The 57,159-nt window shown below is 72.8% G+C and carries 52 protein-coding genes and 1 riboswitch (2 of these 53 running past the window's edge); of the genes, 41 read left to right on the top strand and 11 right to left on the bottom strand.

All coding sequences use genetic code 11. From position 1 onward, the window contains the following. The 14 genes from J5X75_RS26340 to J5X75_RS26275 all read left to right on the top strand — a co-directional run. Positions 1–704, top strand: partial view of an adenosylmethionine--8-amino-7-oxononanoate transaminase gene (locus tag J5X75_RS26340; RefSeq protein ID WP_208470184.1) — the 3' portion only. The gene continues 631 nt to the left of window position 1, outside the view; the window shows 704 of its 1,335 coding nt (coding positions 632–1,335); its start codon lies beyond the left edge, outside the window; the stop codon is at positions 702–704. Positions 705–723: 19 nt separating this feature from the next. Next, complete coding sequence (gene pyrF, locus J5X75_RS26335) at positions 724–1,554, top strand: orotidine-5'-phosphate decarboxylase (RefSeq protein ID WP_208470183.1); 831 nt, start codon at positions 724–726, stop codon at positions 1,552–1,554. 183 nt (positions 1,555–1,737) lie between these two features. Beyond that, on the top strand, positions 1,738–2,055 hold the full coding sequence (gene mihF, locus J5X75_RS26330; RefSeq protein WP_014693418.1) for an integration host factor, actinobacterial type: 318 nt from the start codon (positions 1,738–1,740) through the stop codon (positions 2,053–2,055). A gap of 32 nt (positions 2,056–2,087) precedes the next feature. Beyond that, a complete protein-coding gene (gene gmk, locus J5X75_RS26325) occupies positions 2,088–2,687 on the top strand; it encodes a guanylate kinase (RefSeq protein WP_208470253.1) in 600 nt (199 codons plus the stop codon). A gap of 11 nt (positions 2,688–2,698) precedes the next feature. After that, on the top strand, positions 2,699–2,962 hold the full coding sequence (gene rpoZ / locus J5X75_RS26320; protein ID WP_208470182.1) for a DNA-directed RNA polymerase subunit omega: 264 nt from the start codon (positions 2,699–2,701) through the stop codon (positions 2,960–2,962). Between the two features lie 70 nt (positions 2,963–3,032). Beyond that, positions 3,033–4,250: a bifunctional phosphopantothenoylcysteine decarboxylase/phosphopantothenate--cysteine ligase CoaBC gene (gene coaBC, locus J5X75_RS26315; RefSeq protein ID WP_208470181.1), complete on the top strand. Its 1,218-nt coding sequence runs from the start codon at positions 3,033–3,035 to the stop codon at positions 4,248–4,250. 45 nt (positions 4,251–4,295) lie between these two features. Further along, positions 4,296–5,486: a methionine adenosyltransferase gene (gene metK / locus J5X75_RS26310; protein ID WP_208470180.1), complete on the top strand. Its 1,191-nt coding sequence runs from the start codon at positions 4,296–4,298 to the stop codon at positions 5,484–5,486. Between the two features lie 126 nt (positions 5,487–5,612). Further along, on the top strand, positions 5,613–6,176 hold the full coding sequence (locus tag J5X75_RS26305; RefSeq protein WP_208470179.1) for a histidine phosphatase family protein: 564 nt from the start codon (positions 5,613–5,615) through the stop codon (positions 6,174–6,176). 244 nt (positions 6,177–6,420) lie between these two features. Continuing rightward, a complete protein-coding gene (locus J5X75_RS26300) occupies positions 6,421–8,823 on the top strand; it encodes a primosomal protein N' family DNA-binding protein (RefSeq protein ID WP_208470178.1) in 2,403 nt (800 codons plus the stop codon). Between the two features lie 121 nt (positions 8,824–8,944). Next, a complete protein-coding gene (gene def, locus J5X75_RS26295) occupies positions 8,945–9,517 on the top strand; it encodes a peptide deformylase (protein ID WP_208470177.1) in 573 nt (190 codons plus the stop codon). 4 nt (positions 9,518–9,521) lie between these two features. After that, entirely contained in the window at positions 9,522–10,448 is a 927-nt protein-coding gene (fmt, locus tag J5X75_RS26290; protein WP_208470176.1) for a methionyl-tRNA formyltransferase, read from the top strand. A 55-nt stretch (positions 10,449–10,503) separates the two neighbouring features. Beyond that, a complete protein-coding gene (locus J5X75_RS26285) occupies positions 10,504–11,973 on the top strand; it encodes an RsmB/NOP family class I SAM-dependent RNA methyltransferase (RefSeq protein ID WP_208470175.1) in 1,470 nt (489 codons plus the stop codon). A 96-nt stretch (positions 11,974–12,069) separates the two neighbouring features. Then, positions 12,070–12,747 (top strand): ribulose-phosphate 3-epimerase, encoded by a 678-nt coding sequence (gene rpe / locus J5X75_RS26280; RefSeq protein ID WP_208470174.1) that lies wholly within the window; start codon positions 12,070–12,072, stop codon positions 12,745–12,747. A gap of 55 nt (positions 12,748–12,802) precedes the next feature. Continuing rightward, positions 12,803–13,807 carry a GGDEF domain-containing response regulator gene (locus tag J5X75_RS26275; protein WP_208470173.1) on the top strand — a complete coding sequence of 335 codons (1,005 nt, stop codon included), beginning with the start codon at positions 12,803–12,805 and terminating at the stop codon, positions 13,805–13,807. Positions 13,808–13,811: 4 nt separating this feature from the next. Here the strand turns inward: J5X75_RS26275 and J5X75_RS26270 are convergent, their stop codons facing one another. Then, positions 13,812–14,471 (bottom strand): lysophospholipid acyltransferase family protein, encoded by a 660-nt coding sequence (locus J5X75_RS26270; protein WP_208470172.1) that lies wholly within the window; start codon positions 14,469–14,471, stop codon positions 13,812–13,814. Further along, the gene (locus tag J5X75_RS26265) at positions 14,468–15,061 is read right to left on the bottom strand and encodes a TetR/AcrR family transcriptional regulator (protein WP_208470171.1); all 594 of its coding nucleotides are present in this window, start codon (positions 15,059–15,061) and stop codon (positions 14,468–14,470) included. Before J5X75_RS26265 ends, J5X75_RS26270 begins: the two co-directional genes overlap by 4 nt. A gap of 127 nt (positions 15,062–15,188) precedes the next feature. After that, a riboswitch (FMN riboswitch) is annotated at positions 15,189–15,362 on the top strand. 131 nt (positions 15,363–15,493) lie between these two features. On the opposite strand from J5X75_RS26265, the gene ribD reads away from it, so the two are divergent. The 7 genes from ribD to J5X75_RS26230 all read left to right on the top strand — a co-directional run bounded on the left by ribD (position 15,494) and on the right by J5X75_RS26230 (position 23,544). Then, positions 15,494–16,549: a bifunctional diaminohydroxyphosphoribosylaminopyrimidine deaminase/5-amino-6-(5-phosphoribosylamino)uracil reductase RibD gene (ribD, locus tag J5X75_RS26260; protein ID WP_208470170.1), complete on the top strand. Its 1,056-nt coding sequence runs from the start codon at positions 15,494–15,496 to the stop codon at positions 16,547–16,549. Beyond that, a complete protein-coding gene (locus J5X75_RS26255; RefSeq protein WP_208470169.1) occupies positions 16,550–17,149 on the top strand; it encodes a riboflavin synthase in 600 nt (199 codons plus the stop codon). It abuts the gene before it with no gap. After that, positions 17,142–18,350: a bifunctional 3,4-dihydroxy-2-butanone-4-phosphate synthase/GTP cyclohydrolase II gene (locus tag J5X75_RS26250; protein WP_208470168.1), complete on the top strand. Its 1,209-nt coding sequence runs from the start codon at positions 17,142–17,144 to the stop codon at positions 18,348–18,350. The genes J5X75_RS26255 and J5X75_RS26250 overlap by 8 nt, the downstream gene beginning before the upstream one ends. 47 nt (positions 18,351–18,397) lie before the next feature. Beyond that, on the top strand, positions 18,398–18,874 hold the full coding sequence (gene ribH, locus J5X75_RS26245; protein WP_208470167.1) for a 6,7-dimethyl-8-ribityllumazine synthase: 477 nt from the start codon (positions 18,398–18,400) through the stop codon (positions 18,872–18,874). Between the two features lie 101 nt (positions 18,875–18,975). Next, the gene (locus J5X75_RS26240; protein ID WP_208470166.1) at positions 18,976–21,183 is read left to right on the top strand and encodes a glycosyltransferase; all 2,208 of its coding nucleotides are present in this window, start codon (positions 18,976–18,978) and stop codon (positions 21,181–21,183) included. A 5-nt stretch (positions 21,184–21,188) separates the two neighbouring features. Next, complete coding sequence (locus J5X75_RS26235; protein WP_208470165.1) at positions 21,189–22,031, top strand: hypothetical protein; 843 nt, start codon at positions 21,189–21,191, stop codon at positions 22,029–22,031. After that, a complete protein-coding gene (locus J5X75_RS26230) occupies positions 22,024–23,544 on the top strand; it encodes a hypothetical protein (RefSeq protein WP_208470164.1) in 1,521 nt (506 codons plus the stop codon). Before J5X75_RS26235 ends, J5X75_RS26230 begins: the two co-directional genes overlap by 8 nt. Here J5X75_RS26230 and J5X75_RS26225 read toward each other — a convergent pair. Genes J5X75_RS26225 through J5X75_RS26215 form a run of 3 tightly spaced genes read right to left on the bottom strand, consistent with a single transcriptional unit; the run spans position 23,522 to position 25,970 of the window. Then, positions 23,522–24,262, bottom strand: a complete 741-nt coding sequence (locus J5X75_RS26225; protein WP_274383649.1) for an amino acid ABC transporter ATP-binding protein — start codon at positions 24,260–24,262, stop codon at positions 23,522–23,524. The genes J5X75_RS26230 and J5X75_RS26225 overlap by 23 nt on opposite strands. Beyond that, positions 24,262–25,101 carry an amino acid ABC transporter permease gene (locus J5X75_RS26220; protein WP_208470163.1) on the bottom strand — a complete coding sequence of 280 codons (840 nt, stop codon included), beginning with the start codon at positions 25,099–25,101 and terminating at the stop codon, positions 24,262–24,264. The genes J5X75_RS26225 and J5X75_RS26220 overlap by 1 nt, the downstream gene beginning before the upstream one ends. Further along, the gene (locus tag J5X75_RS26215; RefSeq protein ID WP_208470162.1) at positions 25,098–25,970 is read right to left on the bottom strand and encodes an ABC transporter substrate-binding protein; all 873 of its coding nucleotides are present in this window, start codon (positions 25,968–25,970) and stop codon (positions 25,098–25,100) included. The genes J5X75_RS26220 and J5X75_RS26215 overlap by 4 nt, the downstream gene beginning before the upstream one ends. Positions 25,971–26,047: 77 nt before the next feature. Between J5X75_RS26215 and J5X75_RS26210 the strand changes: the two genes are divergently transcribed. From J5X75_RS26210 to pheT, 9 genes are all read left to right on the top strand, one after another. Beyond that, the gene (locus tag J5X75_RS26210; RefSeq protein ID WP_183226630.1) at positions 26,048–26,311 is read left to right on the top strand and encodes a phosphoribosyl-ATP diphosphatase; all 264 of its coding nucleotides are present in this window, start codon (positions 26,048–26,050) and stop codon (positions 26,309–26,311) included. 42 nt (positions 26,312–26,353) lie between these two features. Further along, a complete protein-coding gene (hisG, locus tag J5X75_RS26205) occupies positions 26,354–27,196 on the top strand; it encodes an ATP phosphoribosyltransferase (RefSeq protein WP_208470161.1) in 843 nt (280 codons plus the stop codon). Next, positions 27,196–27,657, top strand: coding sequence for a PH domain-containing protein (locus J5X75_RS26200; protein WP_208470160.1), 462 nt, complete (start codon positions 27,196–27,198; stop codon positions 27,655–27,657). Before hisG ends, J5X75_RS26200 begins: the two co-directional genes overlap by 1 nt. Positions 27,658–27,983: 326 nt before the next feature. Further along, entirely contained in the window at positions 27,984–28,589 is a 606-nt protein-coding gene (gene infC / locus J5X75_RS26195) for a translation initiation factor IF-3 (protein WP_208470159.1), read from the top strand. A gap of 57 nt (positions 28,590–28,646) precedes the next feature. Then, positions 28,647–28,841 carry a 50S ribosomal protein L35 gene (gene rpmI, locus J5X75_RS26190; protein WP_043528306.1) on the top strand — a complete coding sequence of 65 codons (195 nt, stop codon included), beginning with the start codon at positions 28,647–28,649 and terminating at the stop codon, positions 28,839–28,841. 39 nt (positions 28,842–28,880) lie between these two features. Then, the gene (gene rplT / locus J5X75_RS26185) at positions 28,881–29,273 is read left to right on the top strand and encodes a 50S ribosomal protein L20 (protein WP_208470158.1); all 393 of its coding nucleotides are present in this window, start codon (positions 28,881–28,883) and stop codon (positions 29,271–29,273) included. Between the two features lie 154 nt (positions 29,274–29,427). Continuing rightward, entirely contained in the window at positions 29,428–30,201 is a 774-nt protein-coding gene (locus tag J5X75_RS26180; RefSeq protein ID WP_183226625.1) for a TrmH family RNA methyltransferase, read from the top strand. Positions 30,202–30,372: 171 nt separating this feature from the next. Next, the gene (locus tag J5X75_RS26175; protein WP_208470157.1) at positions 30,373–31,434 is read left to right on the top strand and encodes a phenylalanine--tRNA ligase subunit alpha; all 1,062 of its coding nucleotides are present in this window, start codon (positions 30,373–30,375) and stop codon (positions 31,432–31,434) included. Between the two features lie 4 nt (positions 31,435–31,438). Next, positions 31,439–33,919: a phenylalanine--tRNA ligase subunit beta gene (gene pheT / locus J5X75_RS26170; protein ID WP_208470156.1), complete on the top strand. Its 2,481-nt coding sequence runs from the start codon at positions 31,439–31,441 to the stop codon at positions 33,917–33,919. A 60-nt stretch (positions 33,920–33,979) separates the two neighbouring features. On the opposite strand, the gene J5X75_RS46080 is transcribed toward pheT, so the two are convergent. From J5X75_RS46080 to J5X75_RS26155, 3 genes are all read right to left on the bottom strand, one after another. Further along, the gene (locus tag J5X75_RS46080) at positions 33,980–34,600 is read right to left on the bottom strand and encodes a DUF4253 domain-containing protein (protein ID WP_208470155.1); all 621 of its coding nucleotides are present in this window, start codon (positions 34,598–34,600) and stop codon (positions 33,980–33,982) included. Between the two features lie 7 nt (positions 34,601–34,607). After that, positions 34,608–35,669, bottom strand: coding sequence for a DUF3616 domain-containing protein (locus J5X75_RS26160; protein ID WP_208470154.1), 1,062 nt, complete (start codon positions 35,667–35,669; stop codon positions 34,608–34,610). Positions 35,670–35,786: 117 nt separating this feature from the next. Further along, a complete protein-coding gene (locus J5X75_RS26155; RefSeq protein WP_208470153.1) occupies positions 35,787–37,163 on the bottom strand; it encodes an FAD-dependent oxidoreductase in 1,377 nt (458 codons plus the stop codon). A gap of 106 nt (positions 37,164–37,269) precedes the next feature. Between J5X75_RS26155 and J5X75_RS26150 the strand changes: the two genes are divergently transcribed. The 8 genes from J5X75_RS26150 (at position 37,270) to J5X75_RS26115 (ending at position 48,994) form a co-directional block, all read left to right on the top strand. Next, positions 37,270–37,830: a TetR/AcrR family transcriptional regulator gene (locus tag J5X75_RS26150; protein WP_208470152.1), complete on the top strand. Its 561-nt coding sequence runs from the start codon at positions 37,270–37,272 to the stop codon at positions 37,828–37,830. 36 nt (positions 37,831–37,866) lie between these two features. Beyond that, positions 37,867–38,082 carry a helix-turn-helix transcriptional regulator gene (locus tag J5X75_RS26145; protein ID WP_238489321.1) on the top strand — a complete coding sequence of 72 codons (216 nt, stop codon included), beginning with the start codon at positions 37,867–37,869 and terminating at the stop codon, positions 38,080–38,082. A gap of 181 nt (positions 38,083–38,263) precedes the next feature. Further along, positions 38,264–39,013, top strand: coding sequence for a GNAT family N-acetyltransferase (locus J5X75_RS26140; RefSeq protein ID WP_208470151.1), 750 nt, complete (start codon positions 38,264–38,266; stop codon positions 39,011–39,013). Between the two features lie 211 nt (positions 39,014–39,224). Then, complete coding sequence (locus J5X75_RS26135) at positions 39,225–42,512, top strand: DUF4132 domain-containing protein (RefSeq protein ID WP_238489362.1); 3,288 nt, start codon at positions 39,225–39,227, stop codon at positions 42,510–42,512. Beyond that, positions 42,509–43,618 carry an ATP-binding protein gene (locus tag J5X75_RS26130; RefSeq protein WP_238489319.1) on the top strand — a complete coding sequence of 370 codons (1,110 nt, stop codon included), beginning with the start codon at positions 42,509–42,511 and terminating at the stop codon, positions 43,616–43,618. Before J5X75_RS26135 ends, J5X75_RS26130 begins: the two co-directional genes overlap by 4 nt. Next, complete coding sequence (locus J5X75_RS26125) at positions 43,615–45,897, top strand: DUF5682 family protein (protein WP_208470149.1); 2,283 nt, start codon at positions 43,615–43,617, stop codon at positions 45,895–45,897. The genes J5X75_RS26130 and J5X75_RS26125 overlap by 4 nt, the downstream gene beginning before the upstream one ends. Further along, positions 45,894–47,009 carry a VWA domain-containing protein gene (locus J5X75_RS26120; RefSeq protein WP_208470148.1) on the top strand — a complete coding sequence of 372 codons (1,116 nt, stop codon included), beginning with the start codon at positions 45,894–45,896 and terminating at the stop codon, positions 47,007–47,009. The genes J5X75_RS26125 and J5X75_RS26120 overlap by 4 nt, the downstream gene beginning before the upstream one ends. Further along, on the top strand, positions 47,006–48,994 hold the full coding sequence (locus J5X75_RS26115) for a YehQ family protein (RefSeq protein ID WP_238489317.1): 1,989 nt from the start codon (positions 47,006–47,008) through the stop codon (positions 48,992–48,994). Before J5X75_RS26120 ends, J5X75_RS26115 begins: the two co-directional genes overlap by 4 nt. An 889-nt stretch (positions 48,995–49,883) precedes the next feature. On the opposite strand, the gene J5X75_RS26110 is transcribed toward J5X75_RS26115, so the two are convergent. Then, positions 49,884–50,627, bottom strand: coding sequence for a SanA/YdcF family protein (locus J5X75_RS26110; RefSeq protein WP_372450963.1), 744 nt, complete (start codon positions 50,625–50,627; stop codon positions 49,884–49,886). Between the two features lie 376 nt (positions 50,628–51,003). Here J5X75_RS26110 and J5X75_RS26100 point away from each other — a divergent pair, with 376 nt between their 5' ends. Then, on the top strand, positions 51,004–51,723 hold the full coding sequence (locus tag J5X75_RS26100; protein WP_208470147.1) for a GNAT family N-acetyltransferase: 720 nt from the start codon (positions 51,004–51,006) through the stop codon (positions 51,721–51,723). Here the strand turns inward: J5X75_RS26100 and J5X75_RS26095 are convergent. Beyond that, positions 51,699–52,508: a class I SAM-dependent methyltransferase gene (locus J5X75_RS26095; protein ID WP_208470146.1), complete on the bottom strand. Its 810-nt coding sequence runs from the start codon at positions 52,506–52,508 to the stop codon at positions 51,699–51,701. The genes J5X75_RS26100 and J5X75_RS26095 overlap by 25 nt on opposite strands. Before the next feature lie 94 nt (positions 52,509–52,602). Then, positions 52,603–54,840: an exo-beta-d-1,3/1,6-glucosidase gene (locus J5X75_RS26090; RefSeq protein WP_208470145.1), complete on the bottom strand. Its 2,238-nt coding sequence runs from the start codon at positions 54,838–54,840 to the stop codon at positions 52,603–52,605. 204 nt (positions 54,841–55,044) lie between these two features. Here J5X75_RS26090 and egtA point away from each other — a divergent pair, with 204 nt between their 5' ends. After that, positions 55,045–56,244 carry an ergothioneine biosynthesis glutamate--cysteine ligase EgtA gene (gene egtA, locus J5X75_RS26085; RefSeq protein WP_208470144.1) on the top strand — a complete coding sequence of 400 codons (1,200 nt, stop codon included), beginning with the start codon at positions 55,045–55,047 and terminating at the stop codon, positions 56,242–56,244. Between the two features lie 85 nt (positions 56,245–56,329). Further along, positions 56,330–57,159, top strand: the 5' portion of a protein-coding gene (gene egtB, locus J5X75_RS26080; protein WP_208470143.1) for an ergothioneine biosynthesis protein EgtB. It continues 460 nt past the right edge of the window; 830 of the gene's 1,290 nt are visible here — the first part of the coding sequence; it begins with the start codon at positions 56,330–56,332; its stop codon lies off the right edge, out of view.

The raw sequence follows: 57,159 nt of genomic DNA, 5'->3' as shown, positions 1-57,159 counted from the left end.
CCACCGCGCTGACGGACATGATCGAGCGGCACGCCCACGAGATCGCCGCGGTGATCGTCGAGCCGGTCGTCCAGGGCGCCGGCGGGATGCGGTTCCACCATCCGGAGTACCTGCGGGTGCTGCGGGAGGCGACGGCCGCGCACGGCGTCTTCCTGATCTTCGACGAGATCGCCACCGGGTTCGGGCGGACCGGGCGGTTCTTCGGGGCCGACCACGCCGGGGTGAGCCCGGACATCATGTGCCTCGGCAAGGCGCTCACCGGCGGCTATCTGACGCTGGCCGCGACGCTGTGCACGAGCGCGGTGGCGGAGGCGATCTCGGCGGGGGAGGGCGGCGGTCTGGCGCACGGGCCGACCTTCATGGGCAACCCGCTGGCCTGTGCCGTCGCCAGGGCCTCTCTGAGCCTTTTACGCGACGGGGGGTGGGCTCAGCGCGTACCGATGATCGAAAAGGGTCTCCGGGACGGCCTGGAGCCGCTTCGCGGGGCGCGCGGGGTCGCGGACGTGCGTGTCCTGGGCGCGATCGGCGTCGTCCAGCTCGACCACGACGTGGACGTGGCGAAGGCGACCGCGGCGGCGGTCGCCGAGGGCGTCTGGTTGCGCCCGTTCCGGGACCTGATCTACACCATGCCGCCGTTCGTGACCGGCGACGCCGACGTGGCCCGCATCGCCGCGGGGATCGCCTCCGCGGCGGCGGCCGGCTGACACAGAAGAGGGAAAAGACATGGAGACCTTCGGCGAACGACTGCACCGGGCGATCGCGGAGCGTGGTCCGCTCTGCGTCGGCATCGATCCGCATGCCTCTCTGCTGGGCCGCTGGGGCCTCTCGGACGACATCGCCGGCCTGGAACACTTCGCCCGTACGGTGGTCGACGCGCTGGCCGATCGGGTGGCTGTTCTGAAGCCACAGTCCGCGTTTTTTGAGAGATTTGGGTCACGTGGCGTCGCTGTTCTTGAGTCAACTATCCGACAGTCCCGAGAGGCCGGGGCTCTTGTCCTTCTCGACGTGAAGCGGGGCGACATCGGCTCGACGATGGCCGCGTACGCCGACGCGTACCTGAATCCGGCGAGTACTCTCTGTTCCGACGCGATTACTGTGAGTCCCTATCTCGGGGTGGGCTCTTTGCAGCCGGCGTTCGACCTGGCGGCCGCTCACGGCGGTGGCGTCTTCGTTCTGGCGCTGACCTCGAACCCCGAGGGCCCGGCCGTCCAGCACGCCGTCGCGGCCGGCGGAAAAACCGTCGCGCAAACGGTGATCGACGAGATTTCCCAGGTCAACGCGGGTGTGAAGCCGCTCGGCAGTCTCGGCCTCGTGGTCGGCGCGACGATCGGCGAGACCGGCCACGACCTCTCGAAGGTCAACGGTCCGCTGCTCGCGCCGGGCCTCGGAGCGCAGGGCGGAACGCCCGATGACCTGCGCGCGGTCTTCGGCGAAAGCCTGCACAACGTGTTGCCGTCGTACTCACGCGAGGTTCTCGCCGCGGGGCCGGAGATCGCCGATCTGCGGGCCGCGACGGACCGCGTTCTGGCCGGCGTGCGCGCCGCGCTCGGGTGAAACGGCCTGCTTACCAGGCTCCGGAAGAGCTCGGCCCGGGGTACCCCCACGTTGCCGAAACCGTGTTTGACCGCTAGTTTTCCCGGCGCCGGGAACCAATGCCCCTTTGGTTCCATGGCACACCACGTTTCACAGAAGCGCCGGTATTGAACTACCGCCGCGTAAGGGACCTGAGGAGAACTGGTGCCGCTCCCGTCACTGAGCCCCGAGCAGCGCGCTGCCGCGCTGGAGAAGGCCGCGGAAGTTCGCAAGGCTCGGGCCGAGCTGAAGGAACAGCTCAAGTCCGGCAAGACCACCCTCGCCGCCGTGCTCGACCGCGCGGAGGCCGATGAGGTCGTCGGCAAGCTGAAGGTCTCGGCCGTGCTTCAGGCGCTGCCGGGCATCGGCAAGATCCGCGCGACCCAGATCATGGAGAAGCTGAAGATCGCCGAGAGCCGCCGGCTCCGGGGTCTCGGCGACCAGCAGCGCAAGGCCCTCCTGGGGGAGTTCGCTGCGAACTGACTCACCGGCTCGTGTAGGAATGAGCCGTGAGCATGGATGACGACGCGCAGCCGGCAGCCCGCCTCACTGTCCTTTCCGGCCCCTCCGGGGTCGGGAAGGACAGTGTGATCGAGCTGATCCGGCTGCGCTCGCCGTGGATCAAACTCTCGGTGTCGGTGACAACACGCAAGAAACGCGACTACGAGACCGACGGCGAGCACTATCACTTCGCGACCAGGGCCGAGTTCCAGCGACTGATCGACGGCGATCAGCTCCTGGAGTGGGCGGAATTCGCGGGCAACCTGTACGGAACCCCCCGCGCGCAGGTCGAGGGCTGGCTCCAGCAGGGCCGGCCCGTTTTGTTGAAGATCGACCTCCAGGGCGCCCGTCAGGTGCGAGCCGCGATGCCGGAGGCCCGCCTGGTCTTCCTCGCCCCACCGAGCGTCGAGGAGCTCCAGCGCCGCCTGATCGGCCGGGGCACCGACGACGAGGAGACGATCAAGCGCCGTCTCGCGCACGCCGACGAGGAGCTGGCCGCCGAGGCCGAGTTCGACGTCACCGTGGTCAACGACTTCGTCGAGCGGGCCGCGGACGAGCTGGTAGGATTGCTCGGTTCGTCATACTTAACGCCAGCACAGGCTCACGAGCATTAAGGATTCACCACGTGGGAACCATCGCGAACCCCGAAGGCATCACCAATCCTCCCATCGACGAGCTGCTCGACAAGACCTCGTCGAAGTACTCGCTGGTGATCTTCGCGGCGAAGCGCGCCCGCCAGGTCAACGCCTACTACAGCCAGCTCGGTGAGGGTCTGCTCGAGTACGTCGGCCCCCTCGTCGAGACCACCCCGCAGGAGAAGCCGCTCTCCATCGCGATGCGGGAGATCAACGCGGGGCTGCTGACGGCCGAGCCGACCGACCAGCCCTGATCGTCTAGTTCGTCTGGTCCCGCGTCCGGAGTCTCCGGGTGCGGGACCGTTTGCTGTCCGAGGGGGCACGGTGACCGAGATCGTCCTGGGGGTCGGCGGGGGCATCGCCGCCTACAAGGCCTGTGAGCTGCTCCGGCTGTTCACCGAGTCCGGTCACGGCGTGCGGGTCGTGCCCACCGATGCGGCGCTCAAGTTCGTCGGCGAGCCGACCTGGTCGGCGCTCTCCGGGCGGCCGGTCGCCACCGGGGTGTGGGACGACGTCCACGAGGTGCCGCACGTGCGCATCGGCCGGGCCGCCGAGCTGGTCGTGGTCGCTCCGGCCACCGCCGACCTGCTGGCCAAGGCGGCGCACGGCATCGCCGACGACCTGCTCACCAACACCCTGCTCACGGCCACCTGCCCGATCGTCTACGCGCCGGCCATGCATACCGAGATGTGGGAGAACCCGGCCACCCGCGCCAATGTGGCCACCCTGCGGGAGCGCGGCGCCGTGGTGATCGAGCCCGCGGTCGGCCGGCTCACCGGCAAGGACACCGGCAAGGGGCGGCTGCCGGAGCCGTCCTCGATCTTCGAGACCGCTCTACGCGTACTCCGCCGGGGTGTTGATCTTGATTTCGCCGGACGTCACGTGGTGGTCACCGCCGGAGGGACCCGCGAACCGCTCGACCCGGTCCGGTTCCTCGGCAACCGGTCGTCGGGCAAGCAGGGGTACGCGCTGGCCCGCGCCGCGGTGGCGCGTGGCGCGAGGGTGACGCTCATCTCAGCCAACGTGGCGTTACCTGAGCCCGCCGGTGCCGATCTCATCCGTGTGGGGACCACTGAGGAGTTGCGTAAAGCCACGGTCGAGGCCGCCGGCTCCGCCGACGTGGTGGTCATGGCCGCGGCTCCGGCCGACTTCCGCCCGGCGTCGGTCGCCGAGCAGAAGATCAAGAAGACCGACGCCGGTACGCCGGATGCCATCCATCTCGTGACGAATCCGGACATCGCCGCTGAACTGGGCGCCAACAAGCTGCCCGGCCAGGTGCTCGTCGTCTTCGCCGCGGAGACCCAGGACGCTCTGGAGAACGCCCGCGGCAAGCTCGCCCGCAAACGCGCCGACCTGATCGTCGTCAATGAGGTCGGGGTCGACCGGGTCTTCGGGCAGGACCGCAACACCGTCACTCTGCTGGGCGCCGACGGTTTCACCGCCACTCACGGGGAACTACCCAAAGACGATGTGGCCGATATGATTTTCGATCAAGTCGCCACCCGTTGGAAGCCCAGGTCCGCCGAGGCTCGGCGACCCTGACTACACTTCCGCGTTACGTTGTATTCGACAAATCTGAGGAGCACCGTGGCACGCCGCCTGTTCACCTCCGAGTCGGTCACGGAAGGCCACCCGGACAAGATCGCTGACCAGATCAGCGACGGGATTCTCGACGCCCTGCTCGCACAGGATCCGCGTAGCCGTGTCGCGGTGGAGACCCTGATCACCACCGGCCAGGTGCACGTGGCGGGTGAGGTCACCACCCAGGCCTACGCCGACATCCCCAAGATCGTGCGCGACACCATTCTCAACATCGGCTACGACTCGTCGAAGAAGGGCTTCGACGGCGCCTCCTGCGGCGTGAGCGTGTCGATCGGCTCGCAGTCGCCGGACATCGCGCAGGGCGTGGACAGCGCCATCGAGCTGCGTGAGGGCGACTCCGACCACATCCTCGACTCGCAGGGCGCCGGCGACCAGGGCATGATGTTCGGCTTCGCCTGCTCGGAGACGCCCGAGCTGATGCCGCTGCCGATCGCGCTCGCGCACCGGCTGGCCCGCCGGCTGTCCGCCGCCCGCAAGGACGGCACCATCCCCTACCTGCGCCCGGACGGCAAGACCCAGGTCACCATCGAGTACGACGGCCTGCGCCCCGTCCGTCTCGACACGGTCGTCGTCTCGTCCCAGCACGCCGCCGACATCTCGCTCGAGTCGCTGCTCACCCCGGACGTCCGGGAGCACGTGATCGCGCCCGAGCTGGAGGGCCTGGGCCTGGACGTCGACGGCTACCGGCTGCTGGTCAACCCGACCGGCCGTTTCGAGATCGGTGGCCCGATGGGTGACGCCGGCCTGACCGGCCGGAAGATCATTGTGGACACCTACGGTGGCTACGCCCGGCACGGCGGCGGCGCGTTCTCCGGCAAGGACCCGTCCAAGGTGGACCGCTCGGCGGCGTACGCCACCCGCTGGGTCGCCAAGAACGTGGTGGCCGCCGGCCTGGCCGAGCGCTGCGAGATCCAGGTCGCCTACGCGATCGGCAAGGCCCACCCGGTCTCGCTGTTCGTGGAGACCTTCGGCACCGAGAACGTGCCGGTCGAGCGGATCGAGAAGGCCGTCAAGGAGGTCTTCGATCTGCGCCCGGCCGCGATCATCCGCGACCTCGACCTGCTGCGCCCGATCTACCAGCAGACCGCCGCGTACGGCCACTTCGGCCGCGAACTCCCGGACCTCAAGTGGGAGAGCACCGACCGCGCCCAGGACCTGAAGAACGCCGCGTCCTGACCCGGTTCACGCAGCGGCGCCCTTCCCGTTTCGGGGAGGGCGCCGTTTCGCTTGATCCGCCAGGGCCTGTTTTGCGTGTTCGTTCGCATGACAGTCATGGGTGGTTCTGGCGGCTACTCTTCCGTGATGACGGCCGTCCAGGGTGAGCGCGTGATCGTCGTCCGGCACGCGATGCCGGCGGTCGATCCGAACGTGCCTGCGGAGCAGTGGCAGCTCGCACAGGAGAGCCGGGTGGCGGCCCGCCTGATGCGGCTGCACGTGTGCCATCCGGCGTACTACGTGGCCAGCCCCGAGCCGAAAGCCGCGCAGACCATGCAGGAGATCGCCGGGGCGCAGCGGGTGGCGACCGACCCCGGCCTGGCCGAGGTGCACCGGCCGCACGTCTGGTTCACCGACGAGGGCTACCACTCGGCGGCGCTGGCCTACGCCCGCGGCGAGTGCCCGGACGGCTGGGAGCCGCGCGATCAGGTGATCGAGCGCTTCGACGCGGCCGTGGTCCGGCATGCGGCCGCCGCCGCCGACCAGAACCGGACGCTCGTCATCGGCACCCACGGCCTCGCCCCGACCGTGTGGATGGCCAGCCGCTACCAGCTGGCGACCGACCCGGCCCGCTTCTGGGCGGACCTGCGCTTCCCCGACATCGTCGAGATCGACCTGCGGCATCAGACCGTCAGCTGCCTCACCCATTGACCCCTCATCCGGTACGCCGGAAGCCGGCCCCCCGCGGCAACCGGCTGATCCCGCCGCGCCGTCCCGGCCGTCCCCCGCCGCCGGGCTCGAGCGGTCCCTCACGGCCGGGTCCGGGCGGTCCCGGTCGTTCCCGGGTTCGTGCCTGGGCGCCGTGCCGTCCCGGTGCCGCCGGGCTCGAGCGGTCCCTCACGCCGGGAGCGGCGACGGCCGGAAGTGTCAGGGGGTCCGGGCAGAATGGTCGGCGATGGGGACCAGGGGAGTGCGTGCCGATCGGGAGCCGGCTGAGCGGCTGCCGATCGCACGGGTGTGCGTCGACATGCCGCTGGCGCATCTCGACCGCCCGTTCGACTACCTGGTCTCCGCGGCCGACGACGAGGCGGCCCAGCCCGGTGTGCGGGTCAAGGTCCGTTTCGCCGGGCAGCTGGTGAGCGGTTTCCTGCTGGGCCGCGCCGAGTCCTCGGAGCACGGCGGCAAGCTGGCCTACCTGGAGAAGGTGGTGTCCCCCGAGCGGGTGCTCGACCCGGAGATCGCCCGGCTGGCCCGCGCGGTGGCCGATCGTTATGCGGGCAATCTGGCCGATGTCCTCCGGCTCGCGGTGCCGCCCCGCCACGCCCGGGTGGAGAGCCAGGCGGTGCCCTCCCGGGCCCCGGCGACCTCACCCGCGCCCGCCGCGCCTCCGCCCGCCTCTCCATCGTCGGCCTCGCCCGCGTCGCCAGGTGTCGTGCCGGGTTCGCCCGCGGCGGGTGGGGCTGTGGCCGGTTCGCCCGCGGCGGGTGGGGCTGTGGCCGGTCCGCCCGCGGCGGGTGAGGCCGTGCCGAGTCCGTCGTCGGGGTCCGCGGTTGTGGCGGGTCCATCCGTGGCGTCTGAGGTTGCGACGAATCCGCCCGCGGCGGCTGTGGCCGGCTCGTCCGCGTCGGTTGGTGGCGTGCCCGGTTCGTCGGGTGAGGCTGGGGCTCTGGCCGGTTCGCCTGCGGTGGCTGAGGACGGGCCGGGTGATGACGTGCCGTCCGGGCAAGGGTTGCCGGGGGCCGACGAGAGCGCGCCGGAGCAGGACGCGGGAGTCGCGGCGCGAGAGTGGGCCGGGATTCGGGAGCCCGTGCCGGGCGGGTGGGACGCATATCCGGCCGGGCCGGCCTATCTGCGGGCGCTGACGGACCGGCGGCCCGCGCGGGCGGTCTGGTCGGCGCTGCCGGGGGAGGACTGGGCGCTTCGCATCGCGGAGGCGGCCGCAGCGACGGTCCGTGGCGGCCGCGGCGTGGTGATCGTCGTCGCCGACGCGCGTGACCTGGAGCGGGCCGACCGGGCGCTGCTCGCGGTGCTGGGCGAGGGACGGCATGTCGCGCTGAACGCGGCACTCGGGCCCGCCGAACGGTACCGGCGGTTCCTCGCCGCCGGCCGCCATCAGGTGCCGGTGGTGGTGGGCACCCGCGCCGCGATGTGGGCGCCGGTGCCCGATCTGGGGCTCGTGGTCATCTGGGACGACGGGGACGATCTGCACGCCGAGCCGCGGGCGCCCTACCCGCACGCGCGGGACGTGCTGCTCACCCGGGCGCGGCTGGCGGACTGCGCGGTGCTGGTGGCGGGCTTCGCGCGTACCGGTGAAGGGCAGTTGTTGCTGGAGACCGGCTGGGCCCGGGAGATCGCCGCCGAGCGGATGACGCTGCGGCGCCGCTCGCCGATCATCTCGCCGACCGGCGACGACCCGCAGCTGGCCCGCGACCCGGGTGCGGTCAGCGCCCGGCTGCCGAGTCTGGCCTGGCAGGCGGCCCGGCAGGCGTTGCAGGCGGGCGCTCCGGTGCTGGTGCAGGTGCCCCGCCGTGGCTATCTTCCGTCGGTGGCGTGCGCCGAGTGCCGCACCCCGGCACGCTGCCCGATGTGTTCCGGGCCGCTGGGCCTGCAGGGGGCGCGGGACGTCCCGGTCTGTCACTGGTGCGGGCGGGCGTCCGCGGCGTTCCGCTGCCCGGCCTGTGGCGAGCAGCGGCTGCGGGCCTCGGTGATCGGCGCCCGGCGGACCGCCGAGGAGCTGGGGCGGGCGTTCGCCGGGGTCCCGGTGCGCACCTCCGGGCGGGACGAGGTGCTGGACACGGTTCCCGCCGCGCCGGCCCTGGTGGTGGCCACCCCGGGCGCCGAGCCGGTGGCCGAGGGCGGTTTCGGCGCGGTGCTGCTGCTGGACACCTGGGCCCTGCTCAGCCGGGCCGACCTGCGCGCCGCCGAGGAGACCATGCGCCGCTGGCTGAACGCGGCGGCGCTGGCCCGGTCGGCCCCGGACGGCGGCCGGGTCGTGGTGGTGGCGGACGGGGCGCTCGCCCCGGTGCAGGCGCTGCTGCGCTGGGATCCCGGCTGGTTCGCGGCCCGTGAGCTCGCCGAGCGCCGTGACCTGGGCTTTCCGCCGGCCGCCCGGATGGCGAGCGTGACCGGGCAGGCGGCCGCGGTGGCCGAGCTGCTGTCGCTGGCCCGGCTGCCGGAGGAGACCGAGATCCTGGGGCCGGTCCCGGCGCCCGAGGAGCAGGAACGGATGCTGCTGCGGGTGTCCCGTTCGCGGGCCGCCGACCTGGCGCACGCCCTGCACGAGGCGGCCGGGGTGCGCAGCGCCCGCAAGGCCGCCCTCCCGGTCCGCATCCAGGTGGACCCGGCCGACCTCTTCTGACCCCGGCGAGCCGACGCCGGTCCCCGGGTACCCGAACGCGGGCCGCTGTCACACGCGGCGTTGCGCGCGTCACTCCGTAGACTGGGCAGGTGCTGCCCACCAGAGTCAGGAGTCTCCGCGCGTGACCGTTCAGCCCATCCGTCTTTTCGGTGATCCGGTGCTGCGCACCCCGGCCGATGCCGTCGTCGACTTCGACAAGGAACTCCGCAATCTGGTGAAGGACCTGATCGAGACCATGCAGGACGAGGGCGGCGCCGGTCTGGCCGCCCCGCAGCTCGGTGTCGGTCTGCGCGTGTTCAGCTTCGACGTGGACGACGTGGTCGGGCACATCGTCAACCCGGTGCTCTCCTTCCCCGACGAGGAGGAGCAGGACGGCCCGGAGGGCTGCCTGTCCATCCCCGGGATCTACATCGACACCAAACGCCGGCAGAACGTGGTGGCCAGCGGCTTCAACGAGTTCGGCGACCCGGTCCAGCTGGTCGGCACCGGCCTGATGTCCCGCTGTGTGCAGCACGAGACCGACCACCTGGACGGGGTGCTCTTCCTGGACCGGCTGGACGCCGCGGCCCGCAAGGAGGCGATGAGGCAGATCCGCTCCGCGGAGTGGTATGACGCCGCCAAGCCCCCCACGGTCAAGGACAGCCCGCACGGCCGGGGCGTCTTCGGCTCCGGCCTGTTCAGCCCGGGCCGGTGAGCCGATGCGCCTGATCTTCGCGGGGACCCCGGCCGTGGCGGTGCCCAGCCTGGACGCGATCGCCGCCTCCGGGCACGAGCTGCTCGCCGTGGTGACCCGCCCGGACGCGCCGGCCGGCCGGGGCCGCCGCCTGGTCCGTTCACCCGCCGGGGCGTGGGCCGACGAGCGCGGCATCGAGGTGCTCACCCCGGAGCGGCCGCGGGATCCCGAGTTCCAGGAGCGGCTGCGCGGGCTGGCGCCGGATTGTGTGCCCGTGGTGGCGTACGGCGCCCTGGTCCCGCCCACCGCACTGGAGATCCCGAAACACGGCTGGGTGAATCTGCACTTCTCGCTGCTGCCCGCCTGGCGTGGCGCGGCCCCCGTGCAGCATGCCGTCCTGCACGGCGACGAGGTGACCGGGGCCAGCGTCTTCGAGCTGGAGGCCGGGCTGGACACCGGCCCGGTCTACGGCACGCTGACCGAGCAGATCCGGTTCAACGACACCTCCGGCGCGCTGCTGGAGCGGCTGGCCGTGGAGGGCGCCGGGCTGCTGGTCGCGGTGCTCGACGCCATCGAGGCGGGCACCGCCCGGGCGCACCCGCAGCCGCACGACGGGGTGTCGCTGGCCCCGAAGCTGACCGTCGAGGACGCCCGGGTCCGCTGGACCGATCCGGCGTTCGCGGTGGACCGCCGGATCCGGGCGTGCACCCCGGCCCCGGGCGCCTGGACCACGCTGCGCGACGAGCGGCTCAAGCTGGGCCCGGTGCGCCCGGTGGCGAACGCGCCGGCGCTGCCGCCGGGCGAGCTGCTGGTGGAGCGCAAGCAGGTGCTCGCCGGTACGGCGACCACGCCCGTGCAACTCGGTGAGGTGCGGGCGGCGGGGAAGAAGGCGATGTCGGCGACCGACTGGGCGCGCGGCATGCGGATCGAAGCAGGGGAACGACTGGCGTGATCGACTGCACCGCAGCGAAGCACGGGCCAGATGAGCACGCCGAAGGAGACACAGCGTGACGGAGCACAGGGCGTCCCGCCCGCACGGCGGACGACCGAGCCGGCCTAGCGGCCCCGGCCACCCGCGGGACGGCCGCAGCGGCCGGGCTCCGCGCGCCGGTCGCCCACCGGCGGATCCGGCCCGGCAGGCGGCGTACGAGGCGGTCGCCGCCGTGCACCGCGACGACGCGTACGCGAACCTGGTCCTCGCCGACATCCTGAACGGTATGGGCCTGCACGGGCGGGACGCGGCCTTCGCGACCGAGCTGACCTACGGCACCCTGCGTGCCCTCGGCACCCTCGACCTGATCATCGCGGCGGCCGCCGAGCGGGAGGTGGCCCGGATCGACCCGCCCGCGCGGGACGCGCTGCGCCTGGGCGTCTACCAGGTGCTCTACACCCGGGTGCCGCCGCACGCCGCGGTCAACCAGACCGTGGACCTGGTCCGCTCGGTGGCGCCGGGCGCGACCGGGTTCGCCAACGCGGTGATGCGCACGGTCACCGAGACCCCGCTGGAGGGCTGGCTGGAGCGGGTCGCCCCGTCGTACGAGGACGATCCGATCGGCAACCTGTCGGTCATCCACCACCACCCACAGTGGATCATCCGGTCGTTCGCCGAGGCGCTCGGCGGCGATCTGGAGGAGACCGCCCGCCTGCTCATCGAGGACAACCAGCCGCCGGCCGTGCACCTGTGCGCCCGCCCCGGGCGGGCCGACGCGGTGGACCTCGCCGACGAGGTGGACGGGGTGCCGGGCGCCTTCTCGCCGTACGCCGTCTATCTGAGCGGCGGCGCGCCGCGCGACCTGGCCGCCATCCGCGATGGTCGCGCCCACGTCCAGGACGAGGGTTCGCAGCTGGTGGCCGCCGCGCTGCTGGCCGCGCCGATCGAGGGGCGGGACACCCGCTGGCTCGACCTGTGCGCCGGGCCGGGCGGCAAGACCGGCCTGATCGGGGCGATCGCGGCGGGCCGCGGCGCCGAGGTGACCGCGGTCGAGGTGGCCGAGCACCGGGCCCGGCTGGTGGACATCGCCACCGAGGGCATGCCGGTGACGGTGCTGCCGATGGACGGCCGGTCCGTCGGCCGTGATCCGGATCTGCCGGAGGAGTCGTTCGACCGGGTGCTGGTGGACGCGCCGTGCACCGGGCTGGGTTCGCTGCGGCGGCGGCCGGAGTCGCGCTGGCGGCGGCAGCCGGCTGACCTGCCGACGCTCACCCGGCTCCAGCGGGAGCTGCTGGTGGCGGCGCTGCGCGCGGTCCGCCCGGGTGGCGTGGTGGCGTACGTGACGTGTTCCCCGCACATGGTGGAGACCCAGGTGACGGTGAGCGAGGGGGCCCGGCGCAGCGGCGTCGAGGTCGACTTCGTGGACGCCCGTCCGCTGCTGCCGCCGGGCATGCCGGGGCTCGGCGCGGGCCCGACCGTGCAGCTGTGGCCGCACCGGCACGGCACGGACGCCATGTTCCTGGCGGTGCTCCGCCGGACCAGCTGACGGATGGGGTCCCGCCGGTGCGGGCGGGACCGGGGCCGGGCCGGTGATCGGCCCGGCCCGCACCCGTCGGCGGGCGCAGGTCATAGACTTCGTGCCGTGGAACGATCGCCCATCATCGCGCCGAGCATCCTCGCCTCCGACTTCTCCCGCCTCGCGCAGGAGGTGCACGCCATCGAGGGAGCGGCCGACTGGGTGCACGTCGATGTCATGGACAACCACTTCGTGCCGAACCTCACGATCGGCCTGCCGGTGGTGCAGAGCCTGCGCAAGGCGACGAGCATCCCGTTCGACGTGCACCTGATGATCACCGACCCGCAGCGCTGGGCGCCGGGGTATGCGGAGGCGGGCGCCTACAACGTGACCTTCCACGCCGAGGCGTGCGACGACCCGGTGGCGCTGGCGCGGACGCTGCGGGCGGCCGGTGCCAAGGCCGGGCTGGCCATCGACCGGGACACTCCCGTGGAGCCGTACCTGGAGTTGCTGCCGTACCTCGACACCATCCTGATCATGACGATCAAGGCGGGTTTCGGCGGCCAGGCGTTCATGCCGGAGATGCTGGACAAGGTCCGGGACGTGCGCCGCCGGGCCGAGGTCAACGACCTGGAGATCCGCATCGAGGTGGACGGCGGCATCGCGGCCGACACCATCGAGCAGGCCGCCGAGGCGGGCGCGGACGCCTTCGTGGCGGGCACCGCGGTCTACGGCGCCGCCGACCCGGCCGAGGCGATCCGGAAGTTGCGGGGTCTGGCCGCGGGCCGGATGGGGCTGGCGTGATCGGCCCGTTGTGGCCAGAATCTAGCTTTACCTCCGGCATCGCAGGAAGGGTTCCATGAGCACGGCTGAGTCGCGACTCCCCGAGAGCCCCGACCCGGAGCTCGACCCGGACGAAGGTCCCGACCTGATCCTGGTCGTCGACGACGACCAGGACATCGCCAGCTTCGTCGAGTTCAACCTCAAGGTGCACGGTTTCGAGGTGATCCGGGCGCGGGACGGGCAGGAGGCGCTCGAGCTGCTGGAGACGCACCGGCCGTCGCTGGCCGTGGTGGACTGGATGATGCCGCGGATGGACGGCGTCGAGCTGATCCGGCACATGCGCGCCGAGCCGCTCACCTCGGCCCTTCCGGTGATCATGTTGACCGCCAAGAGCATGACCGTGGACAAGGTCTTCGGGCTCACCACGGGCGCCGACGACTACCTGGTGAAACCGTTCGACACGGCGGAGCTGCTGGCCCGGGTGACCACCACGTTGCGGCGCAACAAGGACGCCCGGGAGGTGTCGCCGCTGACCGGCCTGCCCGGCAACGCGCGGGTGCGCCGGGAGATCGGCGACCGGATGCGTGGCGGCGGCGACTACTCGGTCGGTTACATCGACGTCGACCGGTTCAAGAGCGTCAACGACGTGTACGGGTTCGACCGTGGCGACGAGTTCATCATCGCGCTGGCGCGCAGCCTGCAACGGGCCAGCGCGCAGACCGGCAAGCCGTCGATCTTCCTGGGGCACATCGGCGGTGACGACTTCGTCTTCATCTGTCATCCGGATCAGGTGCTGCCGCTGACCCAGCGGACGGTGACCGACTTCGAGGCCGCCGCCGACCGGCTGTACGAGCCGGAGGACGCCCGGCGCGGCTACATCGAGGTGCCCGACCGGCGCGGCAACAAGCAGAAGGCCGCGCTGGTCACGCTCTCCATCGGGGTGGCTCAGGCGACTAGCGACGGGCGCCGGTTCACCGACCCGCGGGTGGTGATCGGGGTCGCCTCGGAGATGAAGAAGGTGGCGAAGTCCCAGCCGGGGTCGTACGTGGCGATCGACCGCCGGCGCAGCGAGACCGAGTGACGGGTCAGCGGGCGTAGGCGGGCACGTACTCCTGGCCGGTCAGCTCCTGGATGCGGCGGATCACCTCGTCGGTGTGGGCCCGGATGTCGCGGGGACCGGTGTCCGGCCCGGCCACCGGCAGCGCGGGGCCGAACGTGATCGTGATCGGGACGGGCCGGGGGAACCGGGAGCCGGCCGGCCGGATGCGGTCGGTGCCGGTGATGCCGACCGGGATGATCGGCACGCCCGCCTGGACGGCGAGCCGGACCGCGCCGGTGCGGCCGCGGTAGAGCCGGCCGTCCGGTGAGCGGGTGCCCTCGGGGAAGACGGTGACCAGGCCGCCGGAGCGCAGCACCGGTACGGCGGAGGCGAAGGCGTCCAGCACCGCGCGCCCGCCGGCCCGCTCGACCGGGATGGCGCCCATGCCGGTCACCACCCGCCGGTTCAGTTCCCCGCGGAGGCCGGGGGTACGGAAATACTCCGCCTTGGCCCAGAACGTGATGTGCCGCGGTGTGCCGATGCCCAGGAAGATCTGGTCGGCGATGGCCAGGTGGTTGGGGCAGAGGATGGCGCCGGTGTCCCGGGGCAGGTGCTCCAGCCCGGTGACGGTGGGCCGCCACACGGTCCGGGCCAGGGCGCCGAGGGTGCCTTTGGTCAGCGCGTACAGCGGCGGGGTTCGCGTCATGCCGGGTGATCTCCCGAGTCGGGGCCCAGGTGGGCGGTGATGATGGCGTCGAGGAACGGGGCCGGGTCGGAGGCGCCGGTGGCCAACTGGAGGCTGCCCCAGTTGCGCAGCTCGGCCATGCCGTGCAGGGCCGCCCAGAGCACCCCGGCGGTGACCTCGGGCGGTTGGCCGGCGCCCGGCCGGGCCTCCGCGACCAGACCGGTGAGCAGCCGGAACAGCGGCAGGCCGGCCTCGCGCAGCCCGAGGTAGCCGCTCTGCAGCAGGTCGTGCCGGAACATCAGCTCGAACATGCCGCGCCGGGTCGCGGCGAAGCCGGTGTACGCCCGGGACAGCGCGACGATGCGGGCGCGTGGCTCGGGTGGGGCCGTGGAGAGGGCGGTGTCGATCTCGGTGGCCAGGGCGGTGAAGCCGGCCCGGGCGATCGCGGACAGCAGCGAGAGATGGGTCGGGAAGTAGCGCCGGGGGGCGCCGTGTGACACGCCGGCCCGCCGGGCGATCTCCCGCAGCGACAGCGCGGTGTGCCCCTCGGCCTGCAACAGCTCGACGCCGACCTCCACGAGGCGGGCGCGGAGTCCCTGGTCCAGGTCCATAGACACTGTCTACCAAGGCGGCGTAGACAGTGTCTACCCCGCCGCCGGGCGAGCGCCGCGATGTGAGGTAGGTCGCGGGGGAGGTGGCAAAATCTCGTCATCGTGCAAGACTCGGGGTTGACCCACCACGCGCTGGCGGGACTCGGTGAAATTCCGAACCGGCGGTGATCCGGCACGTTCGTGCCGGTAAGCCCGCGACCCGGCTGCCCGCACCACGGCAGCCGGTGGACCTGGTGTGACTCCAGGGCCGACGGTTGATCGGCGACAGCTGATCAGACAGTCCGGATGGGAGACAGCGCGCGGAATCGGACGGTCGTGCCCTCGTCGGCGCGATACGGCCGGGGTGCGCGAAGCGTACCCTCGCTGTCCGATTCTTGTCGTTTTCTCCCACTCTTCTCGGCGCGTGACCGTTCCGCGTGAGAGGACCCGGAGATGGTGACCGAGGACGAGGCGATGTGCCGCGCTGTCGCGCTGGCCGCCCGGGGCCTCGGAACCACCAGCCCGAACCCGGTGGTCGGCTGCCTCCTGCTCGGCCCGGACGGCGACGTGGTGGGCGAGGGCTTCCACGCGTACGCCGGCGGCCCGCACGCGGAGATCGTGGCGCTGGCCCAGGCCGGGGAGCGGGCCCGGGGCGGCACCTGCGTGGTGACGCTCGAGCCGTGCAACCACACCGGGCGGACCGGGCCCTGCTCGGAGGCGCTGATCAGCGCCGGGGTGCGCCGGGTGGTCATCGCGGTGGACGATCCGACGCCGGTGGCGGCGGGCGGCGCGGCGACCCTGCGGGCGGCCGGCATCGAGGTGGTCACCGGGGTGCGGCGGGCCGAGGCGGAGACCGGGAACATCGCCTGGCTGACCGCGGTGCGCCGGAGCCGGCCCTACGTGACCTGGAAGTACGCGGCGACCCTGGACGGGCGGTCGGCCGCGGCGGACGGCACCAGCCAGTGGATCTCCTCGGCCGAGTCCCGGGCCGACGTGCACGTGCTGCGCGGCACGGTGGACGCGATCGTCGCCGGCGTCGGGACGGTGCTGGCCGACGACCCCCAGCTGACCGTCCGTGACCTGCGGGACGGCACCCTGGCCATCAAGCAGCCGCTGCGTGTGGTCGTCGACTCCGCCGGGCGTACCCCGGAGAACGCCCGCGTGCGTGACGCGGCCGCACCCACCTGGATCGTCACGACGGCCGCGGTGGGCGCCGGGCCGGACGGCCGCGTCGATCTGTCCGCGCTGCTCGCCGGGCTGTACGCGAAGGGCGTCCGCAACGTGCTGCTGGAGGGCGGGCCCACACTCGCCGGAGCTTTCCTCGCCGCCGGACTGGTCGATCGGGTCATCGGTTACGTCGCGCCGAAGCTGCTCGGCGCGGGCCGGACCGCCCTGGTCGACGCCGGCGTCGGCACCATCGCCGACGCCGTCGAGCTGGACATCACCGACATCACGCGGATCGGTGGCGATCTGCGTTTCATAGCGACCCCGCGTCCCAAGGAGTCCTGAATGTTCACCGGAATCGTAGAAGAACTCGGCGAGGTCGTACGCCTCACCGAGGGCAGCGAGGACTCGGCGGTCATCGCCGTCCGGGGCCCGCTGGTCACCTCGGACGCACGGCACGGCGACTCGATCTCGGTGAACGGCTGTTGTCTGACCGTGATCGACAACGTCGACGGGGTGTTCACCGCGGACGTGATGGGCGAGACGCTGCGGCGGACCTCGCTGGGCGCGCTCCGGGCGGGCAGCAACGTGAACCTGGAGCGGGCCGCCGCCCTGGGCAGCCGCCTCGGCGGCCACCTGGTGCAGGGGCACGTGGACGGGGTGGCGCGGATCATCGCCCGCGAGCCCGCCGACCAGTGGGAGGTGGTGCGTTTCTCGCTGCCGCCCGAGCTGGCGAAGTACGTGGTGGAGAAGGGGTCGATCACCGTGGACGGGGTTTCGCTCACCGTCATGGCGGTCGACGGGGACAGCTTCGCGATCGGGATGATCCCGGCCACGTCGAAGCTGACCGTGCTGGGCAGCAAGGCCATCGGCGATCCGGTCAACCTCGAGGTCGACGTGATCGCCAAGTACGTCGAGAAGATGCTGGGGAGCCGCAATGTTTGAGAGCATCGAGCGCGCCATCGCCGACATAGCGGCCGGTAAGGCGGTCATCGTGGTGGACGACGAGGACCGGGAGAACGAGGGCGACCTGATCTTCGCGGCCGAGCACGCGACGCCGGAGCTGGTCGCCTTCATGGTCCGCTACACGTCCGGTTACATCTGCGTGCCCCTCCCCGAGGAGGAGGCCGACCGGCTCGACCTGCCGCCGATGTTCCACACGAACCAGGACAAGCGCGGTACCGCGTACGCCGTCACGGTGGACGCCAAGCACGGCGTGAGCACCGGCATCTCGGCCGCCGACCGGGCACGGACCATCCAGCTGCTCGCCTCGGCCGAGACCGAGCCGGGCGACCTGTCCCGTCCCGGCCACATCGTGCCGCTGCGGGCGAAGCCGGGCGGTGTGCTGCGCCGCCCCGGCCACACCGAGGCCGCCATCGACCTGGCGGTGCTCGCCGGCTGCCGGCCCGCCGGGGTGCTCTGCGAGATGGTCAACGACGACGGCACCATGCAGCGCCGCCCGGACCTGGAGAAGTTCGCGGCCGAGCACGACCTGGCGCTGATCTCGATCGAGGAGCTGGTCGCCTACCTGCGGCACCGTCAGGGCAGCCAGGTGGAGCGGGTGGTGGAGACGGTCCTGCCGACCGAGCACGGGGTCTTCACGGCGGTCGGCTACCGCACCGAGGCCGACCAGGGCGAGCACGTGGCGCTGGTCTACGGCGACCTGTCCGACGGCGAGGACGTGCTGGTCCGGGTGCACTCCGAGTGCCTCACCGGGGACGTCTTCGGCTCCCGGCGCTGCGACTGCGGCCCGCAGCTGGACGCCGCGCTGGAGCGGGTGGCCGCGGCCGGGCGCGGGGTGGTGCTCTACATGCGCGGTCACGAGGGCCGTGGCATCGGCCTGCTGCACAAGCTCCAGGCGTACCAGCTCCAGGATCGCGGTCTCGACACGGTCGACGCCAACCTGGAGCTGGGGCTGCCGGCCGACGCCCGCGACTACGGCACCGGCGCGCAGATCCTCGCGGATCTCGGCATCCGCTCGATGCGCCTGCTCACCAACAATCCGGCCAAGAGAGCGGGCCTCGAGGGGTACGGTCTGCGCGTCACCGGCCGGGAGGAGCTGCCCGTCCGGCTGCACCCGGAGAACGTCCGGTACCTGCGTACCAAGCGGGACCGGATGGGCCACCTCTTCGAAGCACTAGGCTGAGACCCGTCCCGATTCGGGTGATGATGCAATGAAAAAGGGGGACATACATGGCCGGCTTCGGTGATCCGCACCTGCACACTGTCGACGCGGCCGGGCTGCGGCTCGGCATCGTCGGTTCCCGGTGGCACGACGACCTGGTCGGTCACATGATCCGCCGGGCGCAGGCCGCCGCCGAGGCGTGTGGCGTCACGGAGGTGATCACTACCCGGGTGGCCGGGTCGGTGGAGCTGCCGGTGGTGGCGCAGGCGCTGGCCCGCCGGGTCGACGCGGTGGTCGCCCTGGGCGTGGTGATCAAGGGCGAGACCCAGCACTTCGAGTACGTGTGCGAGGCGGTGACCACCGGCCTGACCCGGGTGGCGCTGGACGAGGGCACGCCGGTGGCGCACGGCGTGCTGACCGTGCACAGCCTGGGCCAGGCCCGCGACCGGGCCGGCCTGGAGGACTCGATCGAGGACAAGGGCTGGCAGAGCACGGTGGCGGTGCTCGATGCCGCACTCACGCTGCGTGAGGTCTCCAAGCACTAGAGCGTCTTCACCTTCAGGACACCCGCCGTTCTCGGAATAGGTGCCCGGCGCCGGGATGCTTCCCCGGTCAGCGGCCCTATTCCGAGACTGGTGTCCCCACGGTGTTCCCACGGCTCAGCATCGTCGTGCCGTTCTACGGCGTCGAGCGTTACCTGGCCGCGTGCCTCGACTCGCTGGCCCGGCAGACCTTCCGGGACTTCGAGGTCGTCCTGGTCGACGACGGCTCACCGGACGGCAGCGCCGAGATCGCCCGGGCGTTCTGCGCCGCGGACCCGCGGTTCCGGCTGGTCACCAGCGAGAACCAGGGCCTCGGTCCGGCCCGCAACCTGGGTGTCGAGCACGCCCAGGGCGAGTACCTGACGTTCGTCGACAGCGACGACCTGGTGCCGCGGCACGCCTACGAGATGCTGATCCGGTCGCTGGACCGCACCTCCTCGTCGCTGGCCGGTGGCAACGCCCGGCGGTTCAACAACACCGCCGGGGTCCGCCAGTCGTACGTCCACCGGTTCGCCTTCGCCGCCGACCGGCCCGCCACCCACGTGCTCGAGTTCCCCGAGCTGGCCATCGACCGGATGGTGTGGAACAAGGTCTACCGGCGGCGCTTCTGGGACCAGTTCGGGTACCGGTTCCCGGCGATCCGCTACGAGGACTACCCGGTCACGCTCGAGGCCCACCTCGACGCGGTCACCGTCGACTGCCTGGCCGCGCCCACCTACTACTGGCGTGAGCGCGAATCCGGCGAGTCCATCACCCAGCAGAGATTCGTGTTCGGCAACCTCGAGGACCGGGTCGTCTCGGCCGAGATGGTGCTGGACATGGTGGACCGCCGCGCGCCCGAACTGCGCCCCACGGTGCACCACCACCTGGCCCAGATCGACCTCACCACGGTGGTCCAGGCGTTCGCCGCGGCCGCCGGGCCCGAGGTGCCGGCGCTGCTCGGGCTGGGCCGGCGGCTCACCGGACGGCTCGACGAACAGGTGCTGGAGCGGATCCCGGCGTTCCAGCGGCTGGAGTACCACGCGCTGCGGTCCGGCGACGTCGAGCTGCTCCAGCGCCTGGCCCGGTTCCGTGCCGACGGCGGCCTGGCGGCCGGGGTCCGCGCCGACCGGCACCCGATCCTGCCCTGGCGCTACCGCAGCGCGTACCCCGGCTCCCGGGACGCGGCCGGGGTGCCCGCCGGCGTCTACCGGCTGGCCCCGAAGGAGCTGGCGCTGCGGGCCTCGGCCACCCACCTGGAGTGGGCGGACGACGCGCTCGTGCTGCGCGGCACCGCGGAGATCCTGCACATGCCGGCGTCCGCGGACGCGTCGCTGCGGCTCACGCTGGTCACCGGCCTGCGTGCCACGCCGCTGCCGGTGCGGCGGATCCCGGCGCCGGACGGCGAACAGCGGGTCACCGGCTTCGAGGCGCGGGTGCCGCGCGACATGCTCGCCGCCATCCCCCGGCAGCGCGGGTCGGCCCGGCTGATGGCCTCGATGCGCAGCGGGACGGTCCGCCGTCGCGGCCTGCTCGGACTCCAGACGCTCTACCCGGTGGGAGCCCGGATCGGCGACGCCTGGTTCCAGCCGGCCCGCGCCCCGGACGGCCGGATGCAGCTGCGCCGGCTCAGCGGCGACGCCGAGCTGACCGGCGCCGCGGCCGACGGCGACACGCTGGTGCTGACCGGCCGGGCGCCCACCGGGCCGGCCGCCCCGGAACTGCTGCTGTCCCGGGCCGCCCGGGACGTGCGGGTGCCGCTGGAGACCGGCCCGGACGGCACGTTCACCGCCCGCATCCCGGTGCGTGAGGTGGTCGACGCGACCAGCCCGGACGACCCGTTCCTCGGCCGCACCCTGCTGATCCCCCAGATCGGCGACTCGCTGTTGCTGGTCACCGGCCTGTCCGCGGCGGTGGCCGTGCCCTGGGGCGACCGGGTGCTCAGCATCGCCCGTTCACCCGGGCAGTACCTGAACCTCGTCGAGGGCCCCGCCCGGGTGACCGCCTCCGGAATCACCGTGGACGGTGACGTGATCACCGTCTCCGGGCCGCGCTGGGACGGTGTCGACTACCGGGGCATCGTGTGGCGGCGGTTCCGGCCGAACTCCGACGACGCCGTGGACGCCGCCTGCGCCGTGACGGTCGACGGCGACCGCTGGACGGCACGCCTGGACAGCACGGCCCTGGAACCGGCCGGCGAGGCCGACTGGACGCTGTTCGCGGACGGGTACGCCGTACAGGCCGAGACGTTCGCCCTCACCGGCCTGCCCCGGCGCCTGGCCCGGCACCGCCTCCACACCCGGGCCGGCACCCTGCACCTGGAGACGAGCTGATCGGCATGCATCACCACAACCACTACTACGGGCAGACCCACATCCTGGCGCGGTACTGCGGCCTGGACGACGAGCACCCGCCACGGATCCGGGGCTACCTCCAGCACGGATGGAACGTCGGCTGCGGCTGGAACCCGGTGCACGAGTTCTTCGCCGGAGCCTGGCGCTACACCTGGGCGGACGCCAACCGGCGGCGGGGGCACGCGCTCGGGCGGCGCAACCATCACGTGGTCGGCGCGCCCTTCCTCTACCTGATGGAGCTGGAGCCGGACCTCGGCGTGGTGCCGGAGCAGGAGCGCCGCGGCACGCTGTGGTTCCTCTTCCACGGCTGGGAGGGCGGCGGCAAGGGCGGGAAGATCGACGGCGACCACGCCCGGCTGATCGCCGAGATCAAGGAGACCGAGACCGAACCGGTCACGATCAGCCTCTACTACACCGAGTTCGAACGGGCCGAGGTGCGCCGGGCGTACGAAAGAGCGGGTTTCGACGTCATCTGTTTCGGTCGGCGCGGCTGGAACTACGAGGGCACCGACCGGCGGTTCCTCTACCGGCAGCTGGAGACGTTCCGGCGGTTCAAGCGGGTCGCCGCCAACCGGCTCAGCACGGCGGTCTTCTTCGGTGTCGCGGCCGGCTGCGAGCCCGCGGTGTACGGCGACGCCATGGAGTTGGAGGGCGACGACCCGGTCTTCGGCGGCCAGGCCCGGATCGCCCGGCTCTGGCCGGAGATGCTCGGCAAGGAGATCGACCTGGCCGCCGCCCGCGCCACCACCGACGTCGAACTGGGCCGGGCCCACCTCATGCCGCCCGCCGAGATGCGCATGCTCTTCGATTGGAATCCCCGTGACTGAGACCCGACTGCCGCCGATCGTCCGTGGTGAACTCCAGCCGTGGACCGATGCGAACCCGGCCGGCGGGCCGGCGCTCACCGCCCTGCTGGCCGACCTGTTGCCGGTCCGGATCGGCCGGACGCTGGTCGCCGGGCCGCACGACGCGGGCGTGCTGGACCTCGTGGCCCGGCGCAGCGCCGACCTGACCGTGCTGGTCCGGTCGGTCAGCGACGCCGCCGCGCTGCGGGACCGGGGCGCCGTCGTCAACGGCGCGCTCGACGGCCTGGCCGCCGAGAACCCCGCCCGGTACGACGTGATCATCGCGGCCGACGGACTGGACCGGCTGCTCGGACCGGACTCGCCGGCGCTGGACTGGACGCAACGGGCGGATCTGCTGCGCGGGCTGGCCACGCCGGGAGCGCTGGTCGTCATCGCGGTGGAGAACGAGTTCTCGATCACCGGGCTGCTCGACCGGCGGCCGGCCAACGAGCGGCACGGGGACGGCGAGTGGCGGCCGCTGCACGACGACCCGCGGCGGCCCACCTCGCCGGCACAGATCGAGGCGGTGTTCGGCCCGGTGACTCACCGGTACGCCCGGTTCGCGGCGCACACCCTGCTGGATTCGGGTGCTCTGCGGCGTACCAGACCTGGTTTTCCTGGAGCGCGTCTCGCTCTCGCCGGGCTCGCGGCAGAGGCCTCGGGGACGCCGTTGCTCGCGCCGGTGACCGGCGCCGCCGAGGCCGCGGCACGGGCCGGCATGCTCGACGCGGTCGCGCCCGGCTGGATCGTGGCCGTCGGCGGGGCGGGGGAGACGCGGACCGCCTACGCCGGATCGCTCACCGCCGACCTGGGCGCGGACGGCTGGCGGGTCGGCGACCGGGTCGTGCTGGACGTGGAGAACGCGGAGACCGTGCTGTTCCGGCTGGCCGCGGCCGAGGACGTGCCGGGCTTCCGCGCCTACGCCGCACGCCTCGCCGAGGCCGGCTCGATCGCGTTCTTCGACGAGATCCACGACTTCACGCCGGCGCCGTTCGGTGCTCCGACCGCCGGCGCGACAGCGGAGGAACGGCTGGCCGCGGCCTGGATCCGCTTCGGTGACCGGCTGATCGGCGGGCATCGCCGCCATCCGTGGCCGCCGTGGATGGCCGACGGCGACGACCTGGTCACCACCTGGCTCGCGATGTCCGGCGTCGAGGCCACGCCGGAGCTGCGGGCACGCGGCCGGGTGATCGCCGGCGAGCCGGCGGAGCACACCGACCCGCTCAGCCTCCTGGCCGACGCGGACGCCGCCCAGCGGAAGATCGACGAACAGGCCGGGCACATCGCCGGCCTGGAGCGGACCCTGCGCTTCCGCGACCAGCAGCTGCGCACCCGGGAGCAGCAACTGCGCGCCCTGCGCGACGAGCTGCGCCGGCTCAGGAGCGGGCGGGCGGTCCGGGCCGCGTCGTTCGTCGGGCGGGTGGCCCGGCTGCGCGACCCGAAACGCCTCGCCGGCGCGGTCAAGCGGCGGGCTAAAGCCTTCCTGCTTCGATGATCCGGGCCAGGAACCGACGGGTCCGCGGTTCGACGGGGTCGCCCAGCACCTGCTCGGGCGGCCCCTGTTCGAGGACGCGGCCGCCGTCCAGGAACGCCACCCGGTCGGCCACCTGCTTGGCGAAACCCATCTCGTGGGTGGCCAGCACCATGGTCATGCCGTCGCTCTTCAACTCGCGGATCATGGTGAGCACCTCGCCCACCAGCTCCGGGTCGAGCGCCGAGGTGACCTCGTCGAGCAGCAGCAGGCGCGGGCTGTTCACCAGGGCGCGGACGATGGCGGCCCGCTGCTGCTGGCCGCCGGAGAGCCGGTCCGGGTAGGCGCCCGCCTTCTCCGCCAACCCGACCCGGTCCAGCCACTGCATCGCTTGCGCTCGCGCCTGCTCCGAAGACCTCCGGTGTACGCGTACCGGCGCGAGCATGATGTTCTCCAGCACCGTCATGTGCGGGAACAGGTTGTAGGACTGGAAGACCAGCCCGATCCGCCGCCGGACCAGGTCCGGGTCGGCACGTGGGTCGGTGATCTCCTCGCCGTCCAGGTGGATCGTGCCGTCGTCGACCTCGGTGAGCAGGTTGACGCAGCGCAGCAGGGTGGACTTGCCCGAGCCGGAGGCGCCGATCAGGGCCACCACCTCGTGCTCGGCCACGTCCAGGCTGAGGTCGTCGAGGATGACGTGGTCGCCGAAGACCTTCCGGACCTTGTCGATGGCCAGCAGCATCAGGACCCCGCGTTCTGACGGCGGGCCGCCCGCAGCGTCACCCAGTCGGTGACCGCGATCAGCGGCAGGGCGAGCAGGACGAACAGGACACCGGCCACCACGTACGGGGTGAAGTCGGCGGACTGCGCCACCCCGATCTGGGCGGCCCGGATGGCGTCGATCGGGCCGGCCAGCGAGATCAGGCCGACATCCTTCTGGAGCGCCACGGTGTCGTTGAGCAGCGGCGGCGCCACCCGGCGGACCGCCTGTGGCAGCACCACGTGCCGCATCGCCTGGCGGTAGCTCAGCCCCAGCGAACGGGCCGCCGCGATCTGGCTCGGGTGCACCGACTCGATGCCGGCCCGGAACACCTCGGCCAGGTAGGCGCCGTACGTCACGATGATCGCCGCGGCGCCCAGCCACAGCACGTCCGGCGTGCCCTGCAACCGCAACCCGGGGATGCCGAACGCGAACAGGTAGATCACGATGATCAGGGGCAGGCCGCGGAACGAGTACGTGTAGGTGGTGGCCAGCGCGCGTACGGGGAAGGCGACCGGGCCGCGCAGGGTGCGCAGCACCGCGATGAGCAGGCCCAGCGCCATGGCCAGGATGGCGCAGACCACCAGCAGCTTCACGTTGAGCCAGAGTCCGGCAAGGATCTCCGGCAGGTACTCGACGGCGGTCTCCGGGTCGAAGAAGGACTCCTTGACCCGTTCCCACCCGGGCGCGCCGGTGATGCCCACCGTGAGCGCCGTGCCGACGGCGGCCGTCGAGGCGGCGGCCAGCAGAACGGAACGGACCGCCCGTCCGCGACGGTAGGCGATCCGTTCCTGTTGCCGGGTGCTCGGCGTGTGGCTCACTGGAGTTCGGGGGCCCCGGCGGTGTCGGCGAGCCAGGTCTTCTCCAGCACGGCGAGGGTGCCGTCCTGGCGGAGCTGGTCGACCGCACGGCTGACGCAGCCGGTCAGCGGGGAGCCCCTGTCCAGCACGATGCCGAACTGCTCGGGCACGCCGACCTGGGGCAGCTGGCCGACGATCACGCCGTCCTCCAGCTCCGCGGCGGTCATGTAGAACGCGGTCGGCAGGTCCACCACGATGCCGTCGACGGTGCCGTTCTCCAGCGCCTTCTTGGCGTCGTCGTTGTTGTTGAACACGGCCGGCTCGGTGGTCGGCTTGATCAGGTCGGTGATCGCCTGGTAGCTGGTCGTCCCGACCTGGGCGCCGAGCTTGGCGCTCTTCAGGTCGGCCAGCGATTCGGCACCGGCGATCTTGGACTTCCCGGTGGTGATCACGGTCTGCCGCACCAGGTAGTACGGCGACGAGAAGTCCACCGCGGCCCTGCGCTCGTCGGTGATCGAGAACTGGTTGACGTCGATGTCGAACGCCTTGGGGCCGGGCGCGATCGCGTTGTTGAACGTCACCTGGGTCCAGACGACGTCGGACTTCTGGTAACCGAGCCGCTCGGCCACCTGGTAGGCGACGGCCGACTCGTAGCCCTTGCCGTTGTCCGGCTTGTTCTCGCTGAACCAGGGCTCGTACGCCGGGTTGTCGGTGCCGATGGTCAGCTTGCCGGCGGTCTTGGTGGCGAGGGTGGCGGGGGTGCAGGTCGCGGCGGCGGAGGGGGAGGTGGCGGTGGTGGAGTCGTTCTCCTCGACGGGGGAGCAGGCCGTCACGGCGGCGAGCAGCAACGCTGCGCCACCCAAGGCCACGGGGGTGTGTCGCCTGAGCATGACGGGAGCTTAGAAGACGTCCCACGGGCTGGGGCCGTTCGTCGTCAAGACGTGATGAGCTGCCACAATCGCTACTCGTGAAGACGTTCGAAGAACTGTTTGCCGAGTTGCAACGCAAGGCGGCGGACAAGACACCCGGTTCGGGCACCGTCGAGGCGCTCGAACGCGGAGTCCACTTCATCGGCAAGAAGGTCGTCGAGGAGGCGGCCGAGTCGTGGATGGCCGCCGAGCACGAGGGGCCGGAACGCGCTGCCGAGGAGATCTCCCAGCTGCTCTACCAGGCCCAGGTCCTGATGATCGCCTCCGGACTGGAACTCGAGGACGTCTACCGACATCTGTGACACGCGTCCGAAGACCCGTTCACTGATCGAAGGAGCACGTCCATGCTGCGCATCGCCATTCCGAACAAGGGCACCCTCTCCGCGCCGGCGTCACAGATGTTGCGGGACGCCGGGTACCGCCAGCGCACCGACCCCAAAGACCTGATCTGCCGTGACGAAGCCAACAACGTCGAGTTCTTCTATCTGCGGCCGAAGGACATCGCGACGTACGTCGGCTCGGGTGATCTGGATCTCGGCATCACCGGCCGGGACCTTCTGGTCGACTCCGGGGTGCCGGCGGCCGAGTTGCTCGACCTGAACTTCGGCCGGGCCACGTTCCGCTGGGCCGCCCCGGCCGGGACGCTCACCAGCGTCGGCGAGATCGGTGGCCGCCGCATCGCCACCGCCTACCCGGGGGTGGTCGGCCGCTACCTGGACGAGCACGAGCTCAAGGCGGACGTGGTGCGGCTCGACGGCGCGGTGGAGAACGCGGTCCGGCTCGGCGTCGCCGACCTGATCGCCGACGTCGTGGAGACCGGCGCCACGCTGCGCCAGGCCGGCCTCGTCACGATCGGCGAGCCGATCATGCGGTCCTCGGCCATCCTCATCGGCCGCGAGGAGCAGGCGCCCAACGGCGCCGCCCAGCTGCTGCGGCGCCTTCAAGGTGTGCTGGTCGCGCGCAACTTCGTCATGCTGGCGTACGACGTCCGCGCCGACCTGCTCGACCAGGCCACCAGCCTGACCCCGGGGATCGAGTCCCCGACCGTGTCGCCGCTGCACCGGGAGGGCTGGGTCGCGGTCGAGGCCATGGTGCAGCGCAGTGACGTGCACCGGGTCATGGACGAGCTGTACGACCTGGGCGCCCGGGCGATCCTCGTCACCGACATCGCGAATTGCAGGCTCTGATGCCGTCCGTATCCGATTCCGGCGTCCGCTACCGCCCCAAGAAGATCCGCTGGGTGGCCGTACCGCTGGCCGTGGGGTTGATGGTCTTCTTCACGGTGATCAGCTTCGGGTTGACCGGTTCGGCCGGGTTCCAGAACTCGAACGCCAGCTTCCAGCGCGGCGACCAGCTCGCCATGATCGGGTTGGGTGTGCTGCTCGGCCTCGGTGTCCTGGCGTTCTGCCGGCCGCGGGTGACCGCCGACGACGAGGGCGTGCACGTGCGCAACGTGATCGGCGGCTACGACCTGCCGTGGGCCGTGGTGCGTGCCGTCCGGTTCGACCGGAACTCGGCGTGGGCCCACCTGGAGCTGGAGAACGACGACCAGGTGCCGGTCCACGCGTTGCAGGCCGTCGACAAGGACTACGCGGTCGACGGGGTGCGCACCCTGCGGGCTCTTCATTCCGCCTCTCACGAGGCCTGATAGGATTGCGGGCAGTCGACCACGCCCTTGCTCGTGCAGGGGCGCGAAAGAGGAGCCCGCTGGTTCCCACCCGAGTCACAGCAGTGGCCGGGTCCGGTCTCCCTGGCAGGGGTTGATCCCTGCTGGGTGCGCGTCCTCCTTTGGGCGCCGATGACCGGTCGAGCGGGCCCCGGCCTGCGCTCTTTCGAGATCGCAGGCGGGGCCTTCTGCTTTCCCGGCGTCCCGCGGCCAGCGGGACACTCGGGGCCGACCGACATTGGCAGCGCCCGGCCCACCCGGCCGGGCGAGGTATCAACTGAGGAGGCCCCATCAGCGTCGAACCACGCGTGAACGAACAGATCCGGGCCCGTGAGGTCCGCCTGGTCGGTCCGGAGGGTGAGCAGGTCGGCATCGTGCCGCTCGAGCGTGCTCTCCAGCTGGCCGCGGATGTCGATCTGGATCTGGTCGAGGTTGCTCCGATGGCGCGGCCGCCGGTGTGCAAGCTCATGGACTTCGGCAAGTTCAAGTACGAGAGCGCACTCAAGGCCCGCGAAGCGCGGCGCAACCAGCAGCAGACCGTCATCAAGGAGATGAAGCTCCGGCCGAAGATCGACCCGCACGACTACGAGACCAAGAAGGGTCACGTGGTGCGGTTCCTCAAGGCGGGCGACAAGGTCAAGGTGACGATCATGTTCCGTGGTCGTGAGCAGAGCCGCCCCGAGCTGGGTTTCCGGCTTCTCCGCCGGCTCAGCGAGGAGATCTCGGAGCTGGGCTTCGTGGAGGCCAGCCCGAAGCAGGACGGCCGGAACATGATCATGGTGTTGGCCCCGCATCGGGCCACCAAGGCCGCCGCCGTTGCTGCCACCGCGGCGGGCGCCAAGCCCGGCCGTGAGCCGCGCGAGGGTGAAGGCGATGCGCCGGCCGCTCCTGCTGCCGAGACCACTGCAGAGTAGACAAGCTTTTTCCCGACAGCCCCCCGGTTGCGGGGAAAGATCAGAAAGAGGCGTCAAGTGCCGAAGATGAAGAGCCACACCGGCATGGGTAAGCGGGTGAAGGTCACCGGCAAGGGCAAGATCGTGCGCGAGCAGGCCGGTAAGCGTCACCTGCTGGAGCACAAGAGCTCCCACGTCACCCGCCGGATGACCGGCACGGTCGTTGTGGCCAAGGCCGACACCGCGCGAGTGAAGAAGCTTCTGGGCCGCTGACGCGCGCCTGACCCGTACCCCTGTAAGGAGTAACTGAGAATGGCACGCGTCAAGCGGGCGGTAAACGCCCAGAAGAAGCGCCGCACCCTGCTCGAGACCGCGAGCGGCTACCGCGGTCAGCGCTCCCGCCTGTACCGCAAGGCCAAGGAGCAGGTGCTGCACTCGATGCAGTACTCGTACCGTGACCGGCGTGACCGCAAGGGCGACTTCCGTCAGCTGTGGATCACCCGTATCAACGCGGCGGCCCGGTCGAACGGCATGACCTACAACCGCCTGATCCAGGGCCTCAAGCTGGCCGAGGTCGAGGTCGACCGCAAGATCCTGGCCGACCTCGCGGTGAACGACGCGGCTGCCTTCGCGGCCATCGTCGAGATCGCTCGCGCGGCCGTCGCGGCCGAGGGCACCGGCGGCGCCGCCACGCAGGCTGCCTGATGAAGGTTGTTCGCGACCTACCTTGAGTTTCGCTCAGGGCGAGTCGGCGACGGTGGTCTCCGCCGTCGCGAACAATCTTCACTATCGCGTAGCACGTTTCGGGACGCCCCCCTCATTTGACGGGGGGCGTCTCCATTTCTGTAGGTCGGAGCGGATGTTCACACCTCGTACCCCCCGAATCGTCGCGGCCCGGCGTCTGCAACGCCGTAAGGATCGCGACCAGAGCGGCCGCTTCCTGGCCGAAGGTCCGCAGGCCGTGCGTGAGGCGCTGGCCGCGGGGGCGGTGATCGAACTGTTCGGGACCCCGGCCGCGCTGGACCGGTACGCCGACCTCGCCGCGCAGGCCCCGGAGCTGTCGCCGGTCACCGACGACGCCCTGGCGGCGCTCGCCGAGACCGTGCACCCGCAGGGCCTGGTCGCCGTCTGCGAGCAGCCGGACGTGCCGATCGGCGAGGCCCTCGCCAAGAACCCCCGGCTGGTCGCGGTGGTCGCCGAGATCCGGGACCCCGGCAACGCCGGGACCGTGCTGCGCACGGCGGATGCCGCGGGCGCCGGGGCGGTCGTCTTCGCCGGCGACGCCGTCGACCCCTACAACGGCAAATGTGTACGGTCGTCGGCCGGCTCGCTGTTCCACGTCGACGTCGTCCGGTCCCCGCTGAGCGTCGTGGACCTGCTCCAGGACAGCGGCCTCCAGGTGCTCGCCACCAGCGGCACCGGCGAGGACGACGTGGACTCCCTGCTCGACGGCGGTCAGCTCGCCCTTCCGACGGCCTGGCTGTTCGGCTCCGAGGCGCACGGGCTGCCCGCCTCCGTGCTGAGCGCGGCGGACCGGCGGGTACGCGTACCCATCTATGGCGGCGCCGAGAGCCTCAACCTGGCCGCGGCCGCCGCCGTCTGCCTATATGCCTCGGCTCGCGCGCAGCGCTGAGAGTATGCTGGGCGGCATGTCAGGTCCCCGGCTTTCGTTTATCCGGCCCGCTGGTCGCGGGCGCCGGATCTGACACTTCTGCGCGCACTCCCTGACCGGCGGGCCGCGGCCCAGCCGTGCCTCCGTAAACTGCCCGATGGCAAATCCGGTTTCTAGGGAGCTCGCCCGATCATGTCCTACCGCAACGATCCGTACGATCCGAAGCAGGCCGCCCTGCTCGATCCCGCGTCGCTCGAAGCCGCGGTGGCGGAGGCCGAGAAGGCGTTCGCCGCCGCCACCGACCTCGACGCGCTGCACGCTCTGAAGCCGGCGCACCTGGGTGACCGCTCGCCCGTGTCGCTGGCGCGCCGGGAGATCGGCTCGCTGCCGCCGGCCGCGAAGTCGGACGCCGGCAAGCGCGTCAACATCGCCCGGCAGGCCGTGCAGGCCGCCTACGACGCGCGCCAGGCCGAGTTGGAGGCCGACCGCGCGGCCCGCGTGCTGGTCGAGGAACGCGTCGACGTCACCCTGCCGTGGAGCCGCCGTCCGCGCGGCGCCCGGCACCCGCTGACCACGCTCATGGAGCACATGGGCGACATCTTCGTCGGCATGGGCTACGACATCGTCGACGGTCCCCAGCTCGAGCTGGAGTGGGCCAACTTCGACGCCCTCAACATCGGCCCGGACAACCCGGTCCGCGGCGCCTCCGACACCTTCTTCGTCGACCTGCCCGGCCTGGTCATGCGGACCCACACGTCGCCCGGCCAGGTGCGCACCATGCTGGACCGGCAGCCGCCGATCTACGTGGTCAGCCCCGGCCGCGTCTACCGGACCGACGAGCTGGACGCCACGCACAGCCCGGTGTTCCACCAGATCGAGGGCCTGGTCATCGACGAGGGCATCACCATGGCCCACCTGCGGGGCACGCTCGACCACTTCGCCAAGGCGATGTTCGGCCCGGACGCGAAGACCCGCTGGCGGCCGCACTACTTCCCGTTCACCGAGCCGTCCGCCGAGTTCGACGTCTGGTTCGCCGAGCACCGGGACGGGCCCCGCTGGGTCGAGTGGGGTGGCTGCGGCATGGTCAACCCGCGGGTCCTCACCGCCTGCGGCATCGACCCGGCGGTCTACTCGGGCTTCGCCTTCGGCATGGGTGTCGAGCGGACCCTGATGTTCCGCAACGGCGTCTCCGACATGCGCGACATGGTCGAGGGCGACGTGCGGTTCACCACGAACTTCGGAATGGAGTCCTGAAGCGATGAAGACGTCACTGTCGTGGCTGCGCGAGTACGTCGAGCTGCCCGCGGGGATCACCGCTTCGGAGCTGGACGCGGCGCTGACCAACCTCGGCATGGAGGTCGAGTCCATCGTCGACCAGGCCGGCACGATCCTCGGTGACCTGGTGGTCGGCCGGGTGCTGACCATCGAGGAGCTGACCGGTTTCAAGAAGCCGATCCGGTTCTGCACGGTCGACGTCGGCCGGGACGCGCCGCAGGAGATCGTCTGCGGCGCGCGGAACTTCGCCGAGGGCGACCTCGTCGTGGTCATCCTCCCCGGTGGCGAGCTGCCGGGCGGGTTCACGATCGGGGCGCGGAAGACGTACGGGCGCAACTCGCACGGCATGATCTGCTCCGCCGCCGAGCTGGGCCTGTCCGGTGACCACTCGGGCATCATCGTGCTGCCCGCCTCGGAGGCCACGGTCCCCGGCGCCGACGCCCGGTCGATCGTCGGCCTGGACGACGTGCTGATCGAGGTGGAGATCACCCCGGACCGGGGCTACGAGATGAGCGTCCGCGGCATCGCCCGGGAGCTGTCCACGCACTTCGGCGTGCCGTTCAGCGACCCCGGCACGCAGGCCGCCCCCGGCGCGACCGCCGAGGCGCCCTACCCGCTGACCGTCGAGGACACCGTCGGCTGTGACCGGTTCGCGGCCCGCGTGGTCCGCGGCATCGACCCGGCCGCGCAGTCGCCGGAGTGGATGCAGCGGCGGCTCATCGCGGCCGGCATCCGGGCCATCTCACTGCCCGTCGACATCACCAACTACCTGATGCTCGAACTCGGCCAGCCGATGCACGTCTTCGACCTGAACCGGCTCAACGGCGGCCTCGTCGTGCGCCGCGCCCGGGCCGGAGAGAAGCTGACCACCCTGGACGGTGTCGCGCGCTCGCTCGACGCCGAGGACATGGTGATCTGCGACGAGACCGGGCCGATCTCGCTCGCCGCCGTCATGGGCGGCGAGACCAGCGAGTGGCAGGAGGGCACGGTCGACGTGCTCCTCGAGGCCGCGCACTGGGACCCGATCATGGTCGGCCGGACCGCCCGGCGGCACCGGCTCTTCAGCGAGGCCGCCAAGCGGTGGGAGCGGGGCGTCGACCCGGCCCTGCCGCTGGTCGCCCTGGAGCGGGCCGTCCAGATCCTCACCGAGCACGCCGGCGGAACCGTCGACGAGCGGATCCTCGACATCGACCACGTGGTCGCGCCGGTTCCGCTGACCCTGCCCGCCGACGCGCCGGGCCGGATCGTCGGGCTGCCGTACTCCGCGGAGCAGGTCGCCGACCTGCTGCGCAAGGTCGGCTGCGAGGTCACCGGTGACGAGGTGCTCAGCGCCGTGCCGCCGACGTGGCGGCCCGACCTGGTCGCCCCGATCGACCTGATCGAGGAGGTGGCGCGGCTCGGCGGCTACAACGGGATCCCCAGCGTGCTGCCGCCGGCCGGCAGCAGCAACGGGCTCACCCCGGCGCAGAAGCGGCGCCGGTCGGTGGGCCGGGCGCTCGCCGAGAACGGTTACGTCGAGGTGCTGTCGTACCCGTTCGTCGGCCCCGGGCTGGCCGACACCCTCGGACTGCCGGCGGCCGACCCGCGGCGCAGCGCGGTGCGGCTCACCAACCCGCTGTCCGAGGAGGAGCCGCTGCTGCGGACCACCCTGCTCGGGCCGCTGCTCGGCACGCTCAAGCGCAACCTGGGCCGCGGCCGCCGCGACGTCGCGCTCTACGAGGCCGGCACGGTCTTCCTGCCGCACCTCACCTCGACCGCGCCGCCCACGCTGGGCGTGGACCGTCGCCCCACCAACGCGGAGTGGGCGGCCGCCAACGCGATCGTCCCCGAGCAGCCGTGGCACCTGGCCGTGGTCCTCGCCGGTGACATCGAGCCGGCCGGCTGGTGGGGCCAGGGCCGGGCCGCGACCTGGGCGGACGCCATCGAGGCGGCGCGTGTCGCGCTCTCCGCGGCGGGGGTTCCGGACGACCTGGTCACGGTCCGGGCGGGGGAGCAGGCGCCCTGGCACCCCGGCCGCTGCGCCGAGATCCTGGTCGACGGCACGGTCGTCGGTCACGCCGGCGAACTGCACCCGGCCGTCCTCGCGGCCCTCGACCTGCCCAAGCGCACGTCGGCCGCGGAGATCGACCTGGACGCCCTGCCGGACGCCCCGGTCGTCGAGGCGGTGAAGATCTCCACCTTCCCGCCGGCGCTGATCGACGTGGCCCTGGTCCTGGACCGCGCCGTCCCGGCCGCCGAGGTCCAGGCCGCTCTCGTCGAGGGCGCCGGGCCGCTGCTGGAGTCGGTCGCCCTGTTCGACGTCTACGAGTCGTCGCAGCTGGGCGAGGACAAGCGGTCGCTGGCCTACAAGCTCACCTTCCGCGCCACCGACCGCACGCTCACCTCGGAGGAGACCATCACGGCCCGCGACGCCGCGGTGGCCGTGACCGCCTCCCGCTTCGGAGCCACCCTCCGCGGCGCCTGACCCGTCCGCGTCGAGCCGGGCCGGTGGGGACCTCCCCGCCGGCCCGGACCGCTCCGCCGGTCAATCCCACCAGAACGACCAGAGCGGGGCGCCGACCAGCGACGCCGCGTAATCCGTCAGCGAGCCGCAACCCTGCAGGACGTTGTCGGGGCAGAAGGCGTGATGCTCGGCGGCGATCTCCAGCGCGTGATCCTCGTCGAGCGGCGGGGCGGCGACACTCACGAACAGACTGGCGAAACCGGCCGCCAGGACACGCACGCCGAAACGGTCCTCCCAGTTCCGCAGCACGCACGAGATCTTGGCGGTGTCGTTCTCGTGGTTGGTCGGGCCGGTCCACGCCGCGTCGGTGAGGGCGTCGGCGCCGCGGGCGGAGCGGATCAGGCCGAGCCGTGGCACGCTGAGCCGGCCCTCGGCCGAGACCAGGTCGGCGATCTCGGACGCACGCTCGCCGGGATCCGCCTGGAGCCGGCCGCGGCGGGCCAGGCCGGGCCAGCCGGCGCGGAACGGGCCGGCGCTCGCCGTCAGCTCCTCCTCGCCGTCCTCCTCCTCGGGCTCGACCGATGACCACCAGCCACCCAGGAGCGCCCCCGCCGCCGGTGGGGTCCGTCTCGAGCCGGGGAGCTGACATGCGCCCGAGGCTAGACCCCGGGTACGACAAGAACCCTCACCCCGGGCCGCCACGCCGCTTTCAGGGCAGGCGCAGCACGTCGGCGATCACGGCGCCGTCGCTGGTGAGCCGGTGCCGGGCGGGGCTGTCGTAGACGACCAGCACCCGGTCGGCCCCGAGCAGGCTCAGGCCCTCGGCGTGGTCGTCGCCCTCGCCGTAGGTGAGCTCCAGCTCGCGGGTGATCTGGTCGTGCCGCACGATGGTGGGGATCTCGGCCCGGCAGGCGTCGTGCCACCGGTAGATGCGCACCGGCCCGTCCAGGTCCATCGTGGGGCCGGCCAGAATCAGCAGGTCGTCGCCGGCCGGGCACAGGTCGCGCACGCCGAGACCCTCCAGGTCGAGCACGTGCTTGCGGTAGAGCCGCCCGTCGTCGAACCGGTGCAGCCGCAGCCGGCCCGGGTCGTCGGGGGTGACGTAGGGCCGCAGCTCCAGCACGAACGCCCAGCCGCGCAGCACCGGCCCGCGCAGGCCCAGGTAGACCCGGTCGTCGCGGACCGCGATGCCCTCGATGTCCAGCCCGTTGTCCTTGCCCGGGATGGGCAGGAACGGGCCGATGTGCTCGTCGTCGTGCAACAGCCGGCGCAGGTCGTCGCGGCCGGACAGCGCGGCCGCCCGGTGCCGCTGCCCGCCGGGCTCGATCTCCCGGACCGGCGTGGGCAGCCCGTCCACGTCGGCGATCGGCAGCCGGACCAGGATCTGGCGGTTGGCCTGGCCCTCCACCCGGCCGAGCCGGCGCAGCGCCTTGGCGCCCTCGTGCCGGTCCTTGATCTGCCGGCGGCGCAGGCTGTGCGAACCGACCGCCCAGAGGAACCGGCCGCTGCGGGCCAGCCCTTCGATGTCGGCCTCCTCGTCGGCGTCCGCGCCGGGCAGGGTGACGAAGTCGGCGAGGCGGAACCGGGTCTCGTCACCGAACTCGGTGGGTTTGGCCGGATCGTCGGCGATCAGCCGCTCGATCGTGGCGGTCTCGTCCCCGGCGATCCAGAGCGCGCGCCCGTCGAGACGGACCGCGGAGAGGTTGGTGTGCGTGGCCGCGTTCTGCGATTCGTCGGAGAACCGCAGCCGTACCCGGTAGTCGACCGTCATGGTCCACATCGTCCCACCGCCACGCACTCCCGGTGGAGATCTTGGCGTCAGCCTTACGCTTCCTTTTTCCGGTACGCCCACCCGATCTCGAAGTGGGCGGATCGCGGGTTCGGCCGGTCAGGGCACGAGGCGGGCCACGGCGGTGGGGGCCTCGGTGGCCGGGCCGCGCCACGCCACGTAGCCGTCCGGACGGATCAGGGTCGCCTCGCCGGTGGTGGACCCGGGGGCCGCCACGAGCACGCGGTCCTCGTACCCCTCCAGGTTTTGATCGGTGAGGAGCACGTGCCGGCCGTCGCGCAGTGCCTCGTAGAGCCGCTGGCCGTCGCGCAGGGTGACGTCGGCGGCCCGCGGCGCGCCGGGGTAGGAGATGCCGACGCCGGAGATGATCCCGGCGGCGCGGCGGGTCACCGGCGGCAGGCCGAGCAGGATCCGGCCGAGGGTGTCGCGGACCCGGCGGCCCACCGCGGAGCGGATCATGGCGGCCCGGATCAGGGTGCCGCTGCTGCGCAGGACCAGCCGGCCGACCGGGTGCCGTTCGCTCTGGTAGGTGTCGAGCAGCCCCTCGGGAGCCCGGCCCCGGACGGCGGCGGCGAGTTTCCAGGAGAGGTTCGCGGCGTCCTGGAGGCCGGTGTTCATGCCCTGGCCGCCGGCCGGCGAGTGCACGTGGGCGGCGTCGCCGGCCAGGAACACCCGGCCCACCCGGTAGCGCGGAGCCTGGCGCTCGTCGCTGTGGAAGCGGGACATCCAGCGGGTCTCGGTGATGCCGAAGTCGGTGCCGTGGACGCGGCGGGTGACCGCGCGGATCTCGTCGAGCGTCACCGGGGTGCGGTCGCCGACCTGGTTGTCCCGGTTCCAGGCGAAGATCCGGTACCACCCGTCGCCGAACGGGGCGACCATGGCGAAGGCGTCGCCGACCGCGTCGACCGCCAGCACGTCCTCGGGCGGGGTGGCCAGCCGGACGTCGGCCAGCATGATCGAGGTGAGCACGGCCTTGCCGGGGAAGGGCAGGCCGAGGCTCTGCCGGACGGTGCTGTGCAGGCCGTCGGCGCCGACCACGTAGTCGGCGGTGACCGTGCCGCCGTCCTCGAACTCCAGGGTGACCAGGTCGGCGTCCTGCCGCAGGCCGGTGAGGCGGGCGCCCTCGCGGAACTCGGCGCCGGCTTTGCGGGCACGCTCGGCCAGCGCCTGCTCCACCCGGTACTGCGGGGTGATCAGCAGGTAGGGGAACCGGGACGGCAGCCGGGACAGGTCCAGCTCGATCCCGTCGAACAGCCGCAGCCGCCGCACCCGGGCACCCTCGGCGACCAGGTCGTCGGCGAGGCCGCGGGCGTCGAGCAGCTCCAGGGTGCGGGCGTGCACGCCGAAGGCCCGGGTCAGGTTGGACGTCTCGGACCGGCGCTCGAAGACGGTGACCGGGACGCCGGCCGTGGCCAGGTCTCCGGCGAGCAGGAGCCCGGTGGGGCCGGCGCCGATGATCGCGACGGTGGTGTGCATGGTGTCCTCCGCTCGCTTGCCAACAGGTGTTGGCAAAACCATAGGCGTCACTCGGCGGTGTAGTCAACAGTTGTTGGCAAACGACCGTTGGCATAGAATGCGACGCATGACGACCCGCCGTTCCGACGCCACCCGCGCCGCGATCCTGGCCGCCGCCCGGGAGCGCTTCGCCGCCGACGGGTTCGAGCGTGCCACCATCCGCGCGATCGCCGCCGACGCGCGCATCGACCCATCGATGGTCATGCGTTACTACGGCAACAAGGAAGGGCTGTTCGCCGCGGCCGCCGAGTTCGATCTGCGGCTGCCGGACCTGACCGGCGCCGAGCCCGCCGCGGTCGGAGAAATGCTGGTCAGGCACTTCCTGGAGCGCTGGGAGGGGGATGACACGTTGCTAGCGCTGCTCCGTGCCGCGGTCACCCAGGAGGGGCCCGCCGAGCGGATGCGGGCGATCTTCGCCGGGCAGCTCGGTCCGCTGGCCGCCCGGCTGTCCCCGGAGGCGGATCAGGCCCCCCTCCGGGCCGGTCTGGTCGCCTCCCAGATGCTCGGATTCGCGCTCTGCCGCTATGTGTTGCGGCTGCCCCCGATGGCCGCCCTGGAGCGGGAGGAGGCGGTCGCCTGGCTCGGCCCGACCGTCCAGCGGTATCTCACCCGGCCCGATTCGCTCTAGCGCAGCGACCAGTGTCATGGAGCTAGGGTGGGAGGCATGGAGTCGTCGACGTTCCGCCTGATGGGCGTGCACGAGATCCGCGTCCGCATCGGAGACATCAGCCGCCAGCAGGCCTACCTGCTCGTCAACCGCCCGGACTTCCCCGACCCGGTGGCGGTGCTGGCCCAGGGCAAGGTCTGGCTCGTGGAGGAGGTGGAGGCCTGGATCGCCGCACAGCGGTCCTCCGAGGAGGGTGGCTTGCGCCCACCGTGAGTTCGTGAAAGTGTTTGCGCGTGATCGCGCCGAGGGTGTGCGATCCCGATTCCCTGAAAGAGTGAAGCCAATGATCACGGCCTGGCCCTCCGGCCGCCGCTGAGCATTCTCCGCCTGCGGCGGCCCTGCATGTCCCCGTTTTCTGCAGGTTTTCCTTCACTCTGAAAAGGCTTTCCCCATCATGGATCTGCGCATCCAGCGCTCTGTCGTGTCCCACCTCCGGAACCGTCCGCAGGTTGTCGAGATCGGCCCCTTCGTGGCCGGTCTCGACCCGGACACGACCAGTCCCTACCTCAACTACGCGTCACCGGTGCCGGGCGCGCCGATCACCGAGGCCGACGTCACGGCCCTGATCGGCGCGTTCCGGTCCGCCGGGCGCAAACCCCGATTCGAGTACGTGTGCAGCAGCGCCCCCGAGCTGGAGGAGCTGCTGCTCGCGGCCGGGTTCACCATCGAGGCCCGGCATCAGTACCTGATCTGCACTCCAGCATCGTTGACGGCGTGTCCCGTACCGGAAGGTCTGCGTCTCGTGGAACCCGGCACGGACCCGGACCGGGCCGCCATGGCCGCGGCCGTCGGCGAGGCCTTCGGCGAGGACTGGGCCACCGACGCCGACGTCGCCCGGATCCGCCGCGGCCAGGACCGCGGTGGGATCGCGCTGGCGGCGTTCACCGACGGCGGGGAGTGCGCGGGCGGTGGGCAGGCCGGCCCGCCGCAGGATCGGCTCAGCGAAGTGGGCGGCATCGGTGTCCGGGAGCCCTTCCGCAAACGTGGGCTGGCCGCGGCGATCACCGCCGAGGTGGTCCACCGGATGTTCGCCCGCGGCCTGGAGATCGCCTGGCTGGAAGCGGGCGGGGACGACTCGTGGCGGGTCTACGAGCGGGTCGGCTTCGTCCCGGCCGGTCATCGGCTCTACATCTCGCTCGGCTGATCCGGCGCTCGCAACCCTCCGTTGAGGAGCACCGGCGCGGGCCGGCCGCCTGCGCGGCCCGCGCCGGTCCTGCCTGACACTCTGGTGCACCGTGGTCGAGAAGTCCATGGTGGTCGATGCCGGGGCCGCCCGCCCCGGTTTTTGTCGGTGGGAGTCGCTAGGGTGCAGCCGTTCGATGGAGCCGAACCCTGGGGAGTGGCCGGTGAGCGAGATGCCGAGCGTGGAGACGTTCGTCGTTCCGGTGGGGTGGAAGCGGTTCGTGCTGCCCCGCCGGGCGTCGGCGCCCGCCTCGCCGAGCGTGAGAGCGACCGATGTCACAACCGCCGAGGCGCTGCTGGCCACGTTCGAGGGCGAGGCACGGGCGTCGGTGGCCAACCGGCTCACGCCGGAAGACATCGCCGCGGCCGGGCGTGCCTACCTGTCCGGTGATCCGTCCGCCCCACCGCTCGGCGCCGCGGCCGTCACCCGGGTGATCGCGAGCGTCCTCCAGTGGGACCGGCACGACGAGATGCTGGCGCTGCCGGGCCACTGGCGCTCCCGGCGGGGGCTGCCGTTCGCCGCGGCGGCCGTCGCCGAGCTGGCCGCGCTCTACCCCGGGGAGTCCACCACCGGCGCGGCGATCACCCGCGGCGTCCCCGACCGGGACGCCGTCGGCTACACCTCGTTCCTCGCCCAGCGGATGGCGTTCCGGTTGCGCCGGGCCGTCGTGGCCGCCCGCCCGGAGGAGTATGACCGGGTGATCGGCGCGCTCGCCGCGGTGCGCGGGCCGTCGCTCGCCCAGCGCGCGGTGATCTCGGTGATGGCGCCCGACGAGGCCGGCTGGGCGGCGGAGATCTGCGCCGAGGTGATGGCGCGGCCCCACCTCGAGATGATCAAGCAGATGCTGTTGACCGTCGTCGACCGGGAGGAGATCGCCACCCCGCTGGCCGGGCAGGTGAACCCCGGGGCGGCGCTGCGGCAGAGCGAGGTGATCCACACCTTCGTGGGCACGCTCGGCCCGGATGCCGCGCCCGCCCTGGCGCGGTGGTGCGACACGCCGCACCGGACCGATGCCCAGGGCCGGCAGAAACTGTTCGGCATGCTGGCCGTGATCGGCGGCGACCGGGCGTTCCAGGCCCTGCTCGACCGGCGCGACCAGCCGTACGCGCCGGCCGCCCTGGCCGACGCCGGCGCCCGCTATCCGGCCCGCGCCATGCGCCTGATGGCCGCCACCCCGGACGACGGCCGGCTGCTCGCCAACCATCTGGCCGGCAACCGGGGCCTCGCCGCCGAGGTCCGGCCGCTGCTCGCCGCCGAGGCCGCCGTCCGCCTGGACCGGGCGGAGGCCGCGCTGACCTTCGCCGAGACGGCGAAAGCCGCTCCCGGGGACGTCCCGGCGATCCTGCTCGACCCGCCCTGGCGATCGCCGGTGAAGCGCCACCCGATCGTCGTCGACGGGCTGACCGGCACCGCGGAGTCCCGGGTGGTCTGGGCCGCCGGCGAGCGGGAGAGCTGGGCCGACGGCTCCTGGGCGGCCCGCCACGGCGGCTCCTACGACTGGGACGCCGTCGCCGAGCGGATCGACGGCGGTGACCCGCCCGCCTGGGACACGGTCTTCTTCTTCCTCCAGGCCCCCGACGAGCTGGCCCGTCCCCGGGTGACCGCCTGGCGGCCGCGGTATTCGTACGATCTGGAGGACTGGGGCCCCGAGCTGCTGGCCCGGTTCGAGGCGGCGGCCGTCCCGGCGCTCGCCGACGCCGCCCGGCGGTTCCCGTTGGCCGGCGCCCCGGCGCTGGTCCCGGCCGCCGATCCCCAGGTGGCGCTGCTGATGGCGGGCTGGCACGCGCGGTCCCGGCCGATCCGGCGGGTGGCCGCCGCCTGGTTCGCCCGGCACGGCGCCTTCGCGGCCCGGGCCCTCGTCCCGGTCGCGGCCGGCCGGCCCGGCACGGCCCGCGGCGACGCCGAGGCCGCGCTGCGCCTGCTGCCGCGCGACGAGGTGCTCGCCGCCGCCGGGCGGCACGGCCCCGAGGCGGTCGCCGCGGTGGAGGAGATCCTCGCCGTCGACCCGCTGACCGTCCTGCCGAAGACCATGCCGGTGCTGCCGGACTGGGCGAACCCGGCGACGCTGCCGCCGATTCGGCTCACCGGCGACCGCGGTGAGCTGCCCCTCGACGCCGTCCGCAACCTGATCACCATGCTCGCCCTCTCCCGGCTCGACGGTGTCTACCCCGGCGTCGGCGTGGTGGTGGCCGAGTGCGAGCCGGCCGACCTGGCCGGGTTCGGGTGGGCGCTGTTCGAGGCCTGGCGGGCGGCCGGGCACCCGGCGAAACAGAACTGGGCCCTCGACGCGCTCGGGCCGCTCGGCGACGACGAGACCGTCCGGCGGCTGGCCCCGGTCATCCGGGCCTGGCCCGGCGAGGGCGGGCACGCCCGCGCCGTCACCGGCCTCGACGTGCTCGCCGCCATCGGCACCGACGTGGCCCTCATGTACCTCGACGGCATCGCGCGGAAGGTCCCGTTCCGCGGGCTCAAGGAGCGGGCCGGGGAGAAGATCGCCGAACTGGCGGCGGAACGCGGTCTCACCCCCGACGAGCTGGCCGACCGGCTCGTGCCCGACCTCGGGCTGGACGCCGACGGCGGCATGGTCCTCGACTACGGGCGCCGCACCTTCACCGTGGGGTTCGACGAGCAGCTGAGACCGTTCGTGACCGACGCGACCGGCCGCCGCCTCAAGGCCCTGCCCAAGCCGGGCGCCCAGGACGACGCGGCGCCGGCCGCGGAGGCGTATGAACGGTTCGCCGCCCTGAAAAAGGACGTCCGGGCGATCGCCGCCGACCAGGTCCGCCGGCTGGAGGAGGCGATGACCGCCCAGCGCCGGTGGACCGGCGCCGGATTCCGGCAGTTCTTCGCCGGCCACCCGCTGCTCCGCCACCTGGTCCGCCGCCTGGTCTGGGTGCGGTTCGACGCCGTCGGCGCCCCGGCCGGCGGCGTGCGCCTGGCCGAGGACCGCAGCCTCGCCGACGTCACCGACGACACGGTGACCCTCGGCGACGACGAGGCGATCGGCATCGCCCACCCCGTCCACCTCGGCGCCGGCCTGGCCGCCTGGGCCGGGGTGTTCGCCGACTACGAGATCCTCCAGCCGTTCCCCCAGCTGGCCCGGGGGACCGAGCCGCTCACCTCGGCGCGGGCCGCGGCCCTCACCGGCGTGACCGTGCCCAGCACCCGGCTGCTCGGGCTGGAACGCCGTGGCTGGCGGCGCGGCGCCCCACAGGACGCCGGGGTGCAGGGCTGGTTCCAGCGTGACGTGCCCGGCGGCCGGCACCTGGTGCTGGAGATCTCCCCCGGCATCGCGGTCGGTGCCGTCGACGTCCTCGGCGACCAGACCGTCACCGCCGTCTTCCTGGCCCCGGCGTCCGGCTACCACCGGCACCGCGACGACCAGGACGACCGGCTCTCCGAACTCGACCCCATCACCGCGGCCGAGGCGCTGCGCGACCTGACCGAGGTGCTCTCATGACCCTGTCCGTCACCATCCCCACCGACGCCATGCAGCGCCCGCCCGCCGAGGTCCGGTATGCGGACGAGCTGGCCCGCCTGCGCGCCGCCGACGACGCGCCCACCCCGCCCGGCTGGGCGCTCAGCCTGCGCGCCGCCCGCGCGTTCGTCGTCGGTGACGACGCGCTGGGCGTCACCCGCAAGTTCGTCGGCGACCCGTCGCTGATCGACCGGGCGCTGGTCAGCCTCGCCACCAACCGGGGGCTGCTGCTGGTCGGCGAGCCGGGCACCGCGAAATCGCTGCTGTCCGAGCTGCTGGCGGCCGCGGTGAGCGGAGACTCGACGCTCACCATCCAGGGCGGCGCGGCCACCACCGAAGACCAGATCAAGTACTCGTGGAACTACGCGCTGCTCGTCTCCGAGGGGCCGAGCGAGCGGTCGCTGGTGCCGGCGCCGCTGCTACGGGGGATGGCCGAGGGCCGGACCGTCCGGTTCGAGGAGATCACCCGGTGCCCGCTCGAAGTGCAGGACTGCCTGCTCTCGCCGCTGTCCGACCGGGTCCTCGCGGTGCCCGAGCTGCCCGGCGGCGCCGGCATGGTGTTCGCCAAGGAAGGCTTCAACATCATCGCCACGGCCAACACCCGGGACCGTGGAGTCAACGACATGAGCTCGGCGCTGAAGCGGCGGTTCAACTTCGAGACGGTCTTCCCGATCGCCGACTTCGACACCGAGCTGGCGCTCGTCGAAGCCGAGGCGGGCGTGCTGCTGCGGCGCTCCGGGGTGACCGTCGCGCCCCGCCGGGACGTGCTGGAGGTCCTGGTCACGGCGTTCCGCGAGTTGCGTACCGGGCGGACCGCGCGGGGCGACGAGATGGACCGGCTGTCCGGCGTGATGAGCACCGCCGAGGCGGTCGCGGTGGCACACGCCGTCGGGCTGCGCGGCTGGTTCCTGCGCGGCGCCGCCGGCACCGGCGCCGACCTGGCCTCCTGCCTCGCCGGCACGGCCGCCAAGGACAACCCGGAAGACCTCGCCAAGCTGCGCCGCTACCTGGAACAGCACACCGGCTGGCGGACCGGCGCTCAGTGGCGGGAGCTGCGCGACGCCCGGCGGGAACTCCCCGGCGGATGAGCCTCACCGTCATCGGGGTCCGGCACCACAGCCCCGCCTGCGCCCGCCTGGTCGGCGCCACCATCGCCGCACTGCGACCGGCCCACGTGCTGATCGAGGGGCCGGCCGACATGAACCAGCGGATCGGTGAGCTGCTGCTCGGCCACGAGCTACCGATCGCGATCTTCACCAGCTACGCCGACGAGCGCCGCCGGCACGGGTCGTGGGCGCCGTTCTGCGAGTACTCGCCGGAGTGGGAGGCGCTGCGGGCCGCCCGCGCGTGCGGGGCCGAGACCCGGTTCATCGACCTGCCGGCCTGGCACGAGGCGTTCGCCGACCGGGACAACCGGTACGCCGACGCCGAACTGCGGTACGCCGAGGCGGTCGGGCGGCTGTGCGAGTCCTTCGGCGTGGACAACAGCGACGCGCTGTGGGACCACGTGGTCGAGATGGGGCCCGGCGAGGGCCTCACCGAACGGCTGACCGCCTACTTCGACGTGATCCGGGGCGATGCCGAGGCGGGGCCCTCGGACACCGCCCGGGAGGCGTACATGGCCCGCTGGATCCGGGCGGCGCTCGCCGACGCCGGGGACCGGCCGGTCGTCGCGGTGGTCGGCGGCTTCCACCGGCCCGCGCTGCTGCGCCTCGCCTCCGCCTCCGCCTCTGCCGATGCTGGCTGGCCGGAGATCCCGCAACCGCCGGACGGGGCCACCGCGCGCAGCTACCTGGTGCCCTACTCGTTCCGGCGGCTCGACGCGTTCGGCGGCTACCAGTCCGGCATGCCCTCGCCGGAGTACTACCAGCGGCTCTGGGAGGGCGGCCCGGAACAGGCCGCCCGCCACCTGGTGACCGCCGTCGCCGAGCGGCTCCGCAAACGCGGCCAGGCGGTCTCCACGGCTGACCTGATCGCCGCGCGGGCCGGGGCCGAGGCGCTCGCCCGGCTGCGCGGCCACTCCTGCCCGGCCCGGGTGGACGTGCTCGACGGCCTCGCCGCCGCCCTGGTCAGCGAAGCCCTCGACGTGCCGCTGCCGTGGGCCGTGCGGGGCACGGTCACGGCCGGGCAGCACCCGGCCGTGATCGAGATGACCGCCGCCCTCAGCGGCGACCGGCACGGCCGCCTGCACCCGGACACACCCTTGCCGCCGCTCGTGCACGCCGCCACCGCCGAACTGGAGCGGCACGGCCTCGACCGGGCCGGCGAGCACGACATCGACCTGTTCGACCCGCGCGGGCTCGAGATCAGCCGGGTGCTGCACCGGATCCGGGTGCTCGCGGTGCCCGGCTTCCGGCGGGTCACCGGCCCGGCCACCGGCATCGACCCGGTCCTCGCCGAACGCTGGTCGGTGCGCGACCACGAGCAGCGGCTGACCGCCCTCATCGAGGCCGGCGGGTACGGCCCCACCCTGGAGACCGCGGCCGCCGCCCGGATCGCGGAGAGCATCGACCAGGCCACCGGTGATCTCGGCGCGCTCGCCGACACCCTCTTCGACGCGGCCCTCTGCGGTGTCACCGACCTCGGCGAGGACGTGCCCGAGCGGCTGCGCCAGGGCGTCGCGGCCGGCAGCGACCTGCCCGTCCTGGGCCGGGTGCTCGCCGTGACGCTGGCGCTGTGGCGGCACGACCGGCTCCTCGGCACCGCCGGCAGCGAGGCGCTCGCCGTGGTGGTGGCGGCCGCGGCCCGCCGCATCCTGTGGCTGGCCGAGGGCTGGCACGCCGCCGGCGCCCCGGCCGACCGCGGGCGGATCGCGGCGGTCGCGGCGGTCCGGGACGCGGTGCTGCACGCCGCGGCGGTGGGCGTGGACCGGGTCGCCGCCGTGGAGGTCGCCGCACGGGTGGCCGCCGACCGGGCCGCGCCACCCGACCTGCGCGGCGCCTTCTACGGGCTCGGGCACGTCCTCGCCGAGTCCTTCCTGGAGGATCCGGCGCAGGCGGTCCGCGGCGCGTTCGCGGCCGGGACCGCCGGCGACTGGCTGGCCGGGCTGTTCGGCGTGGCCCGCGAGCCGGTGCTCGCCCCCGGCGGCATCCTCGGCCTGCTCGACGAGCTCGTCACCGGGTTCGGCGCGGAGGACTTCCTGGTGGCGCTCCCGGCGCTGCGGCAGGCCTTCGAATACTTCCCGCCCCGCGAACGGGAGACCATCGGCGAACGGCTGATGACCCACCGCGGCGTCGACGGCTACGCCCGGGACCTGCTGCGCACCACCGTGCCGGCCGAGATCGTGGCGGCCGGCCTCGCCCTGGACGAGACCGTCGAGCGGCGCCTGGCCCAGGCCGGGCTGATCAGTACGGGGGAGACCCGATGACCGACATCGGCCTGGAACGCTGGCGGCTCATCCTCGGCGAGCCGGCCGGAAGCTGCCTGGGCGGCCTCTCCGGCGACGCGGCCGCCCAGGACGCGGCACTCGACTGGCTGTACGGCCGCGACGAACAGCTCGACCAGCGCGACATCCGCCGTCAGGGCGGCACCGGACCGTCACAGCTCACCACCGTCGACTGGCTGGACGACATCACCCGGCTCTTCCCGAAGGAGACGGTCGAGCGGTTGCAGCGCGACGCCGTCGAACGGTACGAGATCGACGACATCGTCACCGACCCCGCCGTGCTCCAGCGCATCGAACCCAACCCCTCCCTGCTGCGAGCCGTCCTGCGGACCAAGCACCTGATGAACCCGGAGGTGCTGCGGCTGGCCCGGCGCATCGTCGAAGCCGTCGTCCGGGACCTGATGGAACGGCTCGCCACCGAGGTGCGGCAGAGCTTCTCCGGCGCCCGGTCCCGGCGGTCCAGCCGGTTCAAGCAGGCCCGGGACTTCGACGCCCGGCGCACCATCCGTGCCAACCTCGGCAACTACCGGCCGGAGGAGCAGCGGGTGTATGTGGAGACGCCGTACTTCATGTCGCGCACCCGGCGGCAGCTCTCCCAGTGGCAGGTGATCCTGCTGGTCGACCAGTCCGGGTCGATGCTGTCCTCGGTGATCCACTCGGCGGTCACGGCGGCCTGCCTGTGGGGGCTGCCCGGCGTGCGTACCCATCTGATCGCCTTCGACACCGCGGTGGTGGACCTGACGTCGGACGTCAGCGACCCGGTCGAGCTGCTGATGAAGTCGCAGCTCGGCGGCGGCACCGACATCGCCCGCGCGGTCCGGTACGCGGCCCAGCTGGTCGAACAGCCGCGCCGGACGATCGTCGCGGTGATCAGTGACTTCTTCGAGGGCGGATCGGAGGCCGACCTGGTGCGCGGCGTACGGGGACTGGTCGAACAGGGAAGCATCGTGCTCGGTCTGGCGGCCCTGGACGAGCAGGCGGATCCGGCGTACGACCGGGTGTGCGCGCAGAAGCTCGCCAACGTCGGCGCCTGGGTGGGCGCCATGACACCGGGCGAACTGGCCGCCTTCATCGCCGAGCGGGTGGGCCGATGAGCGAGCTCATGGGCGGATCGGTGAGCCTGCCGGTGCGGGCCGACCTGCGGGCGCTCGACGCCGACGCGCTGGCCGCCCTCGCCAACCGCGGCCTGGTGAAACGGGCCGCCCGCGAAGCCGACCGGGAACCACCCGCGCTGTCGTCCGGGGACGGCGCCACCGTCGTCGCCGAGTTCGCCGACGGGGTCCGCGCCGAACTCCCGGAGGGCGGCCTGGAACAGGGCCGCTGCACGTGCGGGGCGACCGGGGCCTGCCGGCACCTGCTCGGGCTGATCTTCGCCTACCAGGCCGCGCTGCCGGAGACCCCGCCGTCGGAGGACGAGCCGCCCGCCGAGGCGCCGGCCTGGTCACCGGGTGGGTTCACCGACGAGGACCTGGCCACCCGGATCGGGAGCCGGCTGGTCGAGACCGCCCGCCGCACCCACCGCAGCGGATACACCGCCCGGATCCGGCGCGGCGCCGCCCCGGTGGCCGAGCTGCCCGCCGCGACCGTGCGGTTCCTGGTGCCCGGCGACCTGGGCTATGTGCACACCGACGCCCGCGCCGGCGTCCGCGACGACGTCATCGCCCTCGCCGTCTGGGCCTTCCGGGCGGCCGACGAGCAGCACCCCGGCGCCGACGAGTGCTCCGTCGACGTCGGCGGGGCGCCGGGCGCCGCCGTCACCGGCTCCGGGCTCGAGACGGTGATCGAGTTCGCCGCCGAGGTGCTGCGGTCCGGGGCCGTGCACGCCGGTCCCGGCCTCGTCGCGGCCGCCGCCGGGCATCTGGCCGCCCTCGACCGGGCCGGGCTGCGGTGGCCCCTCGACGCCACCGCGGAACTCGCCGACCAGCTCACCGCGTACCGGGACCGCAGCGCCCGGTACGCCCCCGAACGGCTCGCCGACCTGATCGCGGAACTCTTCGCCCGGCATCGCGCGGTCACCGCCGACGGCGGCGCCGGGCACCGGGCCCGGGTGCTCGGCTCCGAGGAGGCGGCCGAGACACCACTGCGCCGGGTCCGGCTCGACGGTCTCGGCGCCCGGGTCACCGCGGTCGACGGCCAGCGGCGGGTGGAGATCTTCCACGGGCAGGCGGCCAGCGGTGTCGTCCTGGTGTCACATCGGCAGTGGGAGACCGACGAGGACGGTCCCGCCCTCGGCCGCCGGCGGATCGCCGGAGCCACCGTCGACGCCATCGCCTCCGGGGTGCTGGTCACCGAGTCCGCGATCCGGAGCGCCAGCCGTACGGTGCGGCTCAGCGCCGGCCGGATCGCCAAGTCCACGGTCACCGTGTCCCACGGCGCCTGGGAAGGGCTGCCACCGGGGCTGCTCGCGTACGACTACGCGAAACTCGCCGCCGAACTGGACGCCATGCCACCACGCCCGGTCCGCGCCCGGGTCCGCGCCGAACTGGTCCGGGTGCTGGCGATCGCCGAGGTGGGCGAAAGCTGGTATGCGCCCGGCGCCCAGCGGCTCAGCGTCGAGATCCGGGACGGCTCCGGCGTCACGGCCACGGTCGAGGCCACCCACGCGGCGGTCGCTCCCGGCCGTCTCGACGCGGTCGCGGCGGCACTCGACGGGTGCCGCGGGCGACCACGATTCGTGGCCGGAAGTGTGCACCGCAGCGGCGGGCGGGTGGTGATCGATCCGTACGCGATCGCCGCCGACGGCCCGCCGGTCGTCCCCGACCTGGCCATGCCACCCACCGGCCAGGGGCTCGGCAACGCCGACGGAACCGCCGACGTGGGCGATCCGCTGGCCGAGGCGGTGACGGCGGCCCGCGACGTGCTCGCCGAAGCGGCGCACAGCGGACTCGCCCACCTGCCGGGCGCACACACCGACCGTCTGCGGTCGGCGCGGGCGGCGCTCGCCCGGGTCGGCCTGCACCGGGTGGCGTCGTCACTCGACGAGGTGGTGGCCCGTCTCGGCCCCGACCCAGGCGCCGAGGCCACCCGGGCGTGGGTCGACGCCTACCTACGCGTCAGCCTGGCCGCCGACCTCCGCTGACCGGCCGCGCCGGCGGTGCGGCCGGCTCGCGCCCCGCGCGTCAGCTTGGTGGCCGGTTTCGTTGGTCGTCGCGCTGCTGGTGTGCTGCGCGTGCCGGGCCCACCAAACCGCGCGATCTTGAACGCGTTGCCACCGGATGTGGTGGTGATTCGTTCACGGTCGCCGTGTGGGTATGCGGGGGTGGTGTGCTGCGCGTTCCGGGCCCACTGAACCGTGCGATCTTGGACGCGTTGCCACCGGGTGCGGTGGTGATTCGTTCAAGGTCGCCGTGTGGGTATGCGGGGGTTGGTGTGCTGGGTGTCCCGGGCCCACTGAACCGTGCGATCTTGGGCGCGTTGCCACCGGGTGCGGTGGTGATTCGTCCAAGGTCGCCGTGAGTGGGTGGTGTGGCGTGCTGGTTGTCTCGCGCTTGCCGGGCGGGCGGGATCTTGGACGGGTTGCCACCGGATGCGGTGGTGAATCGTCCAAGGTCGCCGGATGGCGAGCGCTCGTGGTGCCACCGCCGCGATCCTGATCGCGAAGCGGTCGGGTCGAGCTCTGCTGACCGTCGCGCTGGCGGTGCCGCCAGCCCACTGACGGTCGGACTTGATGCCGCCGACTCCGCTGAAGGCCGCCCTGAGGTGCCGCCGACCACCGTTGAGGGGCTCGCTCGGCCTTCGCGGCGAGCGCCGTCACGGTGCGGCCGGGTGGTGGGAGCGTGACGGTGTGGTCGGGCGGTGGCGGGCGTGATGGTGCGGCCCGGCCGGGGTGGTGGCGTGACGGTGCGGCCCGGCCGGGGTGGCGGTGTGACGGTGCGGCCCGGCGGGGGTGGCGGTGTGACGGTGCGGCCCGGCGGGGGTGGTGTGCGTGACGGTGCGGCCCGGCGGTGGGTGGAGGTGTCGACGGGCGGTCAGCCGTTGCGGACGGCGGTTTCCACGCCGGTCTCGTGTGGGCCCAGGAAGACCGGGTCGCGGGCGGTGAGGACGTCGGCGGCAGCCTTGACGGCGGCGCCGTATTCGCGGACCTCGCCCCGCAGCCACAGGTCCTTGTAGGCGCGGGCCGTGTCGTCGCCCACCCCGGTGGCGTCGATGCCCTGCTCGCGGCAGAGGGCGACGGCCCGGGGAAGATGGAAGTTCTGGGTGACGACGATCGCCTGCTCGACGCCGAAGATCTTGCGAGCCCGGACGCACGAGTCGTAGGTGTCGAAGCCCGCGTGGTCGAGCACCACCCGGTCGGCGGGGACACCGCGGGCGACCAGCCACGCCTGCATGGCGCCCGGTTCGTCGTAGGTCCACTCGCCGTGGTCGCCGGAGACCAGGATCGCCTTGATCTTGCCGGCTTCCAGGAGCTGCCGGGCGATCTCCAGGCGGGCGGCCAGGAACGCCGACGGCTGGCCGTTCGGGTCGACCTGGGCGCCGAGGACCAGCGCGACGGGTGCGGCGGGAACCGACGCGGCGTCGTAGATGTGGCCGTCGGCCGCGGAGCGTACCCATGTGGTGCATCCGAAGGCGACGGTGACCGCGAGAATCGCGCTCAGCGTGCCCGCCACCAGCAGGCGGCGCAGCCGTCGGCCCTGAAGAAGAGCGCGGAGCGACGGGAGACGCCGCTCGCCGTCGGACGGAAACCAGCTGCGGAACAGGGAACGCTTCGGCACGGGACCGAGGATGGCAAATCCGGTCAACCCATACCCATCGCGGGGTGAGAGCCGGGAGAGACGACCGACTGAGGGTCGCGGGGAGGAGCGCAGTTGAGGGCGGCGGGGGAGAGAGCGAGTGACGGCGGCGGTGGAGGAGAGCGGGTGGGGGCGGCGGTGGAGGAGAGCGGGTGGGGGCGGCGGGGGAGGAGAGCAGGTGGGGGCGGCGGGGGAGCAGAGCGGGTGGGAGCGGCACGACGTGGAGGCAGTGGGTGAGAGCAGCGGGAAAGGAGCGCGGGTGGGAGCAGCGGGGAAGGAGCGCGGGTGAGGGTGGCCGGAGAGGAGAGGGCGTGAGGGTGGCGGGGAGCGGGATGTCGTCGATGGCAGCATGGGGGTCATGATCGATATCGCCGTTGAGGGGGATCCGCTGGTCCGGTGGGCGCTGCACGCGCCCGGGGCCCGTGTCTGGCGGCGGCCGGGTGCGGTCGTGGTGGCGTGTCCCGATCTGTCGCACTGGGACCGGCTGGTGATGAACGGCGCGCCGGGCGCGGTGGCGGCCCTGCTGCCCGAGGTGCTGGCGGAGACCGGGGAGACGTTCCGGCCGTTCGGCACGGAGGAGCTGGTCACCGAGGTGGTGACGCGGGTGCCGGGGCTGGCGGTGAGCGCCACGTTCGCCTGGATGGAGACCACCGCGCCGGTGGGCCGGGCGACCGGTGCGGCCGCCTGGCTCGGTGACGAGGACCGGGCCGAGGTGGCCGCACTGATCGACGAGGCCTACCCGGAGTCGTACGCCCGTCCGGGTGGTTCCGGCGTCCGGCGGTGGGCGGGCATCCGCGACACCGACGGAACGCTGCTCACGGTCGCCGCCGAGGCGTGGTCGACGGCGGAGATCGGGTTCATGTCCGGGGTGGCGACCCGTCCGTCGGCCCGGGGCCGCGGGCTCGGGGCGGCGATCTGCGCGTTCGTCGCCGACGAGTTGCTGCCCGGCCGGGAGCGGGTCGCGCTCCTGGTCGATTACTGGAACACCGCGGCGCTGGCCACCTACCTGGGGCTCGGCTTCACGACCCGCCGGGTGGCCGCGGCACGGCGAACTCAGGCCGTACGGGTGGCGGTGTAGAGCAGATACTCCCAGTCCAGCGCGCCGCCGCCCTGGTCGAAGCGGGCGCACAGGGCGGCCAGGTCGGCGTCCAGGGCGGCGACGCGGTCCGGGTCGCCGGCGATGGTGCGGTAGACGGCGATGGTGGGGCCGTAGACGCTCTTGAAGTAGTCGCGGAACTCCTCCGGCGTGCCGAAGTGGGTGACCCGCAGGTTGCGGCGTTCCACGGTCACCCCGGAGACGCCGTCGCCGAACAGGGCTTCCAGGTGGGCCGGGTCGCCCCAGCGGGGTGGGGGCTGGGCGCCGGGCGGCGGCGGGGCGGCGTACGGCTTCATGGTGGCGAACATCTGCCCGATGAAGCCCTCCGGCGTCCAGTTGATCAGGCCGATGGTGCCGCCGGGACGGCAGACGCGGAGCAGTTCGGCGGCGGCGGTCTCGTGGAACGGGGCGAACATGACGCCGATGCACGAGATGACCGTGTCGAACGAGGCGGTGTCGAAGGGCAGGGCCTCGGCGTCGGCCTCGATCCAGTTGAGTTTGGTGTCGAGGGCGGCGGCGTGGCGTTCGCCGGCCGCCAGCAGCTCCGGGGTGAGATCGCTGGCGGTGACGGTGGCCCCGGTGCGGGCGGCCGGGATCGCGGCGTTGCCGGTGCCCGCGCCGACGTCGAGGACGGTCTGTCCGGAACCGATGCCCGCGGCGGCCACGAGGACCGGCCCGAGTGGGGAGACGATGTCGGCGGCCAGCGCCGGGTAGTCGCCGGAGGCCCACATGGCGCGATGCTTCTGTTTCACGGTTGGATTCGTCATGTCACTGACGGTAGGCGTCCCGGAAGCGGCCGGCCGGGTACACGATGCGTACCCGACTGTCCGCTTCCGGACGGATGGACGGACGTCCCGCGGCTCAGGAGATGCGGAACTTGGCGGACTGCAACGCCGAGGGCCGCGAGTTCGGTCCCACCAGCAGTTCGAAGTCGCCGGCCTCGACGATCCGCCGGCCGTCCGCGGAGACGAGCGTGCAGTCCGCGGCGGGCACCTCCAGGGCGACCGTGACGCTCTCCCCGGGCTCGACGGTCACCTGCCGGTACGCCTTCAGCTCCCGGCTGGCCCAGGTGACGCTGGTGACGAGGTCGCTGACGTACACCTGGACGGTCTCCAGCGCCGGCCGGGTCCCGGTGTTGGTGAGCCGCACGGTGGCCCGGACCACCCCGTCGGCGGCGACGTCCGGCTCCTCGACGCTGAGCCCGTCGTAGACCACGGTGGTGTAGCTGAGCCCCTCCCCGAAGGCGAACAGCGGGTCCTGGGTGAGGTCGGCGTACCGGGTGCCGTGCTGGCCGCGCAGCTGGTTGTAGTAGATCGGCTGCTGGCCGGCGTGCCGGGCCGCCGAGATCGGCATCCGCCCGCTCGGCTCGATCAGCCCGAGCAGCAGCTCGGCGATGGCCTGGCCGCCCCGCATGCCGGGGTTGAAGGCCTGTACGACGGCGGCCGCCTCGAGCGCCGACGGCGGCAGCGCGAGCGGCTTGCCGTCGATCAGCACGACGATCATCGGGGTGCCGGTGGCCGCGACCGCGTCGAGCAGCGCGATCTGCCCGCCCTGGAGTTCCAGGGTGGCGGTGGACTTGTGCTCGCCGTTGAGGTTGACGGTGTCACCGACGACGACGATCGCGTAGTCGGCGGCGGCCGCGACCCGCTGGGCACGTTCGAGGTCCTCGATGTGGGCGGGCACGGCCTCCGAGATCGGCGGCCGGGGCTGCCCGTCGGGGAACGTCTCGCCTTCGGGATCGGGCACGAGGCGCTCGATCTTCACGGCCGGGTCGAAGTCCAGTTCCCAACCGCCGGGCAGCAGTGAGCGGAGCCCGTCGAGGACCGTCGTGGTCAGTGCGCGGGGGTGGCCGCCGGGCATCCAGTCGACCTGTCCGGAGTCGCCGGCCCAGTCGCCGAGCTGCGCGGACACGTCGTCGGCGTTGGGCCCGAGCAGCGCGATGCGCTTCGATGGAGCGGACGGCAGGGGGAGTACGCCGTCGTTGCGCAGCAGCACCAGCGACCGGCGGGCCACCTCGAGGTTGAGCGTGGTGTGCGCGGAGCAGCCGATCACCTCCCGCTGCCGGGCGGCGTCCGGGGTACGCGGGTTCTCGAACAGGCCCAGTTCGAACTTCAGGCGCAGGATCCGCCGTACCGCCGCATCGATGTCGTCCTCGTGCAGAAGGCCGCGCCGGATCGCCTCCTGGGCGCCTTCGAAGAAGGCCGGGGTGGTCATGATGACGTCGTTGCCGGCTTTGACGGCGGACGCCGCCGCCTCGGCGTAGTCGGCGCAGACCTTCTGCTCCCAGACCATCCGGCCGACGTTGTCCCAGTCGGTGACGAGCGTGCCGGTGAAGCCCCACTCGCCTTTGAGCACGTCGTTGAGCAGCCACTTGTTGGCGGTGATCGGCACGCCGTCCATCGACTGGTAGCCGAGCATGAAGACCCGGCAGCCCTCGGCCGCGGCCCGCTCGAACGGCGGCAGGAACCAGGAGCGCAGTTTGCGCCGGCTGATGTCGGCCTCGCTGGCGTCCCGGCCGCCCTGGGTCTCGGAGTAGCCGGCGAAGTGCTTGGCGGTGGCCAGGATGGCGGTCGGGTCGGTGAGGCCCTCGCCCTGGTAGCCGCGGATCATGGCGGCGCCCAGCTCGCCGATCAGGTACGGGTCCTCGCCGAACGTCTCGTCGACCCGGCCCCAGCGCAGGTCGCGGGCGATGCAGAGGACCGGCGAGAAGGTCCAGTGCACGCCGGTGGCGGAGGCCTCCACGGCGGTGGCCCGGCCGACCTTCTCGACGAGATCCGGGTCCCAGGTGGCGGCCATCCCGAGCTGGGTGGGGAAGACCGTGGCGCCGGGCCAGAAGCCGTGGCCGTGGATGCAGTCCTCGGCGGTGATCAGCGGGATCCGCAGGCGGGTACGCGCGACCAGTTCGGCCGCCTCGACCAGCTTGGCCGGGGAGGTGTGCAGGATCGACCCGGCGAGCTTCTCCAGAACGATCTCGGACAGGTTCTGCCGGGCGTCGAGTTGCAGCATCTGGCCGATCTTCTCGGGCAGCGTCATCCGGCCCAGCAGATCCTCCACGCGCTCCGCAACTCCGAGCGTGGAGTCCTGATATGGCATGGGCATGGCGTCGCTCCCAAGGGGTGTACCGAACACGAACGGTTCGGAGTCTTCCAGTCCGGAACCGGTTCCGGCACCCCGCCACGGTTCCGGAACTTCATCGTTCCGCCGATCCGAGGGGGAGGCGAATTCGCCGCGATGCCGGTATGGTCCATACCGCACCGCACTCAGTGGAGTCTATTGATCACGCAAGGTGATCCAAGGGGGATCATGGGTTCGGCTGACCGGGTCCTGCGGCGGACCGCCGAGGCGATCGAGCACATCACCGGAATCTGCTTCAAGACCGGCCCGCCCCGGCAGGTCGGCGCCGAGTTGGAGTGGACCACACACCGCGCCGCCGACCCGTCCGCGTACCTGCGGGCCGGCGACCTGGTCGGGGCACTGGGCGAGCACGCGCCCGTCACCCTCGGCAACCCGAACCCCGTGCCGCTGCCCTGCGGTGGCGCCGTCACCGTCGAACCGGGCGGCCAGGTCGAGATCTCCTCGGCCCCGGCCGGATCCCTGGCCGAGTTGCACGCCGCGGTCACCGCCGACCGCGAGGTCCTCACCGCCCTGCTGGCCGACGCCGGGATCGTGCTGGGGGAGCGGGGCCTCGACCCGTACGGGCGGCGCCGCCGGCTCCTCGACGCCCCGCGGTACGCCGCCATGGAGAGGGCCTTCGACGGCTCCGGCCGCACCATGATGACCGCCACCGCCGGCCTCCAGATCTGCCTCGACGCCGGCGAGGAGCACCGGATCCGGCCCCGGTGGGCGGCCCTGCACGAGATGGGCCCGGCCCTGCTGGCCCTGTTCGCCAACTCCCCGGGCGACGGCTGGGTGTCCCGGCGGATGGCCTCCTGGTACGGGATCGACCCCCGCCGTTCCGGCCCGGTCCCGGCCTCCGCGGACCCGGCGCGAGCCTGGGCGGAGTACGCGGTCCACGCCCCGCTGCTGTGCGTGCCCCGGCCGTACGGGGACTGGGACGTCCCACCCGGGGTGACCTTCGCCGACTGGATCGAGGCGGGCGGCGACGCCGGCCGGATCGGCCGTGCACCCACGCCGGCCGACCTCGAGTACCACCTCGGCACCCTGTTCCCGCCGGTCCGGCCCCGTGGCTACCTCGAGGTCCGCTACCTGGACACCCAGCCCGGCGAGGAGTGGATCGTCCCGGCCGCGGTGCTGGTCACCCTGCTCGGCTCCGACACGCTCACCGACCGGGCCCGCGAACTGGCCGCCGCCGGGGCCGGCCGCTGGCATGCCGCCGCGCGGCTCGGCCTGGCCGACGGCCCGGTCCGCCGGTCCGCCGCCGACCTGGCCGCCCTGGCCTGCGGCCACCTGGACCGGAGCGGGCTGCCGGCCGCCGTCCGGGACCGGGTCGCCGAGGCCGTCCAGCGCCGGTTGCACCGCCACCGAGAGGGGATCACCGCATGACCGACCGCACCGAGCGGCACCCGGCCGCGGCAGACGACGGACCTGGCCGGCGAGGGCCGGGAGGGCATGCGAAGGAGGGCGCCGCATGAGCCGGGACCTGCGGCTGGCCATCGCCGCCGAACTGGAGCGCACCCGGGCACGGACCACGCTGCTCACCGACGCGGTCGACGAGGACGACCTGATCCGCCAGCACTCGCCGCTGATGTCCCCGCTGGTGTGGGATCTCGCGCACGTCGGCAACCAGGAGGAACTCTGGCTGGTCCGGGACGTGGGCGGCCGGGACCCGGTGCGCCACGACATCGACGAGCTCTACGACGCCTTCAAGCACGCCCGCCGGGACCGGCCGGATCTGCCGCTGCTGAAGCCGGCGGAGGCGCGGGCGTACACGGCGACGGTCCGCGACAAGGTCCTGGACGTGCTCGACCGGGTGCGGTTCGACCCGGCGCGGCGGCTGGTCGACGGCGGGTTCGCGTTCGGCATGATCGTCCAGCACGAGCAGCAGCACGACGAGACCATGCTGGCCACCCATCAACTGCGGGCCGGAGCGCCGGTGCTGTCCGCCCCACCGCCGCCGTCCGGCCACGAAATGAACGGAGAAATCCTGATAACGGGCGGAAAGTTCGTCATGGGTACGGACACCGAACCTTGGGCCCTGGACAACGAACGCCCGGCCCACACCGTCGACGTCCCGGCGTTCCGGATCGACGCCGCCCCCACGACCAACGAGCAGTACGCCGCCTTCATCGACGCCGGTGGCTACGACGATCCGCGCTGGTGGAGCGAACGCGGCTGGGCCCACCGGATCAAGGCCGGACTGGAACACCCGCTGCACTGGCTGCGCGACCCGGGCGGCTGGCACTACCGGCGGTTCGGGCGCGTCGAGCCGGTGCACCCCCGGGAGCCGGTCGTCCACGT

Source organism: Actinoplanes flavus (assembly GCF_017592555.1).
GTDB lineage: Bacteria > Actinomycetota > Actinomycetes > Mycobacteriales > Micromonosporaceae > Actinoplanes > Actinoplanes flavus.
The sequence above is the reverse complement of the archived record's forward strand: the minus strand, read 5'-3'. Positions and strand labels throughout refer to the sequence as shown.

Bases quoted from the DNA above. Each gene is read 5' to 3' on its own strand.
- J5X75_RS26255 (WP_208470169.1), top strand. From the start codon at position 16,550: ATGTTCACCGGAATCGTAGAAGAACTCGGCGAGGTCGTACGCCTCACC.
- J5X75_RS26160 (WP_208470154.1), bottom strand. From the start codon at position 35,669: ATGACGGTCGACTACCGGGTACGGCTGCGGTTCTCCGACGAATCGCAG.
- J5X75_RS26250 (WP_208470168.1), top strand. From the start codon at position 17,142: ATGTTTGAGAGCATCGAGCGCGCCATCGCCGACATAGCGGCCGGTAAG.
- J5X75_RS26305 (WP_208470179.1), top strand. From the start codon at position 5,613: ATGACGGCCGTCCAGGGTGAGCGCGTGATCGTCGTCCGGCACGCGATG.
- J5X75_RS26140 (WP_208470151.1), top strand. From the start codon at position 38,264: ATGGATCTGCGCATCCAGCGCTCTGTCGTGTCCCACCTCCGGAACCGT.
- J5X75_RS26120 (WP_208470148.1), top strand. From the start codon at position 45,894: ATGACCGACATCGGCCTGGAACGCTGGCGGCTCATCCTCGGCGAGCCG.
- fmt (WP_208470176.1), top strand. From the start codon at position 9,522: ATGCGCCTGATCTTCGCGGGGACCCCGGCCGTGGCGGTGCCCAGCCTG.
- gmk (WP_208470253.1), top strand. From the start codon at position 2,088: ATGGATGACGACGCGCAGCCGGCAGCCCGCCTCACTGTCCTTTCCGGC.
- J5X75_RS26225 (WP_274383649.1), bottom strand. From the start codon at position 24,262: ATGCTGCTGGCCATCGACAAGGTCCGGAAGGTCTTCGGCGACCACGTC.
- pheT (WP_208470156.1), top strand. From the start codon at position 31,439: ATGAAGACGTCACTGTCGTGGCTGCGCGAGTACGTCGAGCTGCCCGCG.
- J5X75_RS26235 (WP_208470165.1), top strand. From the start codon at position 21,189: ATGCATCACCACAACCACTACTACGGGCAGACCCACATCCTGGCGCGG.
- egtA (WP_208470144.1), top strand. From the start codon at position 55,045: ATGGGTTCGGCTGACCGGGTCCTGCGGCGGACCGCCGAGGCGATCGAG.
- J5X75_RS26155 (WP_208470153.1), bottom strand. From the start codon at position 37,163: ATGCACACCACCGTCGCGATCATCGGCGCCGGCCCCACCGGGCTCCTG.
- J5X75_RS26215 (WP_208470162.1), bottom strand. From the start codon at position 25,970: ATGCTCAGGCGACACACCCCCGTGGCCTTGGGTGGCGCAGCGTTGCTG.
- J5X75_RS26095 (WP_208470146.1), bottom strand. From the start codon at position 52,508: ATGACGAATCCAACCGTGAAACAGAAGCATCGCGCCATGTGGGCCTCC.
- J5X75_RS26135 (WP_238489362.1), top strand. From the start codon at position 39,225: ATGCCGAGCGTGGAGACGTTCGTCGTTCCGGTGGGGTGGAAGCGGTTC.
- J5X75_RS26090 (WP_208470145.1), bottom strand. From the start codon at position 54,840: ATGCCCATGCCATATCAGGACTCCACGCTCGGAGTTGCGGAGCGCGTG.
- J5X75_RS26130 (WP_238489319.1), top strand. From the start codon at position 42,509: ATGACCCTGTCCGTCACCATCCCCACCGACGCCATGCAGCGCCCGCCC.
- J5X75_RS26145 (WP_238489321.1), top strand. From the start codon at position 37,867: ATGGAGTCGTCGACGTTCCGCCTGATGGGCGTGCACGAGATCCGCGTC.
- J5X75_RS26150 (WP_208470152.1), top strand. From the start codon at position 37,270: ATGACGACCCGCCGTTCCGACGCCACCCGCGCCGCGATCCTGGCCGCC.
- J5X75_RS26175 (WP_208470157.1), top strand. From the start codon at position 30,373: ATGTCCTACCGCAACGATCCGTACGATCCGAAGCAGGCCGCCCTGCTC.
- rplT (WP_208470158.1), top strand. From the start codon at position 28,881: ATGGCACGCGTCAAGCGGGCGGTAAACGCCCAGAAGAAGCGCCGCACC.
- pyrF (WP_208470183.1), top strand. From the start codon at position 724: ATGGAGACCTTCGGCGAACGACTGCACCGGGCGATCGCGGAGCGTGGT.
- ribD (WP_208470170.1), top strand. From the start codon at position 15,494: ATGGTGACCGAGGACGAGGCGATGTGCCGCGCTGTCGCGCTGGCCGCC.
- J5X75_RS26125 (WP_208470149.1), top strand. From the start codon at position 43,615: ATGAGCCTCACCGTCATCGGGGTCCGGCACCACAGCCCCGCCTGCGCC.
- J5X75_RS26100 (WP_208470147.1), top strand. From the start codon at position 51,004: ATGATCGATATCGCCGTTGAGGGGGATCCGCTGGTCCGGTGGGCGCTG.
- J5X75_RS26180 (WP_183226625.1), top strand. From the start codon at position 29,428: ATGTTCACACCTCGTACCCCCCGAATCGTCGCGGCCCGGCGTCTGCAA.
- J5X75_RS26115 (WP_238489317.1), top strand. From the start codon at position 47,006: ATGAGCGAGCTCATGGGCGGATCGGTGAGCCTGCCGGTGCGGGCCGAC.
- J5X75_RS26300 (WP_208470178.1), top strand. From the start codon at position 6,421: ATGGGGACCAGGGGAGTGCGTGCCGATCGGGAGCCGGCTGAGCGGCTG.
- hisG (WP_208470161.1), top strand. From the start codon at position 26,354: ATGCTGCGCATCGCCATTCCGAACAAGGGCACCCTCTCCGCGCCGGCG.
- J5X75_RS26200 (WP_208470160.1), top strand. From the start codon at position 27,196: ATGCCGTCCGTATCCGATTCCGGCGTCCGCTACCGCCCCAAGAAGATC.
- J5X75_RS26265 (WP_208470171.1), bottom strand. From the start codon at position 15,061: ATGGACCTGGACCAGGGACTCCGCGCCCGCCTCGTGGAGGTCGGCGTC.
- J5X75_RS26275 (WP_208470173.1), top strand. From the start codon at position 12,803: ATGAGCACGGCTGAGTCGCGACTCCCCGAGAGCCCCGACCCGGAGCTC.
- ribH (WP_208470167.1), top strand. From the start codon at position 18,398: ATGGCCGGCTTCGGTGATCCGCACCTGCACACTGTCGACGCGGCCGGG.
- J5X75_RS26270 (WP_208470172.1), bottom strand. From the start codon at position 14,471: ATGACGCGAACCCCGCCGCTGTACGCGCTGACCAAAGGCACCCTCGGC.